Genomic DNA, 56,459 nt, shown 5'->3' with positions numbered 1-56,459 from the left:
GCTGTCTTCGACCTCTGGCGCCGGGAAAGGCGGCACCTGGACTTCAGCTTCGGCCTGGCTGGGGCGGCTGTCGGCGCGCTCCTGCGCCATGGCGATGCGGCTCTTGAGGCTGAGGTCACCATAGCCTGGTGCGCCCAGGGTCGCGTATATCCCCAGTGTTCCGCCACAGATCCCCAGAACGATGATCACCGCCACCGCGCGGGTCGCCATCCGGGGTTGCCGCGCGCCTTCGGTCTGTTCCTGCAGCTGCGCATCGGCGGCCAGAATGCGGCGGGAGACCTCGGTGCGGATACGGCCGGCGTCGGCTTCGTTGATCACGCCACGCGCCAGATCCTTGTCCACGTCGCGCAATTGCTGGCGATAGACGCGCAGGTCATAGGCGGCTGGCGGCTCTCCCGTTGCGCGGCTGCGCAGCAGAACCAATGCCATCAATCCGGCGATGGCCAGGGCCATGAATGCGATGAGGATCCAGAAAACCATGCTTACTCCGATGTTTGATCTCCATCTATATCTCCGCAGGCGCGGAAAAAAGGCCTAACTGCTGCGTCACCCTGTCGTGCCCGGTATGTCAGTCGGCTCATGGGTGAGGCAGACCCCGTGCGGCACGGTCGCAGACGTGGTAGAAAGGTGATGTCGCAACTATGCACAAATGCGACGATAAACGGCACGGCCCGGAACCGCCCCTCGGGCATACCCAAGAACAGACACGCATCATCGGATTCGCTCATGAAACGCTATTCAGCCTTTGCAGTCGCGCGGGAGGCCCTGCGCTACCACACCGGATGGGAACGCGCCTGGCGCGCCCCCGAGCCCAAACGCCACTATGATGTGATCATCGTCGGCGCGGGCGGGCACGGCCTTGCCACGGCCTATTACCTTGGCAAGAATTTCGGCATCACCAATGTGGCGGTGCTGGAAAAGGGCTGGCTGGGCGGCGGCAACACCGGGCGCAACACCACCATCATCCGCTCGAACTACCTGCAAGATCCGTCGGCGGCGATCTATGAAAAGGCGCGTTCCCTATACGAGGACATGAGCCAGGATCTGAACTATAACGTCATGTTTTCTCCGCGCGGCGTCATCATGCTGGCCCAGACCGAGCATGAGGTGCGCGGCTACAAGCGCACGGCCCATGCCAACGCGCTGCAGGGCGTGTCTACCGAGTGGATCGAACCCGCGCGCGTTAAGGAACTGGTGCCGATCATCAACCTTGAAGGGCCGCGTTACCCTGTGCTGGGTGGCCTGTGGCAGGAGCGCGGCGGCACCGCGCGTCACGATGCGGTGGCCTGGGGCTATGCCCGGGCGTGTTCGGCCATGGGCATGGACATCATCCAGCAATGTGAAGTCACCGGCGTGCGCACTGAAGGTGGTCGGGTCATCGGTGTCGACACCAGCAAGGGCGCGATCGATTGCGATAAGCTGGGCATGGTGGTTGCAGGCAACTGTTCGCACCTGTCCCAGATGGCGGGCTTCCGCCTGCCGGTCGAAAGCGTGGCGCTGCAAGCGCTGGTGTCTGAGCCGATCAAACCCTGCATGGATGTGGTCGTCATGGCCAACACCGTGCACGGCTACATGAGCCAGTCCGACAAGGGCGAGATGGTGATTGGTGGCGGTACCGATGGCTACAACAACTACACCCAGCGCGGGTCCTTCCACCATATCGAGGAGACCGTGCGTGCGCTGAACGAGACTTTCCCGATGGTGTCGCGCCTGAAGATGCTGCGCCAGTGGGGCGGTATCGTGGATGTGACCGGCGACCGCTCGCCCATCATCTCGAAAACGCCGGTACAGAACTGTTTCGTCAACGCAGGCTGGGGCACCGGCGGCTTCAAGGCCATTCCGGGATCTGGCTGGGCTATGGCCGAGCTGATGGCAACCGGCCATTCGCCGCTGGCCGAGGAATTTTCCATGATGCGCTTCAAGGAAGGCAAATTCATCGACGAGAGCGTCGCGGCAGGGGTGGCGCACTGATGGTTGCTTCCCTTCGTTCATCCAATGTGACGCCCTGCGTTGCATCGTGCCCGATCCCCGCCCTCGGTTCGGGGGCAGTAGACCAGACCAAACCGGAGCATGGCCCATGCTGATCCTTGAATGCCCCTATTGCGGCGTCAAAGCCGAAGAAACCGAACTGCACGGTGGCGGTGAGGCGCATCTGACGCGCTTTGGTCCCGGCTCCTCGGATGATGAGTTCCATGACTATCTGTTCATGCGGGAAAATCCCAAAGGCGTGCATTTCGAACGCTGGCGGCACGTCAATGGCTGCGGCAAGTGGTTCCACGCGGCCCGCTGCACCATGACGCTTGAGGTTTTTGGCACCTATTCGGCGCAGACCACCGAGCCGCCGCAGGAAATCCGCGACGCGATCACCGCCAAACGCCCCGGCTGGAGCTGGCGCGAGTTTTCGGATGCCAAGTCATGACAGGCGCACTTCGTCGCACAGACCGACCGCAGCCGGGCATGGCCCGTTTCGCGGAACACACACCGAATACCACCGCCTTTTATCGTGAAAGGTTCGCAGCATGAGCACGCGTCTTGCCAATCAGGGCCGGTTGATCGACCGCTCCAAACCCATCGAGTTCACCTTTAACGGCACGCGGATGACGGGCTATGCCGGGGATACGCTGGCCTCGGCGCTGCTGGCCAATGATCAGCTGCTGGTGGGCCGGTCCTTCAAATACCACCGTCCACGCGGGCTGGTTGCCTCGGGCGCGGAAGAGCCCAACGCGCTGGTTGGCCTCGGCTCCGGTGCGCGGTTCGAACCGAACCAGCGCGCCACGACGACCGAGCTGTTTTCCGGCCTCAGCGCCCAGTCGCAGAACCACTGGCCCAGCCTTGAGTTCGACGTGGGCGTGGTGAACAACAAGCTGGCGCGGTTCCTGCCTGCTGGTTTCTACTACAAGACGTTCATCCACCCCAAACCCTTCTGGAAACACGTCTACGAGCCGATCATCCGCAAATCCGCAGGTCTGGGTCAGGCGCCGGACCGCGAACTGAAGGACGCGGACACCTACGAACACTTCTACTTCTTTGCTGATGTTCTGGTTGTTGGCGGCGGTGTCGCAGGCCTTCAGGCGGCGCTAACGGCGGGCCGTTCGGGCGCCAAGGTGCTGGTGATCGAACAGAACGCCCATTGGGGCGGCCGTGCGCCGGTCGATGGCGGGACCATCGATGGCGACGATCCCGAAGCCTGGGTGGAACAGGCGCTGGCGGAACTCACCGCGATGGAGAACGTGACCCTGCGCAACCGCTGCATGGGTTCGGGCGTCTATGATCACGGTTATGCTTTGGGATACGAGCGGTTGACCGATCACACACCGGGGCAGGGTGGTCCGCGCCACCGCCTGTGGCGGATCCGTGCAAAACAGATCGTCACCGCAACTGGCGCCATTGAACGGCCGCTGTCGTTTGCTGGCAACGATGTGCCCGGCGTGATGCTGGCCGCAGCGATGCGCGATTACGTGGTGAACTGGGGCGCGACCCCGGGGCAGCGCGTGGTGGTAGCGACCAACAACGATGATGCATATCGCACCGCGCTGGCGCTGCATGGTGCAGGCGTCGAGGTTGTACGCGTGCTCGACACCCGCGAAGCCGGTGGCGGCGCCCTGATGGATGAGGTTCGCGCGCTTGGTATCCGTGTCGAATGCGGCCGCGGCATTGCCAAGGTCAAGGACGGCAAGCATGTGACCAAGGTCGCGATCTGCGCCCAGAATGGTCAGGGCGGCGCCCAGGAAGAGGTCGAAGCCGATGCGGTCGCCATGTCCGGCGGCTGGTCTCCGGTGGTGCACCTGTGGTCCCATTGTGGCGGCAAGCTTACTTGGGATGATGCGCAGGCGCATTTCCGCCCCGATCCCTCCCGTCCGCCGCTCGGCGCAGATGGTGCAGGTTTCGTGGTGACCGCTGGTGCCGCCAGCGGCCCGCTGACACTGGATGCGGTTCTGGCCGATGGTGCCGAGGCCGGGGCCAAGGCCGCTGCTGCGGCCGGGTTCAAAGCCGATGCCACTGCCGCCAAGGGCGAAGCGCAGGAAGAGGCGCCGATGCAGCCGGTCTGGCTGATGCCCGCCCGCGCGGAAATCAACCTGCGCATGAAGGCCTGGCTCGACTTCCAGAACGACGTCAAGGTTTCCGACGTGCAACTGGCGGCCCGCGAAGGCTATGAAAGCGTCGAGCACACCAAGCGTTACACCACCCTCGGCATGGCGACGGATCAGGGGAAACTCAGCAACATCAATGGTCTGGCGATCCTTGCTGACAGTCTCGGATCGGAAATCCCGCAGGTGGGCACCACCACCTTCCGCCCGCCCTATCACCCCATTTCCATGGGCGCGATCGGCGGCGAGGCGCGCGGCGAGATCTTCCAGCCCCTGCGCAAGACGCCGATGTACGACTGGCACGATGGCAATGGCGCTGACTGGGAGCCGGTTGGCCACTGGCGCCGTCCCTACGCCTATGTGCGCAGCGGCGAAAGCGTGAAGGAGGCGGTCAACCGCGAGATCACCAACACCCGCCAGAACGTCGGGATGCTGGATGCCTCGACCCTGGGCAAGCTGATCGTCAAAGGCCCTGATGCCGGGCGGTTCCTCGACATGATGTACACCAACATGATGTCGACCCTGAAAGTCGGCAAATGTCGCTATGGTCTGATGTGCTCCGAGAACGGCTTCCTGTCGGATGACGGCGTGGTTGCCCGCATCGACGAGGACACCTGGCTATGCCACACCACCACCGGCGGCGCCGACCGCATCCATGCCCATATGGAAGAATGGCTGCAGACCGAATGGTGGGACTGGAAAGTCTACGTCGCCAATGTGACCGAGCAGTACGCTCAGATCGCGGTGGTCGGTCCTAAGGCGCGCAAGGTGTTGGAAAAGCTGAACGGCGAGGCCGGTGGCGGACTGGATGTCTCCAAGGAGGCGCTGCCCTTCATGGAATGGAAGGACGGAGAGATCGGCGGCTTCAAATGCCGGGTTTACCGGATCTCCTTCTCGGGTGAATTGTCCTACGAGATCGCAGTCGCCGCCTCTGATGGTCAGGCTTTCTGGGATGCGCTGATGGCGGCCGGACAGGAGTTTGGCGTGATGCCCTATGGCACGGAATGCCTGCACGTGCTGCGCGCGGAGAAGGGCTTTATCATGATCGGGGATGAAACCGACGGTACGGTCATTCCGCAGGATCTGGGGCTGAACTGGGCGATTTCCAAGAAGAAGGAAGACTTCATTGGCAAGCGCGCGCAGCTGCGCAGCCATATGGCGGATCCGGAACGCTGGAAACTGGTGGGGCTTGAGACGACCGACGGGTCGGTGCTGCCGGACGGCGCCTATGCGGTCGGCAATGGCGTCAATGCCAACGGCCAGAAAAACACCATCGGCCGGGTCACCTCGACCTATTATTCCCCGACCTTGGGCAAGGGGATCGCGATGGGACTGGTGAAACACGGCCCCGACCGCATGGGAGAGGTTCTCGACTTCCCCGGCACCGATGGCACCATCTTCAAGGCGCGGATCGTCGATCCGGTCTTCTACGACAAGGAAGGGGAAAAGCAGAATGTCTAATCCTGTGAGCGTCCTGGGCGGCGCCAGCTACGCCGGAATGGCCACGCTGGAAGAGGCCGGACTGCAGGGGATGATCACCCTGCGCGGCGATCTGTCCTCCAAGACCCTGCGACAGGCGGTGAAGGTGGCCACCGGCGCAGATGTGCCGGAGCCGCGCCGGACCACCACCGCCGAGAACGGTGCCGTGGCCTGGATGTCCCCGGATGAGCTGCTGTTGCTGCTGCCATATGCCGACGCCGAAGCCAAGACCGCGGCGCTGGCAGAAGCTCTGTCGGGCGAGCACGCTCTGGCGGTGAATGTCTCTGATGCGCGGGCTTTTTTCCACCTCTCGGGCGCAGGTGCGCGCGAGGCTCTGGGCAAGGTCTGTCCTGTGGATTTCGATGCGGCAGCCTTCACCCCTGGCGATTTCCGCCGTACCCGCATGGCGCAGGTGGCTGCGGCCTTCTGGCTGGATGAAGAGGAGACCTTCCACATTGTCTGCTTCCGCTCGGTTGCGGGCTATGTCTTCAATCTGTTGAAAGCATCTGCCCACCCGCAATCAAAGGTTGGCGTCTACTGACACCGGCCCTTCTGGGTTGTGCGAAATCGATCCATCCAATAACGTGTCCCGGACCCTCGGGGCACGTTTTTTGTTTTTGATCAGGTGTTTGTTCTGCTGTCTTGAGGTGCTGAATTTTGAAGCAAGGATTGCACATGTTTAAAGGATCCATAATAGCGGCGGCTTTGTCGCTTTGCGCGCTGCCATTGGCCGCCGCAGGCGCGCCCATTGTTTATGAATGTGAATATACCGCCCATACCAGCTATGGCTGGATCCCAGATAAGGCCGCCTACGTGGTGGATGAGGCCGCCGGAACCGCGATGGCCTACGATGCTTATATTCACCACGTCAATAAGGCCCCGTTGCCTGTGACATTCAGCGTGGTGAAGGAGCGGAAATACCTCATGAAATGGACCCTGACGGGCTTGCCTGTTCGGGGGAACAGAACGGCCACGGCGACCTACACTGTGCGGCTTGATGCAGCGCGGTCCAAGGCGACGATCAGCGCGCGCGTGCATGGCGGAGACGGAAGCCACCGCGGCACCGGCGCGTGTAAACGGGTCAAATAATCTGCCCCGCAGGACGCTTCACTTGAACAGAAACGTGGGGAACTGCGTCAGGGCGCGGGTGGTGGTGAGAGCGGCAAACCCGGCATGTGCCCCATTGTCGGGGTGGCATTCGCCGTAAAAGGACAGAAGATCGGCCAGCTCTGCCATCCGCGCCTTGCGGGTCTCTTCAGGCAGGAAAGGCGCGTGGGTGGAAAGGTAGAGGGCCGGGCGCTGCTCTTTCAGCCAGGGGATCATCTGCGGCAGAACGTCGAATTCGGCGCCTTCAATATCGAGCTTAACCAGCGACACGCGCGACAGATCCGCCTTTGCTGCGAAATCCTGCCAGCCGATGGTCATCACGTCGGATCCGTGATCGCCATCGTTCAGAAGGCTGCTCATGCTGTCTCCGGCCTCACCGCCAAAAGATGCCATACGGGCAAGACCAAAACCGCTGCTGATGGCGACTGAGAAGGCCGAGACATTGTCGACGCGGTTCAGTTCCAGGTTCCAGGCCAGATGGCGGAAGGCAACCGGGTCGGGTTCGAAACACATCACCCGCCGTGCCTTGTGCGCGCCATATAGGACGGTAGGGCCGATCCAGGCGCCGATGTCGAGATAGTCGTGATCCTTGTCGAGATGGGCATCCAGCACCTGAAAGGTCTCCGGCTCCCACCTGCCTGCCGCGGCCTTGCGCCAGAACTTGGAATGGTAGGGATCCAGCCGAAAGGGAACGCCGTTCAACTGACCTGCATAGTGGCCCCGCATGCGGTAGAGCGCTTTGCGGGCGCGGATCCAGGCCTCGGCGATCATGGCGGTCTCTCCCATTTGCGCACATAGACGTCGCAGTCAGATGGCGCGGATTTCTTGTCTAGGCCCTTGACCTGCCGAATGCTGCGCCGCATGTATCTGCATAGGAACGCAACAAAATTGACAGGGGTCCGATATGGCTTTTGAACTTCCCGATCTTCCTTATGCACATGATGCGCTGGCTTCCAAGGGCATGTCCGCCGAAACCCTGGAATACCACCACGATCTGCACCACAAGGCCTATGTCGACAACGGCAACAAGCTGATCGCCGGTACTGAATGGGACGGCAAGACGCTGGAAGAGATCATTGTCGGCACCTACGACAAATCCGCCGTCGCCCAGAACGGCATCTTCAACAACATCTCCCAGCTGTGGAACCACAACCAGTTCTGGGAAATGATGGGTCCGGGCGCCTCCGCGATGCCGGGGGAGCTGGAAAAGGCACTGGTCGAAAGCTTCGGCTCGGTTGACAAGTTCAAGGAAGAATTCTCCGCCGCAGGCGCGGGTCAGTTCGGCTCCGGCTGGGCTTGGCTGGTGAAAGACACCGATGGCGCCCTGAAAGTCACCAAGACCGAGAATGGCGTGAACCCGCTGTGCTTTGGCCAGACCGCGCTGCTGGGTTGTGACGTGTGGGAACACTCCTACTACATCGATTTCCGCAACAAGCGCCCGGCCTACCTGACCAACTTCCTGGACAACCTGGTCAACTGGGAAAACGTCGCTTCGCGCATGTAATCCGCGACAGGATACGAGATACGCAACCCGCGCCGGACCGGCGCGGGTTTTTTCGTGGCAGTTTGATACGCGTCAAGGTTCCCTGCCATGTTTTCCGGTTGGCTGGCGGCACAGAGGAAGCGGAACGGAGGAAAGGGAACACGCATGATTAAATTGCCCAAAGGACTATGGATCATCGTTGCAGACGGCCAGAAGGCGCTGTTTCTGGAGAACGTCAGCGATACGGTGGATGCGGATCTGCGCGTGATGCGCGCCGACGAGATCGCCAACCCGCCGAACGGAGCGCAAGGGTCAGAAGCGCCCGGTCGGCTCAGCGGGGCAGCAGGAGCTGCGCTTGGCGCGGTTGAACCTGCGGACTGGCATCAGATGGCCGAAGATGACTTCGCTGCCGGGGTAGCATCGCTGGTCAACAAATGGGTGGCCGCCGGGGCCTGCTCCGGGCTGGTTTTGATTGCACCGCCGCGCAGCCTTGGCGCGCTGCGCCCCGAGTTGAGCGGGGATGCCGCCAAACTGCTGATTGCGGAGCTGCCCAAGGATCTGACCAATCACCCAGTGCCCGAGATTGCCGAGGCCGTGAAATCCGCGCTGGCGAGCGTCTGATCGCCTGCTGTCCGGGGGCGGCGGGCTAGCAGCGGGAGGGAGGCTGAACTGGAGGCCTGAGCCGGAGTATCTCCGGGTCAGGGTTTCAGTCTGGCTAGCGCTTCTTCGGCGCTGTCGACCCAGGTCAGGTAATCCTGCATCTCGGCGCCTGCGAATTCCTGTGCCACCACGTGCTCCAGAAGGTCGCGCAGCTTGTCCCAGTAGCCATCGGTGTTGACCACTATGATCGGTTTGTCGTGCAGGCCCAGCTGGCGCCAGGTCAGCACTTCGAACAACTCATCCAGCGATCCCGGGCCGCCGGGCAGGACCACCACGGCGTCGGCGTTATAGAGCATGACCTTTTTACGCTCATGCATGGTTTCGGTCACCACATAGGTTGTGAGATCCGATTTGCCGACCTCGCGCCGTTCCAGATGCACCGGGATCACGCCAAAGGTTTCACCACCTGCAGCCTGCGCCGCCCGAGCGACGGTGCCCATCAGGCCGACGTCTCCGGCACCGTACACGAGCCGCTGACCTTGTGCGGCGAGCCCTTTTCCAAGGGTCTCGGCGGCTGCGGCATAGCTGGCCATTGCTCCAAAACGTGATCCGCAATACACACAGACGGATTTTATGCTCATGAGATAGCCTTTCGACAGGGTTTGGCAGCGAAACAGGTATGCTGTTTTGACCCCAGATACCCCCATTGGTAGGCTGGCTCAACCAAGCGAGGGAAAACATCTCGCACAAGGAAGGAACAAGATGGCGCAAACATCTGGAAGTGGGGGGCTCAGCCCCCTGGCGATGGGAGGTATTGCTTCTGTCGTCGTGATCGTGGGCGGCGTCGTGCTGATGCAGCTGGGGGTGTTTGACCGGGGCGAGGGGCCTGAAGAGGCCGCTTCGCGCACGGTGGTGCAGCCCGAGGTGACGGTGTCCCCGGCGGCCAAAGAGCCGGTTGGCGTGACCACCACGGTTGAGACTGCCAATTCCGCGGCTGAACCTGAAACTGCGACCGCTTCGGAAAACGCGCCTGAACCTGCGACCGATGCGCCGCAGAAGACAGCCGCAGAGGATGCGGCCCCTGCGGCAGTTGAGGAGACGGCAGAGGCCGAAGTCGAGACCATTGCGCCGACAGAGGCGCCTGAGGCACCGGCAGAGACCAGCGCCGTCGTCGAAACAGCCGAGCCAACAGAGACAGGTAAGAGCGAAACGGCGGTAGCCCAGGCACCTGAGGCAGAGGTTCCCGCGGCGGATGACAGCGACACCGTTGCAGATACGCAAAAGGCGGATGTTGCTGCTGATACCGCGACCGAAGAGGCAGCCGTTTCTGAAGACCCTGCGACCACCGCAGAGGCGCCCGTGGAAGAGGCGGCGCCGCTGTTGGAAGCGCCAATGCTGGATCTGGTGCGGGTCGACCCCGACGGTGCCCTTGTGATTGCAGGTCGTGCACAGGCCGGAGCCGCGGTCGAGGTACTGCTGGATGGTACGGTTCTGGAACGGACCGAGGTTCAGGGCAGCGGCGATTTCGTGATATTTTCCAGCATCCTGCCCAGCGACCAGCCGCGGGTGATTTCGCTTCTGGCGCGGTTCGAGGATCAGAAACAACCCTCTGAGGATCAGTTCATTTTGGCACCGATCTCCGCGGGGCCAGAGCCGCAGGTGGCGGATGCCGAGGATGCCGCGAAGCCCGAGGCCGAGCCTGCGGCAGTATCCGAGGACACCGCAGCCCCGCAGAGCGAAGAGGCCGTGGAGGTTGCGCAGGCTGAAACATCTGAGGCCGTTTCACAGGAACAGTCGACTGTGCAGAGCGGAGCGCCCGCCCCGGTCGCAGCCGAGGGAGAAGTACAGCCCGTCGTAGCCGAAACCACCACGCCGCAGGTCGAGGCGGAAACGGCAGCACCGGAGCAACCGGTGGAGGCTGAGGCCGCACAGGTCGAGGTGGCAACCGCGGAGGGCGAGACCGGCACTGTTGGCCCCGACGATACCACACCGCCCCAAAGCGAGCCGGTGGCCGAGGAAACACTCGCCAGCGCGGAAACCGTTCCTGCGCCGCAGCCGGAGCCAACGGCGGTTGCCGTGCTAAGGGCCGGTGCAGACGGTGTAGAGCTGGTGCAGCCAGCCACGCCGGTTCTGAATGGCAAGGTCGCGCTTGATACCATCAGCTATTCCGACAGCGGCGAGGTGCTGCTGGCTGGGCGTGGCCGCGCGGGTGCCTTGGTGCGGGTATATGTGGACAATGCGCTCAAGACCGAATTCCTCGTGGCCGAGGATGGCCGCTGGGGCGGCGCGCTGGCTGCCGTGGAACCGGGCATCTACACTCTGCGTCTGGATGAAATTTCCGCTAGCGGCGAAGAAGTCCTGAGTCGTCTTGAAACCCCCTTCAAACGCGAGGCGCCCGAGGTGCTGCAACCGCAGACGCAGCAGCCGGGACAGGCGCCGGATCAGCCGGTTCCGCTGGTACGGGCCATCACGGTGCAAAAGGGCGATACCCTTTGGGCGATCTCGCAGGAACGCTATGGCAGCGGGTTCCTTTATGTCCGGGTGTTCCAGGCCAACCAGGATGCGATCCGCGATCCCGACCTGATCTATCCCGGACAGGTGTTCAACCTGCCGGACTGATCTGTTCGGTGTAACAGAAACGCGCCGTGTCCCCAGCCACCGGGGGCGCGGCGTATCCTTTCCCAGCTTCGTGCTAGGGATATGTAGTCGGCGATACGCATCAGACATCGCCAATCCGCCGGAAGGCCCAGCCGCAGGAACGCCATGAGACGATCCCCCACTACCATCGATTCCATCTCGGCAGAGGAACGCCGCTCAAGCCTGCGCACCCTGCGCAAGGTGGTTCCTTACCTCTGGCCCGCAGACCAGAAGAGCGTGAAATACCGGGTCGTGCTGGCCATGGTGGTGTTGATCCTGGCCAAGCTAATCGCCGTTTATACGCCGGTTCTGTACAAGGGCGCGGTGGATGCGTTGGCGGGTGAAGGCGTTCCGCCGCTGGCGCTCGGCGCGGTGGGGCTGACCGTCGCCTATGGTGTGGCGCGGGTGCTGACGAACGGATTCCAACAGCTGCGGGATGCGGTGTTTGCGCCTGTCACCCAGCGGGCGCTACGCGGTCTGGCGCTGGAGACATTTCAGCACATTCACCGACTGTCGATGCGCTATCATATCACGCGCAAGACCGGCGGACTGTCCCGGATCATCGAACGCGGGGTCAAGGGCGTCGAATTCCTGCTTCGGTTCCTCTTGTTCTCGATCGGTCCGCTGGTGCTGGAACTGGTGCTGGTGGCCATCATCCTGACGGTGCTGTTCGACGCGCGCTATCTGCTCGCGGTCGGTGTCACCATTGCGCTTTATGTTTGGTTCACGCTGGCGATCACCGAATGGCGGGTGAAACTGCGCCGCGAGATGAACAAGCAGGACACTGACGCCAACCAAAAGGCGATCGACAGCCTGCTGAATTTCGAAACGGTCAAATATTTTGGGGCTGAAGAGCGCGAGGCGGCCCGCTATGATGGCGCCATGCGTGCCTATGCGCAGGCGGCGCTGAAGACCGCTTATTCTCTGGCCTTCCTGAACTTTGGCCAGAGCGTGATCATCACCGGCGGTTTGATAACGGTAATGGTGATGGCGGCCATCGGCGTGCAGGACGGCAGCCTTAGCGTTGGTGATTTCGTGATGGTCAACGCCTATATGGTCCAGATCACAGTGCCCCTGAACTTCCTCGGCTCGGTCTATCGGGAAATCCGCCAGAGCCTTGTCGATATGGGGGAAATGTTCGACCTGCTGGAACAGCCGCCGGATGTGAAGGACCGTCCGAATGCGGCTGAGCTGAAGGTCAGCAAGGGGCATATCCGGTTGGAGGACCTGCATTTCGGTTATGACCCGGAGCGCGAGATCCTGAAGGGCATCACCATGGAGGCCAAACCAGGTGAGACGGTGGCCATCGTCGGCTCCACCGGGTCCGGTAAATCCACCATCGGGCGGCTGTTGTTCCGGTTTTACGATGTCACCGGCGGCGCCCTAACAATCGACGGGCAGGATGTGCGCAACGTCAGCCAGAAAAGCCTGCATGCCGCCATTGGCGTGGTGCCGCAGGACACGGTGCTGTTCAACGACACCATCCGCTACAACATCGCCTATGGCCGCGATGGCGCCACCCAGCAAGAGATCGAAGACGCCGCTCGGGCGGCGCAGATCCATGATTTCATCGCCGGTCTTCCGCAGGGCTATGACACTCAGGTGGGCGAACGCGGGCTCAAGTTGTCGGGCGGTGAAAAACAGCGCGTCGGCATTGCCCGTACCCTACTGAAGGACCCGCCGATCCTGCTGCTGGACGAGGCAACTTCGGCGCTGGATACCGATACCGAGCGCGAGATCAAGGAAGCGCTGGCGCGGGCCGGGCAGGGGCGCACGGTGATCACCATCGCGCACCGCCTGTCCACCGTCGCCGAGGCGGATCAGATCGTGGTGCTGGAGCAGGGAGAGATCGCGGAAGCAGGCTCTCACGAGGATCTACTTGCGCGCGGTGGCCGTTATGCCCATCTGTGGCAGCGCCAGCAAGCGGATCAGGATGTCGCCTGAGCCTGTCAGCGCGGGTGGCGTTCCAAAGGCGCGCGGTAGGGTGAGCGGGATAAAGAGTGTAAGATGAACGTGATACTGGACTGGGCTCTTTTTCTGTTCATCTGCGCAGTGCCGCTTTTGACCCTGCTGCCGCTGCTGCGGCACGAAGGCTGGTGGGTGCGGGGCTTTGAATTCCCGGCCTTGCAGATCACCACGGTCACCGTTGCTGCCTTGCTGGCCTATGTCTGGGTCTACGGCTGGCAGGGGCAGGGCGATAAAGCGCTGATCGTTCTGTTGTTGCTTTGCTCGGCGCTGCAGTGCGTGCGGATCATCCGCTATACGCGGCTTTTTCCCTATCAGATCCAGTCGGCGCGGCAGATGCGCCCTGACGATCAGTTGAACCTTCTGGTGGCCAACGTCCTGATGACCAACCGCAACGCTCAGCCGCTGCTGGATCTGATCCGTGAGACCAAGCCGGATCTGGTCCTGACAGTGGAGACGGACGCGTGGTGGGAAGAACAACTGGAGCAGATCGAGGCGGGGTATCCTTACCGGGTCAAGCAGCCGCTCGATAACCTTTACGGGATGCATCTTTATTCCCGGCTCGAGTTGATCGACCCGCAGGTCCACTTTTTGGTGGAGGAGGGCGTGCCCTCGATGCATGGCTCCGTGGGTCTTGCCTCGGGACAGCGGGTTGCCTTGCATTGCCTGCACCCGGCGCCACCCAGCCCGACGGAGAACCCGACCTCTGCCGAACGGGATGGAGAGCTGTTGCTGGTGGCCAAGACCATTGACGCCAGCGCGGGACCGGTGGTGGTCATGGGGGATCTCAACGATGTGGCCTGGTCGGCATCGACCCGGCTATTCCAAAAGTTGAGCGGTCTTTTGGATCCGCGCATTGGGCGGGGGATCTTCAGCACCTTTCACGCAGGCTACCCGCTGCTGCGCTGGCCGCTGGATCACGTCTTCTGCTCGGGCGATTTCACGCTGGTTTCGATGAAGCGGCACCGCAATATCGGGTCTGATCACTTTCCCATTCAGGTGGTTCTGCAGCACACGCCGCGGGCGCGTCATCTGCACCCGGAACCGGCGCCCGGCCCAGGCGATGAAGAGCTTGCACAGAAGAAGATTGAAAACGTATCCGCGGATGAAACCGCCCTTTTGTAAGTCGTGCGGGCGCCAGAGGCGCAATGCTGCGCAGAGAAAAGAAAAGCCCCGCATCTGCGGGGCCTTTTTTTCATCTGGTTGTCTGCGCAGACACGGCGTTTACTCCGCTGCGCGCAGGGCGGGGCCTGTGCCCGGTCCTGTGTCGGGCTCGCTGTCGTCTGCCGGGCTCCTGTCTATCTCTTCCCAGAGCAGCTCGGTCGTGGGCAGTTTGCGCGCTTTCTTGGCCAGCCGCATATCCTGCGCGATCCGGCTGGACCGGCCACCGGTGATGCGCGCCATCAGGCGCCCCATCCACGACAGGTAGGTCGACAGCCACACCCGGATCGACAGCAGCGATGGCGTCACCACTAGCGTCAGCACGGTTGCGATGCCAAGGCCAAAGACCACGGCGGTCGCCAGCTGCTTCCACCACAGCGCGGTGGGGCTGTTGATGGAGTAGCCACCGTCGATGAAGTCGAGGCTGATGCCGAACATCATCGGTGCCAGACCGGCCATGGTGGTGACGGTGGTCAGCAGCACGGGACGGATGCGTGCCTCGGCGGTGCGGATGATCGCCTCGATCCGAGGCATGTGCTGGCTGAACTCCTGATAGGTGTCGATCAGAACAATGTTGTTGTTCACCACGATCCCCGCGAGCGCCACGATACCCGTGCCCGTCATGATGATCGAGAACGGCTGCTGCATCACCATCATGCCGATCAGTACCCCGGTGGTGGAGAGCACCACCGCCAGCAGCACCAGCGCCGAATTGTAGAAGCTGTTGAACTGGGCCAGAAGGATCACGAACATCAGCCCTAGCGCCCCGGCAAAGGCCTTGGACAGAAAGGCGCCGCTTTCCTCTTGCTCCTCCTGATCGCCGGTCCATTCCCATGTGATGGATTTGGGGAACGGATCGGTGTCCAGCCATGTGGTGATGGCGGCCAGCCGTTCATTGGCGTTGACCGGCAGGATTCGGGCGTCCTCTGCGACGGCGGTGCCGAGCTCTTCAGCCGTATCGGCCTGATCCAGGGCGAAGATCGTATAGCGGTTGCCATTGGCAGCGGTGATTTGCCCCTCGGCCACCGTCACTGTGTCGGGGACCGCTTTTAGCAGGCCCAGGACCCTGTCCTCGCCAGTCTCGGGATCGGCTGTAACGACTTTGCTGAGACCCGGCTCCACATCCGCCTTCACATCATAATACCGCTGCTGCTGCACGCGGCTGATCTGCGCCAGTTTCGGCACTGGCTGGCGGGTGATGAAGTTGCTGAGCGGAACCAGGCCATCGGTGGTGCGAACCTTGAGGTTGTCCAGCGTCGACAGCACCCGGTCTTCATCGGGCAGGCGCACGCGGATCTCGATTTCCTCATCCGAGCTGTCCACCCGCATGGTGTCGAGCAGGATACCACGTGTCACCAGCTGCACCATGGCGCCCACCGTGGCCACATCGGCGCCATAGCGGCCCGCCTTTTCCACATCCACGTCGATCTGCCAGTCGATGCCGGGCAGGGGCAGGGTGTCCTCAACCAGCGTCAGCCCCGGCATTTCGTCGAAATAGGCGCGCGCGGTTTCGGTGGCGGATGTAAGATCCTCCCAGCCGTCGCCCTTGATCCGCAGATGGATGGGTTTGCCCGACCCGGGGCCTTGCTCGAGTGCCTTCAGTTCGGCCACAAAGCCCGGCAGTTTTTCCAGCTCGGCGTTCAGTTCGTCTATCACTGTATGTCCGTCATAGGCCGAAGCGGTCACCTCGCGGGTCAGCAGATCGAAGAACCATTTTTCCGTTTGCGTCGGGCGATCTTCCCAGGGGATGATTTCGAACTGGACCTGACCAACGGTATCCTGCGGCGATTGCCCGCCGCCGGGGCCACCGGTATCAAGACCACCTTCACCTGCAAAGGAGAAGACGTTGATCACCGCCGGATGCGCTTTGATCACCTCTTCGGCCTGACGCACCATCTCGTCCTTTTCATGCAGCGAGATATTGCCACGTGCCCGCACAAATGCCGTGGCTTGCTCCGGTTCGGATTCCACGAAGAACTCGACGCCATAGTTGTTCTCGCTGAACATCTGGAACACCGTCATGATGCTGAAGGCAACCGCTGCAATCGTGACCAGAGGCATGATTGGATTGCCCGCGATGAACTTGATGAAATAGCCAAACGGCGTATGGCGGTAGCCTGCAGAGACCACCTTTGGTTTGCGCTCGATCCGGGCTGCACCCAGCGCGGTGGAGGCAGCAAAGGCCGACAGCACAAAGACCAGCGCGCCAAAGAGCGGCGGGATGGCACCGGGCATGGCGGCAGCAGCGGCGTCGGGCAGTAGGTAGCCCGGGTTCAGCATCTGCATCAGACCGGCGAACATGCCCCAGATCGGCGGCGGCACCAGCAGCGCCCGTGCCCACCATGGCAGCACAGCGCGCAGGCCTTGCGAGGTGCCTTCGAACACCCGACTAATACGACCGGAGACGCCGCCCATGACCGGCAGGTAGACCAGCGCCACCACCAGCGATGCGGAGAGCACGAAGATCAGCGTCACCGGCAGCATGCCCATGAACTCACCCGGCACACCGGGCCAGAACAGCATTGGCAAGAAGGCACAGAGCGTCGTCGCGGTCGAGGAGACAACCGGCCAGAACATGCGCTGCGCCGCCTCCACATAGGCGTGCATCGGGCCGGTGCCTTCACTGATGCGTTTGTCGGCGTATTCCACCACCACGATGGCGCCATCGACCAGCATGCCCACGGCAAGGATCAGACCGAACATCACGATGTTGGAGACAGAGATCCCCATCAGCGCCAGCAGGGCAAAGCACAGAAGGAAAGAAGTCGGAATGGCAAAGCCCACCAACAGCGCCGCCCGGCTACCCAGCGAGGACAGAACCACGATCATCACCAGCGCAATCGCGGTCAGTACCGAGCCTTCCAGCTGGCTGACCATGGAGCCGACCACGCGGCTCTGATCGTTAGAGGTACCAAGCGAGATCGCCGCGCGCAGTTCTGCGGGCCACTTCTGCTCGGACTTGGCGATGGTTTCTTTCACCAGATCCACTGTGTCGATCAGGTTGAACCCTTTGCGTTTGACCACCTGCAGGGCAACGGTGTCTTCACCATCAAATCGTGCGGTGCCTTCGCGATCTTCGAAGGTATAGTTGATCTGCGCCAGTTCCCCCAGCTTGACCACCCGGTCGCCGTTGGTCTTGATCGGCAGGGCGTAGATGTCGCGCACATCGTCAAAGGACGAGGGGATCTTGATTGAGAATGTGCCTTGCGCGGTCTCAACCTCTCCCGCCGCGATCAACTGGTTGTTGTTTTGCACCACGTTGATCAGTTCAAGCGCGGTCACGTTGTAGGATTCCAGCCGCAGCGGGTCGATCACCACCTCGACCATCTCATCGCGGTTGCCCGCGATGGGGGCCTCCAGCACCGCATCCAGCGATTCCAGATCGTCCTGCAGATCCTTGGCGATGCGCGCCATGGTCCGTTCCGGCACATCGCCGGTCAGGTTGACGATGACGATGGGGAATTCGGAAAAGTTGATTTCCTTGATCACGTATTGCTCAGCCGCCGACGGGAAATCCGCCTGCGCTGTGTTCATCGCATCGCGCACATCGGCGATTGTGGCGCTCTTGTCCCAGCCAAAATCGAACTCCAGCAGGACACCGGCGTAATTCTCCGCCGCGGTGGAGGTCATTTCCTTCAGCCCGTCCAGATCGACAAGCTCCGATTCCATCGGTTTAACCAGCAGACTTTCGCTGTCTTCGGCGGAAATGCCGGGAAACTGCACCGAGACGTGCAGCATCGGAATGTCGATGTCCGGCTCGCCTTCTTTTGGAAGGCTGACATAGGCAAACCCGCCCACCAGGAGCGAGATCACGATGAAGGCCAGAACCATACGGGCCCGGTCTGCGGCCCAGGAGACTATGCCGGTCATTGCATCGCCTCCTGATAGGTGGGCGCAACGGGCACCCCTTCGGTGACGAAGTCCTGACCGACGACGATCACGTCAGCCTTTTCCGGCAGGCCGCTGACCCAGACGCCCTCGGCCGTGTCGCGCAGAAGGGATACCAGAACGAAGCCGGCGGTCTGATCTTCGCGCACGATCCGCACGCCGAGCCGCCCATCGTTGTTGAGGGTCAGCGCCGATTGCGGCAGCAGATGCGCCTTGGTGCCCTCTGCGGAGATCACGATATCGGCGGTCTGCCCGTCGCGGATCTTCAGGTCGGGGTTGTCGACGGTGATTTCGACCTCAAAGGTGCGTGTGGTCGGATCAGCCGAGCGGCTGACGAATGTAACCTCGCCCTGAACCCGCGCGCCATTGGCCAGTTCGGCCCCGGCCAGCGCGCCAAGATGCACCCGGTTGACTTCGGTTTCCGGCACAAAGCCCACCACCTTGATGGTGTCCAACTGGATGACGGTCGCACAAAGGCTGCCCGGCTGCATCAGGCTGCCGATTTCTGCGGTGTCGCTTTCCAGGAGGCCATCAAAAGGCGCTGTAATACGCAGCCGATCGATTTCCTTGCTGGTGGAGGCGACCAGCGCCAGCGCGGATTCGATGCCCGCACGCGAGGTTTCCAGACCACCCTGCGCCGCCGCGATACCGGCAACGGCCGTGCGTTCGGCCGCCCGCGCCGCCGCCAGCCGTGTTTCCGAGGCATAGCCTTCTTGCGACAGTTTTTCAGCCGCCGTCAGGTTGATGGTCGCTTCTTTCAGGCGGGCGTTGGCTTCTTCCAGCTTGGCTTCGGCTTCGGGGGTACGGGCGCGCGCTTCGAGCAGACGGGCCTGCGCCTCCTGGTGCGCGGCCAGCCGGGTGCCGGGATCGAGCTCGCACAACAGATCGCCCGCCTTGACCTGCGTGCCCTTGCGCAGCGGCTCTGACAGCACGGTGGATGTTGTTTCGGCCTTGACCTCGACCTGACGTGCGGCCTGTGTCTGGCCGCGCAGGATTACGGCGCTGTCGAGCGGCCGCGCTTCGCTACGTTTGACGACGACGCCGACGCGTTTTTCTGCAGTGACCGTGACACTGGCCGCGCCTTCGGCAGAGGGTTCGCTTTCAACGGTCTCTGTTGCTTCGGCAGCAGTCTCGCCACGGGCGAAGGCAAACAGATCCTCCCGCTGCAGGACCAGGAAATACAGTCCGGCGGTGACGGCAATCGCGGTCAGAAGGGGTATCAAACGCATTTCGGGCCTTTCTCAAATAACACTGAGCGAGCCACAACCATTGGCTGGGCTCTCCAAGAGGGTTCCGCCAGACACCCGGGAAAAAGTCATAGTAAGCATGTAGGCATTGTCCATACTAAACAAAGCAGTTCACTTCATATTTTTACCCATTGTTTCAGGCTTGCGCCCGGATTGCCGGATATTGCGGCTCTTGGCTTGTACCCGAAGGCGCGTTAAGAGAGGCGTCACGTGAGACAATTTTCCGGCACAGACCGGGCATATCGGGGACATTTTCATGAGCGACACCGACAGCTTTATCGAAGAGGTGACCGAAGAGGTGCGCCGGGACCGCCTGTTCCTGATGCTGAAACGCTATGGCTGGATCGGTGGTCTGGCCGTGGTGGTCATCGTGGGCGGTGCCGCCTATCGCGAATATAACAAGGCGCAGGAACTCGCCGCAGCGCAGGCGCTTGGCGATGGCATGATTGCCGCGCTGGCAGCTGATGAACCCGCAGACCGCGCCGAGGCACTGGCGCAGGTGGCCGCTGGCTCTGAAACCGGCGCTGCCGTGGCCAAGATGATGCGCGCAGGCGCCCTGGCCGAAGCCGAGGATGCCGAGACCGCCGTTGCGGTCCTCAGTGAAGTCGCCACCGATGGCGAACTGCCGCTGGTTTACCGTCACATCGCCAGCTTCAAGGCGCTGGCCCTGCAGGCAGAGACGCTGAGCCTTGAAGAGCGCCGCCTGCAATATGAGGCCCTGGCACAGCCCGGTGCACCTTTGTCGCTGCTGGCGTCCGAGCAACTTGCACTGCTGGACATCGAAGCAGGTGAGACCGAGGCCGCAATCGAGCGTCTGCAGGCGATTACGGCGGATGCGACTGTCAGCCGGGACTTGCAAGACCGCGCAACTCAAGTGATTGTAGCACTTGGTGGAAAACCGGACGCGGCAGACGCGCCGGAAGGTTAAAAGGCGCCGCGCGGAATGTGCGCGGAGAGGGAAACGAATTGCGGGGCAGGGCAATGACGGCAGCTAAATCCATTTCTCGCGCGCGGGCGCTTTTTTGCGGTAGCGCGATGGCTCTGGTTCTGGCCGCCTGCGCCGAACCCGAGGTGATCCTGCAAGGGCAGCGCGAAGACATCCGTCCCGATGCCAATATCGAGGTGGTCAACCAGTCGCGGCCAATTTCCCTGCCCAGCCAGACCGTCAACGCTTCCTGGGCGCAGACGCACGGGCTTCCGGCGCAGCGCACCGCGCATCCGGCGCTGTCGACGGCGCCGCAATTGCTGTGGGCCGTTTCCATCGGCGAGGGCGACAGCCGCCGCCAGCGTATCACGGCCCGCCCCGTTGTGGCTGATGGGCGTATTTACACGCTGGACAGCGCGGCCCGCGTCAGCGCGGTGTCTCCCTCTGGTCAGCTTCTGTGGCAAAGCGATCTGATTCCCGCCCGCGAAAGCGAAGGTCAGGCAACCGGCGGCGGCATGGCCTATGACAAGGGTGTTCTTTACATCTCCTCTGGCTATGGCGTTCTGACCGCGCTGGAGGCCAGCACCGGCAAACAGATCTGGCGTCAAAAACTGGAAGCCACCGGTTCGGGCGAACCGATGGTGCGTGACGGGCTGGTTTATCTGGTGGCCGGGGATGATACCGGCTGGGCCGTCAACACCTCGGACGGCCGCATCGCATGGCAGGTCGAAGGCGTTCCGAGCCCCTCGAACGTGCTGGGCGCCCCGTCGCCAGTGATTGCCGGGGATTACGTCATCTTTGCCTTTGGCTCCGGCGATCTGGTCGCAAGTTTCCGCCGTGGTGGTGTGCGCCGCTGGAACGCCTCGGTGGCGGGGCAGCGCGTCGGCACCACGCTGGCGCGGATCAGCGATGTCACCGGTGCGCCAGTGGTGGTCGGAAACCGTGCCTTCGTGGGGAACCATTCGGGCCGCACCGTGGCGATCGACACCAACAATGGCGATCGCATCTGGACGGCACAGGAAGGGGCCGTCGGTCCGGTCTGGCCTGCGGGAGGCAGCCTGTTCCAGATTAGCGACCGCAACCAGCTCCTGCGTCTGGATGCCTCCAGCGGAGAGGTGATCTGGGCTGTGGATCTGCCGGGCTATCTGAAGGACAAGCCTTCTAAACGCGGCGCAGTGGTGGCCCACTATGGTCCGGTGCTGGCAGGTGGTCAGGTGATCATCACCTCTAACGATGGTCAGATTCGCATGTTCGATCCCCGTGACGGCAGCCTGGCTCGCAGCATCGAGGCCCCCGGCGGCGCGACTACCGCGCCGGTTGTTGCGGGCAAGACCCTTTATGTGGTTTCCTCGAAAGGGGAGCTTCTCGCCTTCCGTTAAAGCGTCGATCGGCTCTGGCCGTAAGACAGCAGATGCGCTATGGGGCGCGTCTGAATCGCAAAAAGTTGGGTCCGATGTCTTTTACCCTCGCTATCGTGGGCCGTCCGAATGTGGGCAAGTCCACCCTGTTCAACCGCCTTGTCGGCAAGAAACTGGCCTTGGTCGATGACCAGCCGGGGGTCACCCGTGACCTGCGCGAAGGTGAGGCCCGCCTTGGCGATCTGCGGTTTACCGTCATCGACACCGCCGGCCTTGAGGATGCCACCGACAACTCGCTCGAAGGGCGCATGCGCCGCCTGACCGAAAGGGCGGTGGATATGGCGGATGTCTGCCTGTTCATGATTGATGCGCGCACGGGGGTGACCCCGGTGGACGAGATGTTTGCCGATATCCTGCGCAAGAAATCCGCGCATGTCATTCTGGCGGCAAACAAATCCGAAGGCTCCGCAGCTGATGCCGGGGTTTTGGAAGCCTATGGCCTGGGCCTCGGTGAGCCGATCCGCCTGTCCGGCGAACATGGCGAGGGTCTGAATGATCTCTATTCCCAGCTGCTGCCGATTTCGGAACGCTTTGAAAAGACCGCGCAGGACAATGCTCCGCTGACGGACGTGTCCGTGGACGAGGACCTGGACGAGGAAGACGTCGAATACACGGTCCCTCAGCCAACGATGGACAAGCCGCTGCAGGTGGCAGTCGTCGGCCGTCCCAACGCGGGCAAATCGACCCTGATCAACAAGATCCTTGGTGAGGATCGCCTGCTGACCGGCCCCGAGGCGGGGATTACCCGCGATGCGATCTCGCTGAAGATCGACTGGGCAGGCACGCCGATGCGGGTCTTTGACACCGCTGGTATGCGCAAAAAAGCCAAGGTTCAGGAAAAGCTGGAAAAACTGTCCGTATCGGACGGGCTGCGCGCGGTGAAATTCGCCGAGGTCGTGGTGGTGCTTCTCGATGCGGACATTCCCTTTGAACAGCAGGACCTGCGGATCGCCGATCTGGCCGAACGGGAAGGGCGTGCGGTTGTCGTCGCGGTCAACAAATGGGACATCGAGGACAACAAGCAGGAAAAGCTGAAAAACCTGAAAGAGGCCTTTGCCCGGTTGCTGCCGCAGCTGCGCGGTGCGCCGCTCGTCACGGTATCGGCCAAGACCGGCAAGGGGCTGGACCGGCTGCACGCTGCCATTATGCGCGCCTATGACGTCTGGAACCGCCGGGTGCCCACCGCAGCGCTGAACCGCTGGCTGACTGGCATGCTGGAGCAGCACCCGCCGCCTGCGCCGCAGGGCAAGCGGATCAAGCTGCGCTATATGACCCAAGCCAAGACGCGCCCGCCGGGGTTCGTGGTGATGTGTTCCCATCCGGACAAAATCCCGGCCAGCTATACCCGTTATCTGGTGAATGGTCTGCGCGAGGATTTCGACATGCCCGGCACGCCGATCCGGCTTTATATGCGCGGGCAGGCGGACAAGAACCCCTACAAGGGCCGCAAGAAAGCCGCGCCGTCAAAGCTGCGCAAACACCTGGAAGGGCGCAGGGACTGATCCCAGGCGCTGCCTTCCAGGGGCTTGCGCGCCCTAGGCCAAAGACCAAAATTTTTGCTGGACCGGTTCGCATCTGCGGGCCGGTCCTTTTCACACGTTGAAATCCGTTGCCAACCCATTAACATTAAATGGCATTGGCAGGGCGTCAGCCGATTTTCTGATCTTCCCAGCCAATGGAGTTTTTAAACGTCAAGCGCCCGGAGATTTTACACCGGCGTCACAGAGCGTATTTAAGGGAAGTCTCATGGACCTGAGAACTTACACGCGTGAATATACAAAGAAAGATAACCGCCTGGCGGCAATGAGTTATTTCGGCACCTTCGCGGTCTACTTTCTATCCCTCTACTTGGCCATCGCCTATGTCGAGCGGTGGTATATCCTGATTCCAGCAGGGGTGATCTTTGCCTTTGCGGCGGTGCGGCTTTATGTGCTGCAGCATGATACCGGGCACCATTCGCTGTTCGAAACCCGTAGGCAGAATGAAATCGCGGGCCACGTCCTGTCGCCCTTCACCTTTGCGCCGTTCGAGGTGATGAAGCAGAACCACAACCTGCACCATGCCAATATCGGCAATCTGGAACACCGGGAAACCGGCGAGATACACACGATGACCCTGCGCGAATGGAAGGAGGCAGGGTTCTGGGAGCGGCTGACCTATCGGCTTTACCGCAATCCGTTGGTGCTGGTGCCGGTGGGCTCGGCCTTTACCTATTTCATTCGCTACCGCTGGCCCAAGAACACCACCAAGTTCGGCATTCTGGGGGTGCTGCTGCATAATATGGTGATCATTGCGCTGATTTCCCTGCTTTATTACGTGGCAGGCCCGACGGGTCTGTGGGTGTGGCTGGCGTTTTCCTTCCTTGGCGGCATGATCGGGGTATTTCTGGTCTATCTGCAGCATAACTTTGAAGACACCTACTGGGATCGTCGCCCGGATCTGAACCCGCAGGAGGCAGCGTTGCAGGGGTCCTCCTGCCTGGATTTCGGCTGGTTCTTCGATTTTGCCGTCGCCAATATCACACTTCACGACATCCATCACTTCAACGCCCGCATCCCCAGCTATCGCCTGCGCAAGTGCCATTATAATCTGCCGCCTGAATTTGCGCTGCGGCGGATCTCATTTGGTGAAGCTTTGCGCGCTTTGTCTCTGAAACTATGGGATGAAGAGCAAAAACGCCTGGTGCCCTTTCCGGCCTGAAACGCGCATTGCATACTAAGGGCACGCCAGGTACGGCAGCCCATTCCGGCAGCCCGTGTAGCTGCCGGGAAAAGAAAAGGAAGATTGAAATGACGGCTCTCAAGGATCTCAAAGGGGTTGGTCCCGCGCTGGAAAAGGCGCTGAAGGATCAGGGGATCACGTCGGTCGAGGCGCTGGCAGCGATCAGCGAAAAAGATCTGAGCAAGGTACCCGGCATCGGGGCCGCGCGCGCCGCGCGCCTGAAGCAGGCCGCCGTTGCACCGCAGGCTGTGGCTGCGCCTGCACAGCCGCGTCCGACCGCGCTAGTGCGCACCGGGCGCCCTGCCGCAAGGCCGGCGAAGGTGACCCGTGAGGTCCCGCCTGAGGATGCAACCCAGCTGAACGCTGCGCTCGCCGCCGCCGAGGCGGCCCGGATCGCGGCCGAGGAAAAAGCTGCCAAGGCCAAGATCAAGGCGCGCAAGGCCGCCAAGAAGGCCGAGGCGCTGGCGCTGGAAATGGCCGAAGCGCGCGTGAAGGCCAAGGAAAAGGCCAAACGCGTGAAGGCCAAGGCGCGTAAGGCGATCGAGCGGGAAAAGGCCAAGGCTGAAGCCATCCTGGCCCGCAAGAAGAGCGGCGGAAAACTGGATGCCAGCGATAAGGCCACCAAGGAGAAACCCGGCAAGGAAAAGCGGGGCAAGGCAAAAGCCGAAAAGGCCAAACCAGCCAAGGACAAAATGGCAAAGGCGAAGAAATCCAAGAAGACAAGGGGTTGAAGCCAACGCCTGCGACGCGCCCGTAGCACGACAAAGAAAAACCGGCCCGCATTCTCGGGGCCGGTTTTCTTGTTTTCAGGTCTGGGGAGCTGGGCTCAGGCCAGTGCGCCCTCTGCCGTCAGGGTCAGCTTGCCGCCCAGATAGGGCGCCAGCGCCTCAGGAAGTATGACCGATCCATCCGCCTGCTGGCCATTTTCCAGAACCGCGATCAGGCAGCGGCCCACGGCCAGCCCCGATCCGTTCAGGGTGTGCACGAACTCGGGCTTGCCACCGCCTTCGGGGCGGAAACGCGCGTTCATGCGGCGGGCCTGGAAATCGCCGGTGGTCGAGACCGAGGAAATCTCGCGATAGGCATTCTGGCCGGGGAGCCAGGCTTCGATGTCGTAGGTGCGGCGCGCGCCAAAGCCCATGTCGCCGGTGCACAGAATCACAGTGCGATAGGGCACGCCCAGCTTCTCCAGCAACCCTTCGGCGCAGCGCAGCATGCGTTTCTGCTCGGCGTCGGACTCGTCCGGGTGGGTGACCGAAACCATTTCGACCTTTTCGAATTGGTGCTGGCGCAGCATGCCCGAGGTGTCGCGGCCTGCGGAGCCCGCTTCGGAGCGGAAGCACAGGGTATGCGAGGTCATGCGGATCGGCAGCGCGCTGGCATCGAGCACATCCTCTGCGACGGAATAGGTCAGCGGCACCTCGGAGGTCGGCACCAGCCACCAGCCATTGGTGGTCTGATAGCTGTCCTCGCCGAATTTCGGCAGCTTGTCGGTGCCATACATTGCCTCGTCGCGCACCAGAACAGGGGAGTTCACCTCGGTCAGGCCATTCTCATCGACGTGGGTGTCGATCATGAACTGTGCCAGCGCCCGGTGAATGCGTGCTACTGCGCCTTTCAGGAAGACAAAGCGCGAGCCAGAAACCTTGGCGGCGGTCTCAAAGTCCATGGCTGTTGCGACGCCAGTGATCTCAAAATGTTCCTTGGCGGTGAAATCGAATTCCGCGGGCGTGCCCCAGCGGTTGACCTCGACGTTGTCGTCCTCGTCAGCCCCATCCGGCACATCCTCGGCCGGGTTGTTGGGCAGGCGGGCCAACATGTCGGTCAGCTTGGCGTCGAGCTCCTTGGCTTCGGTCTGCAGCGCGGCAACCTCGGCCTTCTTGCCTGCAACTTCGCTGCGCAGGCGTTCGAACTCTTCCTCGTCGCCCTTGGCCTTGGCCGCGCCGATGGCCTTGGCGGCCTTGTTCTGGGCGGCCTGTGCTTCTTCGGCGGCCTGGATCTTGGCCCGGCGCGCCTCGTCCAGAGCCAGCACCTCAGAGGACACAGCCGCATCCCCACGCCGCGCCAGAGCGGCGTCAAAAGCGGCAGGATTTTCGCGGATCGCGCGGATGTCGTGCATGGGGTGGCTCCTGTATAAGAGACGACGTTGAATCAGTGCCAAACCTATGCCCGAGCCGCAGCCAAAGAGGAAGAGGGCACAACGGGGTTTGTATAAGGGTGTTGCAAGGCGGAATCTGCACATCGTCGCACCGCCTTTGCCTTGCAACTGTCCAGACCAGCGCATAGGTTCGCCTGCAAAATAAGGCAGCCCCGCATGGGCTCTCCAGACAGAAGGAATATCCCCTTGGACGCAAATACGATTGGCCAGTTTCTCCCGCTCATTCTGATCTTTGCGATCATGTACTTCCTGCTGATCCGCCCGCAGCAGAAGAAGATGAAGGAACACCAGAAAATGGTCGAGAACCTGCGCCGCGGCGATCAGGTGGTGACCCAGGGTGGTCTGATCGGCAAGGTTGCCAAGATCAAGGAAGAGAACGAGGTCGAAGTCGAAGTCGCCGAGGGCGTCAAGGTCCGCGTTGTGCGCTCGACCATCGCTCAGGTGCTGTCCAAGACCGAGCCGGCAGCGTAAGCTTCTGATCTTAAATATCTGAAAAGGCAGGGCAATGCTGCAAATCGATCTCTGGAAGAGGGTGCTGATCTGGCTGGTCTGTGTGGCCGGCCTTTTGCTAGCCCTGCCAAATGCGTTCTACACCCGTGTCGAACAGGCCAATGATGCCGTCGCCGCGATCGAGATGAAGGGGGAGACTCCGGAGCGGCTCGAACAGGCGGGGCAATGGCCCGAATGGATGCCTTCGGGGCTGGTCAACCTGGGCCTTGATCTGCGCGGCGGTGCGCATCTGCTGGCCGAGGTCAAGGTCGCCGATGTCTATGCTGCGCGCATGGATGCGCTCTGGCCCGAGGTGCGCGATGCGCTGCGCCCCGAGCGGGCAACCATCGGCACCTTCCGACTGCAACCGGCACCGGACGGGCAGATTCGCGTCAAGATCTCCCAGCCCGAGGGCATGGCCCGGGCGCTGGAAGTGGTGCGTGGGCTGGCAAGTCCGGTCACCAGCCTCACCGGCGGCGGGGCAACGGATATTGTCGTTTCTGCCGAGGGTGATGTGATCATCATCGAGCTGAGCGAGGCCGAGCGCCTTGCCTCGGATGACCGTACGGTGCGCCAGTCGCTGGAAATCGTGCGCCGCCGGATCGATGAGGTCGGCACCCGTGAGCCCACCATTCAGCGTCAGGGCGCCGACCGGATCCTGATCCAGGTGCCGGGTATCGGCAGTGCCTCTGAGCTGAAAGAGATCATCGGCACCACCGCGCAGCTGACGTTCAACCCGGTTGTGGGACGCGGCAATGACGCCGACGCCCGCGCTGGTGTCGGCAACAAGGTGATCCCGTCGCTGGATGAAGAGGGCGTGTTCTATACCGTCGAAGCCGCGCCGGTGGTGACCGGCGAGGAGCTGGTGGATGCGCAGCCGTCTTTTGACCAGAACGGCCGCCCGGCGGTAACCTTCCGCTTCAATACATCGGGTGCGCGCAAGTTCGGCGACTACACGGCGGAAAACATCGGCTCGCCCTTTGCGATCGTCTTGGATGACGAGGTTGTCTCGGCGCCAGTCATTCAGGCGCATATCCCCGGTGGCTCCGGTATCATCACCGGTAACTTCACCATCGAGGAAAGCACCAACCTTGCCATTCTGCTGCGGGCAGGTGCCCTACCGGCCGGGTTGGAGTTCCTCGAAGAACGCACCATCGGCCCGGAACTGGGGCAGGACAGTATCGACGCGGGCAAGATCGCGACCATTGTTGCCTTTGTCGCGGTGCTCGTCTTCATGACGCTGTCCTATGGTATCTTCGGGATCTTCGCCAATCTGGCGCTGATGCTGAACGTGGCGCTGATCTTTGGCGCACTCAGCCTGATTGGCGGTACGCTGACGCTGCCGGGCATTGCCGGGATTGTGCTGACCGTCGGTATGGCGGTGGATGCCAACGTGCTGGTGTTCGAACGGATCCGCGAAGAGTTGAAAGCGGGCCGGGGTCCGGCGCGCGCCATCGACGAAGGCTACTCCAAGGCGCTGAGCGCTATTCTTGACGCCAATGTCACCACCTTCATCACCGCTGTGATCCTGTTCGCCATGGGATCCGGACCGGTACGCGGATTTGCGATCACGCTGGGCCTTGGCATCATGACCTCTGTGTTCACGGCGATCTTCGTGACCCGGGTGATGATCGTGATGTGGTTTGAACGGCGTCGTCCGAAAACGATTGAGGTATAAGATGCGGCTGAAACTTGTTCCCGAAGGAACCTCTTTCGATTTCTTCAAACGCTGGAAGATCTGGCTGGGCGTCTCGGCGCTGATGATGGTGGTGGGCTTTGCCTCCTTCATGCTTCAGGGATTGAACTTTGGCATCGACTTCCGCGGTGGTACCACGATCCGCACCGAAAGCACCGAAGCCATCGATGTTGGTGTCTACCGCGATGCTATGTCGCCGCTGGAGCTGGGCGATATTTCGATCACCGAAGTGTTCGACCCCACCTTTGACGAAGACCAGCACGTTGCGATGATCCGCATCCAGTCCCAGGCGGATGGCGAGGCGATTTCGGGCGATGTGATCGAGGCGCTGAACACCGCGTTGGATGCGGTGGCGCCAGGTATCAAGTTCGTTTCGGTCGAATCCGTGGGTCCCAAGGTGTCCGGAGAGCTGGTGCAGACAGCCGTCATCGCCGTGGTTCTGGCGATTGGTGCGGTGCTGGTCTACATCTGGCTGCGGTTCGAATGGCAGTTCGCGCTGGGGGCCGTTGCGGCGCTGGTGCACGACGTGGTGCTGACCATCGGCATCTTCTCGGAATTGCAGATCAAGTTCGACCTGGCGATCATCGCGGCGCTGCTGACCATCGTCGGCTATTCGCTGAACGATACCGTGGTTGTCTTCGACCGGGTTCGGGAGAATCTGCGCCGCTACAAGAAGAAGTCGCTGGCCGAGGTGCTAAACCTGTCGATCAACGAAACGCTGAGCCGCACCATGATGACCTCGGTCACCACGCTGATCGCTCTGATCTCGCTTTATGTGCTGGGCGGCGATGTGATCCGCGGCTTTGTCTTTGCGATGATCTGGGGCGTCATTGTCGGCACCTATTCGTCGGTCTTCGTGGCCTCGACCATCCTGCTCTGGCTGGGGGTCAAACGCGACTGGTCGAAACCCTCGACACCGACCGGCAATCAGTTCGCCAATATCGACGCCTGATCCGGGCGCAGCAAATGACTACCAAAGGCCGCAGGCATCGCTTGCGGCCTTTTGCTTTTGCCCCATCCTGCCCCGTGGTAGGAGAGTGGCAAATCAGTTTCCCGGGAGATGCCTCATGCGCCTGAATGAAGTGACCTATTCCGATGCCGTGCCGGTGGATGGCTATGGCGAGGGGTTCTTTCGCATCGGCGGAGAGGTGCATCACGGCGCCGTTCTGACCGGCACCCGCGGCACGGTGGCCTGGGGGGGCTATGAGGATCAGGAGGCGCTTCTGGCGCTGGCGGACGAGGTTGACGTTCTGTTCATCGGCACCGGCGCCGAAGTGGCGCATATCCCGGCAGATCTGCGCCGCGCGCTGGAAGGCGCCGGGATCGGGGTGGAGACGATGAATTCCCCCGCCGCCTGCCGCACCTATAACGTTCTGCTGTCCGAAGGGCGCCGCATCGCCCTGGCCGTATTGCCGGTGTGAACCGGACCGGGCGGAATACGGCTTTTGCGCCGGGCCGCAATGGGATAGTCAGTTATTCATGACATTGAATGTAACCGATCTCAGCATTGCCCGTGGCGGGTTGCCGGTTCTGGAAGGGCTGAGTTTTCAGCTTATGCCCGGCCGTGCCCTGATCCTGCGCGGGCCGAATGGGATCGGCAAGACAACGCTGTTGCGCACCATCGCCGGGCTGCAACCGCCGCTCTCAGGGCAGATCGACGGCGCCGAGGATCAGATCGCCTATGCGGCCCATTCAGACGGGTTGAAACCGGCGCTGACGGTCACGGAGAACCTGACATTCTGGGCGCGGGTCTTTGGCTCTGCCTCCATCACGCCCGCGCTTGAAGCCTTTGACCTCACTGCCTTAAAGGACCGGCCCGCCGGGGCGCTGTCTGCCGGACAGAAACGCCGTTTGGGCCTGTCGCGGATGCTGGTGACAGGGCGCCCGATCTGGGTGATGGACGAGCCGACCGTCAGCCTCGATACCCGCTCGGTCACCATGTTCGCGGATGCGGTGCGGGCGCATCTGGGGCAGGGCGGTTCGGCATTGATCGCCACCCATATCGACCTAGGCCTAGCCGAGGCCGAGGTGCTGGATGTCGGCCCCTTCAAGGCGCGCCTGCTTGCGCTTGATGATTTTGACGAGGGCTTTTTATGATCGCTCTTCTGATGCGGGATCTGCGGTTGGCAGTGCGGGCCGGGGGCGGCTTTGGCCTTGGGCTGGCGTTTTTCTTGATCGTGACGGTCATGGTGCCCTTTTCGGTGGGGCCGAATTCCGAGCTGTTGACCCGGATCGCGCCGGGAGTGCTGTGGCTGGGGGCGCTGCTCTCGTGCCTGTTGTCGCTGGACCGGCTGCTGGCGCTTGATTGGGAGGATGGCTCGCTGGATCTTCTGGCCACCGCACCGCTGCCGCTGGAGGCTGTTGTTACCATCAAGGCGCTGGCGCATTGGATCACCACGGGCCTGCCGCTGGTGCTGGCGGCGCCGGTGCTGGGCGTGCTGCTGAACCTGCCTGTGCCGGGGTTTTTCTGGCTGGTAATTTCGCTGTTTCTGGGAACGCCAGCCCTGTCGGTGATTGGCACCTTTGGCGCGGCGCTGACTGTGGGGCTGAAACGCGGTGGGCTTCTGTTGTCGCTTTTGGTGATGCCACTATATGTGCCGACGCTGATCTTTGGCGCCGAAGTGGCCCGCCGCGGTGCCGAAGGCATGGCCGTGCAGACGCCGCTGTTGATGCTGGCGGGGATTTCCGCAGCTGTGATCGCGCTTCTGCCCTTTGCCAGCGCCGCGGTCTTGCGTATCAATCTGCGCTGACCGGGATGCTGCGAAAGAGCTGCGACGAAAGAGCAGGGAACAGAGACTTGAAACTTTGGGAGCGGGGAACAAGATAGCCACCATGTCGATTTGGGAATACGCCAATCCGAAGAAATTCCTGACCACCACCGAGCGGGTGATGCCCGCGCTGTGGATGATCTCGGGCCTGCTGATGGCCGTGGGGCTGATCTGGGGTTTCTTCTTCACACCGGACGATTATCGTCAGGGCTCCACTGTCAAGATTATCTTCCTGCACGTGCCCTCGGCGCTGATGGCGATCAACGCCTGGTTCATGATGCTTGTCGCCTCGCTGATCTGGCTGGTGCGCCGCCACCACGTCAGCGCCCTTGCGGCCCGTGCCGCCGCGCCGGTAGGCATCGTGATGACGCTGATCGCGCTGGTGACCGGGGCGATCTGGGGGCAGCCGATGTGGGGCACTTGGTGGGCCTGGGATCCACGCCTGACCTCCTTCCTTGTCCTGTTCCTGTTCTACCTTGGCTATATCGCCTTGTGGGAGGCGATTGAGGATCCGGACACGGCAGCGGATCTCACCTCGATCCTTTGCCTTGTCGGCTCGGTCTTTGCGGTGCTCAGCCGCTATGCGGTGAACTTCTGGAACCAGGGTCTGCATCAGGGCGCCTCGCTCAGCCTTGATAAGAAAGAAAACGTCGCGGACGCTTTCTCCAACCCGCTTTATGTCTGCATGCTGGGCTTCGGGGTTTTCTTTCTCGCAATGGTGTTCTACCGCACCGGAACTGAAATTCGCGCCCGCCGTATCCGGGCGCTGATGGCACGGGAAAAACTGGACACATGATGCCTGATCTGGGGAAATATTCGGAGACCGTTTTGTCGTCCTACGCGGCGTCGCTTCTGCTGCTGGTTCTTCTGGTGGCCGTCACCCTGTGGCGTGGCCGCCGCGTGCGCGCCGAGATGGAGCGGCTGGAGCAGAACCGGGTGAAGCGCAATGGCTAAGATCTCTCCTTTGATGGCGGTGCCCGTGGTAGTGTTCGCCGGTTTTGTCGGTCTGGCGCTCGTGGGCATGTTTCGTGAGGACCCCGAAAGCCTGCCATCTGCCCGCGAAGGGCAGACCGCACCGCCGGTGGTGCTGGATGACTTTACTGGCAAGCCGTCGTTCGACGATGCGACTCTGCGCGATGGTACGGTCAAGCTGGTGAACTACTGGGCCAGCTGGTGCGCGCCCTGCCGCGCCGAACACCCGACGCTGGAGGCGCTCTCGGCCGAAGGCGTGCCGATCTACGGCGTTAACTATAAGGACCAGCAGGACAACGCCGAGGCCTTCCTCAACGAGCTGGGCGATCCCTACACGGCGATTGGCCGGGACGAAAAGGGGCGCATGGCGATCGACTGGGGCCTTTATGGCGTACCCGAGACCTATGTGATCGATGGAGAGGGCAAGATCGTGCTGCGCTTTGCCGGGCCGCTGACTAGCTCAGTCGTTGAAAAGACGCTGCGCCCCGCGATGGAAAAGGCGGCTGGTCAGTAGATTTTCGGATCTGTCCCCAAAAGCCGGGTATCGCCGATGCGCGGGGCGGCGAACCCCGTGTTTCTGCTCGGCAGTTTATCTTTGCCACATCCGTAGAAGGTACCCGAGGAGCTGTTCCGTAGCCAAATCGCCGCCGCATGAGGGCGCGTCGGCGATACGCGGCGGCCTGGCGGCCTTGTCCCGCGCCATCGCGCTCTGATTTTAGGCAAACAGGGACAGATCCAGCTCCAGCCCGGTGCCCAGCCAGATGCCATGATCACGGTGATCGGCCAGCTCATCGCCGGTTTCGGGGTGGGCAAAGACAATCAGCCCGTCCCGGTTCAGCGCCAGCCAGGGCAGCAGCTGCGCAAACTGTTCCGGATCGGCGGCTAGCTGACAGGACCACATCGGGTGCGGGCCGACCAGCTTGTCATGGACGCGGCCCATCTTGACGCCAAAGATCTCGGCCGCGCGCTGGCACAGGACCAGCGCCTGTTCCACCGTGTCGGCATCGAAATAGACATGGGCGTGATAGCCGGTGATGCAGCCAGTCTCCTTCAGACCTATCTTCGTCGTGTCAGTCATGCTCTGATCCTCCTCCCTTATTCTTTTGCTATTCTCGGTAAGGCCTCTAACAGAAAAGGCGACCCCGGGGGGCCGCCTTTTGCAATTCCATGTGGCGCGGGCCTTACGACTTCGCGAGGTTGCGCAGCACGTAGTGCAGCACGCCGCCGTGTTCGATGTACTCGATCTCGGGCGCGGTATCGATGCGGCACTTCAGCGTGATGGTCTTGGTGGTGCCATCTGCGTAGGTGATGTCGCAGGGTACTTCCTGCTGCGGCTCGATGGTGTCGAGGCCTCGGATCGATACGGTTTCGTCACCAGTCAGGTTCAGCGACTTGCGGGTGTCGCCAGCGGTGAACTCGAACGGGATAACGCCCATGCCAACCAGATTGGAACGGTGGATACGCTCAAAGCTTTCGGCGATCACGGCCTTGACGCCCAGCAGCGCGGTGCCTTTTGCAGCCCAGTCACGCGAGGAGCCCGCGCCGTACTGTTCACCGCCAAAGACGACCAGCGGGGTGCCCGCTTCCTGATAGGCCATCGAGGCTTCATAGATCGAGGTCTGCTCGCCATCGGGGCCTTTGGTGTAACCACCTTCAACGCCGTCCAGCATCTCGTTCTTGATGCGGATGTTGGCAAAGGTGCCGCGCATCATGATCTCGTGGTTGCCGCGACGCGAACCGTAGGAGTTGAACTCACGCGGGGCCACCTGACGTTCGATCAGGTACTGACCTGCCGGGGTGGTGGTCGCAAAAGAACCCGCCGGGGAGATGTGGTCGGTGGTGACCATGTCGCCCAGGATCAAGAGCGGCTTGGCGCCCTCGATGTTGGAGATGGTGCCGGGCTCGGTCCCCATGCCCTGGAAGTAGGGCGGGTTCTGGATGTAGGTCGACGCTGCGGGCCAGTCGTAGGTTTCCGCATCGGTGGTTTCGACCGCCTGCCATTTTTCGTCGCCTTTGAACACATCGGCGTATTTCGACAGGAAGGCCTCGCGGGTTACGGTTTCCTGCACGAGGTCCGCGACTTCCTGTGTCGAGGGCCAGATGTCTTTCAGGTAGACATCCTTGCCATCGGCAGTTTGGGCGATCGGGTCGTTGGCCAGATCGATGTCCATGGTGCCTGCCAGCGCATAGGCGACAACCAGCGGCGGCGAGGCCAGGTAGTTGGCGCGCACATCGGGGCTGATGCGGCCTTCGAAGTTGCGGTTGCCCGACAGGACCGAGGTTGCCACCAGATCGCCTTCGGCGATGGCGTCGGAGAGTTCCTGCTGGATCGGACCGGAGTTACCGATACAAGTGGTGCAGCCATAGCCAACGAGGTTGAAGCCGACAGCGTCCAGATGCTCCTGCAGGCCTGCGGCCTCAAGGTACTCGGACACCACCTGCGAACCCGGCGCCAGCGAGGTTTTCACCCAGGGCTTGCGGTTCAGGCCCAGCTCATGCGCCTTTTTCGCAACCAGACCCGCGCCGATCATCACGTAGGGGTTGGAGGTGTTGGTGCAGGAGGTGATCGAGGCGATCACGACCTTGCCGGATTCCATGGTGTAATCTTCGCCTTTGACGGCCACTTCCTTGCCCATCGGGCGTTTGAAGGTGTTTTCCATCTCCTGACGGAAGGCGGCTTGGGCGTTGGTCAGCGGCACGTAGTCCTGCGGACGCTTGGGACCGGAGATTGCCGGAACGATGCTGCTCATGTCGAGGGACAGCGTGTCGGTGTAGACCGGTGCGTAATCCGCATCGCGCCAGAAACCGTTTTCCTTGGCGTAGGCTTCGACCAGCGCGATACGGTCTTCGTCGCGGCCGGTGTTGCGTAGGTAACGGATGGTTTCCGCGTCGATCGGGAAGAAGCCGCAGGTCGCGCCATATTCCGGTGCCATGTTGGCGATGGTGGCACGGTCCGCCAGCGGCAGACGGTCCAGACCTTCGCCGTAGAATTCGACGAATTTGCCCACAACGCCTTTTTGGCGCAGCATTTCCACGACTTTCAGAACCAGGTCGGTGCCGGTGGTGCCTTCGACCATGTCGCCGGTCAGTTCAAACCCGATGACTTCGGGGATCAGCATCGAGATCGGCTGACCCAGCATCGCGGCTTCGGCTTCGATGCCGCCAACACCCCAGCCCAGAACGGCCGCGCCGTTGACCATGGTTGTGTGGCTGTCGGTGCCGACCAGTGTGTCGGGGTAGGCGACTTCATTGCCGTCCTGATCGGTGTCGGTCCAGATGGTCTGGGCCAGGTATTCCAGGTTCACCTGGTGGCAGATGCCGGTTCCCGGAGGCACAACGCGGAAGTTGTTGAAGGCGCCCTGACCCCATTTCAGGAACTGGTAGCGCTCCATGTTGCGCTCATACTCGCGGTCCACGTTCATCTGGAACGCGCGCGGGTTGCCGAATTCGTCGATCATGACCGAGTGGTCGATGACCAGATCAACCGGGTTCAGCGGGTTGATCTTCTGGGCGTCGCCACCCAGCGCCTTGATGCCGTCGCGCATGGCGGCAAGGTCCACAACGGCGGGAACGCCGGTGAAATCCTGCATCAGCACGCGGGCCGGGCGATAGGCGATTTCACGCGGGTTCTGGCCGCCGTTGGCACCCCATTCGGCAAAGGCCTTGATGTCTTCGAGCGAGACCGAGAAACCGCCGTCTTCAAAGCGCAGCATGTTTTCCAGAACGACCTTCAGCGCCGCCGGCAGTTTCGAGAAATCGCCGAGGCCGGCTTCGGTGGCGGCGGGGATCGAGTAATAGGAAATCGACTTGCCACCGGCGCTGAGCGTGCGGCGCGTCTTGGCATTGTCCTGTCCGACGGTGATAGGCATGTTGGCCTCCCTCTGGATGTGATAATGGGGAATTCGCTGCAGGCTATCTGCAACAGGTTCGGCCTTCTTTCAATAGGGGAAACGCCTTCTGGTGCATTTTTTGTATGCAATAGTACACAAGAGCGCATGCAAAGGGTAAACCAAGTCTCAAGAATGATTGATTGGTGTTCAGAATTGGGTTGGGGTACACCGGGGGGCCAGCGAGAGTTGGCCTGCGGATCACGACCAAAGGGGTACTCCGAACAATGATGCGTTTTGCCGCTCTTGCCAGTGTGTTGTGCCTTGCGATGCCTGCCGCGATCCGTGCGGAAGAGGTGGATCAGCCGGTGGTGGTAGAGCTCTTTACCTCGCAGGGCTGTGCGTCCTGCCCGCCGGCCGATGCGTTGATGCACAAACTGGTAGAACGTGAGGACGTTCTGGCGCTGGCGTTCCATGTCGACTACTGGGATTACATCGGCTGGAAGGACGTCTTTGCCGATCCGACCTATACTGAGCGGCAAAAGGATTATGCCCGGTCGATGGGGCGAAACATGGTGCATACCCCCCAGATGATCGTCATGGGGCAGGAGGATGTTCATGCCGCCGACCCGCTGAAAGTAGGTGATGCGATCAAACGGCACCAGACCGGCGCGCAGCCGGTAGCGCTGGATCTGACGGCAACGGCGGCCGGTGTCGAAATCTCGGTGCAGGCTCGCGGCGCGCTGCCCAAAGGGGCGCTGCGGGTTGATGTGGTGCGGTTCACGCCGCTGCGCCGGGTGTCGATCAGCCGAGGAGAACTGGCAGGGCGGACCATGGCCTATGCCAATATCGTCGAGGACTGGCAGCAGATCGCAGAATGGGACGGGCAGGAAGACCTGAACCTGACCGTGCCGCTGCCCGGGGATCAGTCGCTGGCCGTGCTGGTGCAAGAGGCTGGCAGCGGTCCCATCATCGCCGCCGCGCAGCTGAAGTAATCAGCGCCAATTCCTGGGGCGTCTGTACCTGCCGTGGTCGGCATTATCCCACAGGATCGGTATTGGGCTTTTTCGGCGGCGTGTATGCTTTCCAGCGCCGGTGGATCCAGAACCATTGCCCCATATGCTTGCGGATGACGCTTTCCAGATCGTCGCAGATCGCGCGGGTCATGGTGATGGGATCTGACGCCGGAATTTCCGGGTTGAGGTGGATTTCGAAATCAACGCCATTGGGTTGCCGGATGCCGTAGACCGGGATCAGTGCCGCGCCGTATTTCAGCGCCAGTTCCGCAGGAACGGTAGAGGTGACGGCAGGCTTGCCGAAGAATGGGATCTCCTCGCCGCCATGCACGTGCAGGTCGGCGACGATGGCGATATTGCCACCCTTTTTCAGATGGCGGACCATTTCGACCATGCCGCGTTTGCCCTGCTCGAACATCGGTTTGCCGTTGCCTTCGATGGCACGGACGTAGTGATCATTGAAATAGGGGTTGGCCATGCGCCGGTAGAGCGACCCCATCGGGAAACCGTGTGCGATCAACCCGGCCCGGGCAGCGTCATAATTTCCGAAATGGCCGGTGACCAGAATCACAGGGCGCCCGTCAGCGCGTGCTTTCTCGAGCGCGGTCAGACCCTCACCGGTGATTGGCGCAGCCTTGGCGCGGGCAAGGAAGGGTGCGCCTGCATAGAGCTCGGCAAAGGTGCGCCCGGCGTTGTCGGGGACTTCGCGGCAGAGCCGGTCCACCTCCTCGGGCGGCAGGTCGGGGCAGACAAGGGCCAGATTGTCGCGGATCCGCCGGTCAAAGCCCGCCAGCGGCGCGGCGGCGCGCACCAGACGACCCATGGCCGCCAGCCGCGCGCGATAGGGGATCAGCCCCATGGCGCCGATCACGCCACGCAAAAAAAGATTGCTGGCAAAATACTTTGCTTTTTGGGCCGGAGAAAGCTCGGAGGCGGCGACGGGCATTGTGGGTATGGGCCTGCTGGGCTGGGATCACATAGAGCATGTCTACTTAATCCCGGCCGCCATTGTGTACAAGCCGTCAGCCGGGTATCCGAAGCGTATCGGTAAAGACAGCGGGAGAGATCAGGACTTACTCGTCCTCTTCGCCGTCCTCGGACCTCAGTTCGATTTCCCCGTTGTTCACCAGATCGCGCATGGCGTTGACGATCAGGCTGAAGGCGATCTCGCCATCGGCGCGTTTGACCTTGCCGCGTTCGGTGACTTCTTCGCGGATGTTGTTGGCCATGCGGTTCGACATGTTTTCCAGCAGGAATTCGCTAGAGGCAACGTCCTCTTCCGCGCTAGCAAAGGCGATGGCGGTGACCACATCGGGCTGGGACAGCACGCGCATAAGCTTGGGTACATCCAGCGGGTGCATGCGCTCAGCGATCAGGCCGTAGGTGAAGATCGCCTTTCGCACGTCGCCGGCGAATTCCTCGTCTTCTTCTTCCAGTGCGGTCAGAACCTCGTCCCGTTTGGCTGCGGCGGCTTCGGTCAGGATGGCGCCGACGCGCTGGCCCGGGGTGGTGTCAAAGGCCAGATCCGGGCGGGCCTCCACCTGCGCGGCCAGGGACAGGCCGATCCGGTCGACGGTGTCCGGGGTCACGTTTTTGGTATGGCTGACGGCATAGGCGATTTTCCGGGCCACGGGACCGGGCAGGGCAGCCAGCATCTGTGCGGCCTTGGCGGTGTCGAGTTTCGACAGCAGCACAGCCGCAACTTCGGTGCTTTCTGCTTCGGCGAGCGAGGCGAGATCTTCGGGTGCAAGCTGTTTCAGACGGTCCCAGGGATTGCCGAATTGGCGCACGCCGGCCTCTTTGCGCAGGCGGCTGGCGGTATGGCGGCTGATCTTGCCATCCATGGCGGTCAGCGCGCCAGCCAGCCCGTTGGGGAAGGTCAGGCCAACGTTGTCGAGCATTTCGGCAAACTCGCTGGCAACGGCATAGAGCGTTTCGCGGTCGACGATGCGCATCTTCCCCATCTGCTGGGTCAGTTCCATTTGCAGCTCATCGGGCAGTTCTTCAATCGGGATGTCAGCGCCTTCGTTCAGCAGCAGGCGCACGACGATCGCCGCCTTTGCCTTGCCGCTCAGATGGGAAGCGGAGCCGCCGAGCGATCCACCCATGGGACTATCCATTCCTCCCCCCATTCCACCAAGCGGAGCCGGAGCCGAAAAATCTCCCAATCCATCACCGCCTGTCGCCATGGGGAGCGCCAACATCTGGTCGTCTTGCATCTATAGGACCCTTGCCAAAAAGATTCTCTTTCTGTTGGGATCAAGATAGGCCATTAGCGGTAAAGAAAGACTAAAGCTCAATAGCTTGAGGTTTGTCCGCTCTGCAGCGCCTTGTAGAGCGAGACCTCAGGCCAGCTGCCAGTGCCGCCACGCGCACGGATTTCCTTCCACTGTGCCAGGGCCAGCCCCAGTTTTCCTTCCTCGACAAAGCCTTGTCCCATATAGGAGCGGGCCAGAAGGTTGTCGGGATCGGTAGCAATGGCGCGCTGGTAATAGGCGTTGGCCTCACCTGGCTGGCCGAGCTTACGGGCGGTGAAGCCCCAGTAGGTCAGGACCCGACCTTCGCTTTGATCCGGCATCGCGGCCAGAACCATTTGCGCGTCTTTCAGTCGGCCCGCATAGGCCAGTTCACGCACCGCGTCATACAGCGTATCGGCATCCAGCGCCGAATCTTTGGCGTCTACGCATTTGCGTTTTTTTTCGTCCCAGACCTGCGCTCCGGTACATTCCTTGGTGGTTTGCGTGGTGGTCGGAGCCGTGAAGGTATTGTCGCCAGCGGCAAAGGCTGCCCCGGAAAGTGACATCGCGGGCAGGGACATCACGGTTGCAAGAACGATGGCACGCATTGGGGATCCTCATTACGGGTTATGGAGGGAATCTAGCCTGATTTACCGGGGCAGGGGAGGGGAATTCCCAGGATAAGGGAGCTTCCGGTACTCTCTGGCGAATATTTGCCCAGTGGCGGGTGCGTAAATGAAAAAACGCCCCGCCATTTGGCAGGGCGTCGTCATCAGGAAGACGGGAAGGCGGTTCAGGCGCCGAACACCCGTTTGAAGATCGTGTCGACATGTTTGGTGTGATAACCCATGTCGAATTTTTCCTTGATGCCATCTTCGCCGAGAGCAGCAACAACCTCGGGGTCTGCAAGCAGCAATTCCTGGAAATCAAGGCGCTCTTCCCAGACCTTCAGCGCGTTGCGCTGCACCATGGAATAGGCGTCTTCGCGGGACACGCCCGCTTGCGTCAGCGCCAGCAGCACCCGCTGCGACATCACCAGGCCCGGGAACTTGTTCATGTTTTCCAGCATGTTCTCGGGGAAGATCAGCATCTTGTCGATGACGCCGGTCAGGCGGTTCAGGGCAAAGTCCAGCGTCACGGTAGCGTCCGGGCCGATGCCGCGTTCGACCGAGGAGTGCGAGATGTCGCGCTCGTGCCACAGCGCCACGTTCTCCATCGCCGGGATCACGGTCATGCGGACCAGGCGCGCGAGACCTGTGAGGTTCTCGGTCAGCACAGGGTTCTTCTTGTGCGGCATCGCCGAGGAGCCTTTCTGGCCCATCGAGAAGAATTCCGCGCCTTCCAGAACTTCGGTCCGCTGCATGTGGCGGATCTCGATGGCGACATTCTCGATCGAGGATGCGATGACGCCCAGCGTGGCAAAGAACATCGCGTGGCGGTCGCGCGGGATGACCTGGGTCGAAATCGGTTCGGGCTTGAGGCCCAGTTTCTCGCAGACGTGCTCTTCCACTGCCGGGTCGATATTGGCAAAGGTGCCGACCGCGCCGGAAATCGCGCCGGTGGCGATCTCTTCGCGGGCCTGCTGCAGGCGCGCCTTGTTTCGGTCCATCTCGGCATAGAAACGGGCAAAGGTCAGCCCCATGGTTGTGGGTTCGGCGTGGATGCCGTGGCTACGGCCGACGCGCACGGTGTTCTTGTGCTCCATCGCGCGCTTTTTCAGCGCGGCCAGCAGGTTGTCCATATCGGCAAGCAGGATGTCGGCAGCGCGCACCAGTTGCACGTTGAGGCAGGTGTCCAGCACGTCTGATGAGGTCATGCCCTGGTGTACGAAACGCGCTTCTTCGCTGCCCACGTGCTCTGCAAGGTGGGTCAGGAAGGCGATGACGTCGTGTTTGGTGACGGCTTCGATTTCGTCGATGCGGGCGACGTCGAATTCCACGTCCTTGGCCTTCCACACGGCGTCGGCGTTTTCGCGCGGGATAACGCCCAGATCGGCCATCGCGTCACAGGCGTGCGCCTCGATCTCGTACCAGATGCGGAATTTGGTCTCGGGGGACCAGATGGCGACCATGTCGGGGCGGGCATAACGGGGGATCATCGGCGGAAACACCTTTCGCAATTGCGGGAACACTTGCGCCGCGTCATAGACCGCCCTGCCCAAAGGAACAAGCCGCCACGGCGGGGGCGGGACGTATTGTCCGCCTCCCGAAGGGGCCTAGCGGGGGTTAGCCCTGGCTGATGCGGTCAAAGACGTCCTTGTTGCGGCAATAGGCCGGGGCCGCGTCCAGATGGTCCTGATCCGCCTGCAACTGGGTGCAGCCTGCCTGATCGTCGCAATGGCTGCAGCGCATGATGGCGCGCATCAGCTTGGGGCCTTCGTGTTCGGGGTCGCGGGCAATGATCTCGCCCATGTCGATGCCCAGCCGGTCGGCCATGCCGTTCACGAGGTCCGAGCTTTGCTCCAGTTTCTTCACCAGTCCCATGTTGCGTCTCCTGTCGTGCCAATAAGGGTGCGAATGCATTGCAGGCGATCATGGCTAAGAACGAAGGGCGGGCCTTGATATCGATCAATCGGCGCAGGAATTGCGCGGACGGGCGGCGAAAAAGCCGCCTGTCCGTATCGTATATGGATTACGCTCAGCAGCGCTGAACTTAGTGAGGCGAAATGTCTACCGTGATCACCCGGGCACCGCTTTCCAATGTGCGATGCACCGGGCATTTGTCGGCGATCTCCAGCAGCCTTGCGCGCTGATCCGGTGTCAGGGTGCCGCAGAGGCTGATTTTCCGGGTGAATTGATCGATCTTGGCCGGACCCGCCGGGGCAGCATCCTGCGCGTGCACCTTGTCGTGGCACACATCGACCGAAACGCTGTCAAGCGGCCATTCCTTGCGCCGGGCATACATCCGGATGGTCATCGAGGTGCAGGCGCCAAGCCCCGCTGCGACGAAACCATAGGGGGACATGCCCCGATTGGTGCCGCCATAGGCCAGCGGTTCATCGGCCAGCGCGTGGTGATGGGGGCCGGACTGAATGTCCTGCAGGAAGCCTTCGGGATCGGCTTCGGCAACCCGCACGATCCCCTCGGGCGCGCCGGGGGGCGGGGCGGGCGGTGTCATCTCCACGTAGCGCCCGGCCCAGGCGGCAATTACCTCGGCGGCGTATTCGGCATCTTGCGCGCGGGAAATCAGATGGTCCGCGTCATCCAGCGTGACAAAGCTCTTGGGGTGTTTGGCGGCGGCAAAGATCTCGGCCGCGTTGTCGATCCCGACGGTTTCATCGCGTGGGGCATGCATCACCAGAAGGGCCGCATCCAGACCTGCAATGCAGGGGCCCAAGGCGCTGGCGCGGATATCGTCAAGAAACTGGCGGCGAATGGTGAAGGGACGCCCGCCAAGGCAGACCTCGGCGGCGCCGACCGCTTCGATCTCGGTCAGCTGGGAGCCAAAGTTGTGGGCCACATGTTCGGGATCATAAGGCGCGCCGAGGGTCACCACACCGCGCACCGAAGGAATGCCCGCGCGGGCGCGCAGAACCGCGGCGCCGCCCAGCGAATGCCCGATCAGCAGCTGCGGCGCCATATCGCGCCCCGCCAGATACTGCGCGGCGGCAATCAGGTCCGAGACATTGGAGGAGAAGCTGGTGTTCTCGAACTCCCCATCCGAATGTCCAAGACCGGTAAAGTCAAAGCGCAGAACCGCAATACCCATCGAGGCCAGACGCCCCGCGATGCGCCGGGCGGCCGGGATGTCCTTGGAGCAGGTAAAGCAATGTGCGAACAGGGCGGTGGCAAGGACAGGCCCCTCGGGCAGGTCGAGGCGCGCCGCTAGCGCGGTCCCGGCGTGTCCGGGAAACGTGATGCGTTCTGTGGGCATGGAAGATTGGCCTTTGGTTTTCTCGATCCTAAGGTGCGGCAGCAGGCGGGGTTCGGCAAGGCGCGGGCCGAAAATAACACGTGAAGGTGAAGGGGCGAGACCATGGAGCACATCATCGGCATCGGAGGGTACAGCCCTGTAACAGTACGCGACCATGACATGTGGTTCCGTCTTGGCCGGTTCTGTGCGTCAGAACCCCGCGCCTTTGGTCGCGATCCGGCCACCGGGCACGTTACCGCTTCGGCCTTTGTTCTCTCTGCGGATATGTCGTCTGTCCTGTTGACCCACCACGCAAAACTGGACCGCTGGCTGCAGCTCGGCGGCCATTGCGACGGGATTGCCGATGCGCCCTTTGTGGCCCAAAAGGAAGCCTATGAGGAAAGTGGCCTTTCCCGGCTTGAGATGTTGTCGCCGCAGGTGTTTGACGTCGATATTCATGAAATTCCGGCATCGCCCAAAGAATGCGCACATCTGCACTATGACGTGCGTTTCCTGTTCCGCGCTGCGGCGGGGAAAATTCAGGTCAGCCACGAATCCCACGCGCTGGAGTGGGTACCTGTGGACCGGCTGGAAGAGCGAACAACAGCGCCTAGTGTGCTGGTAGTGCGTGAGAAACTGCCGGGATTTCTGCGCGGGGCCAGTGCCTGCTGACGGCAGTGCGTCTAAACCTGCCTCGGCGACGGTGGGTCGCGTGATTTATTAGTGGTTTTTGGCTGAACGGGACACAGGGCCTCCTCCTTTTGATCAAATTTATGCTAGCACCGTGACATGACAGCGATTCTACAGACACAGATCCCGTACAACCCGCTTGCCTCGCAACGTCTGCCGGGGATCAAACCTTTGCCGGTGGCCGATTGGCTGCGTTCGGATGATGCCTTTGCCGCGCAGATGGCGGAGCGTGAGCGCCTGCTGGACACGGCCCGGGACAAGGTCCTGATGCTGGATGAGGGCGGCCGTCCCGCTGCCGAAGAATTGCTCGAGCGGGTACTGGCGCATCTTTATCCCGGCGCAAAGGGGCACGTGCAACGCCCCGATGGGGTGACGGTAGAGATCGATTGGCAGGATCCCCTGGGAACCCTTGGCCGGGTCACCCAGCAGGATTTCTGCATTCTGGAGAAACCCGAAGGCGCGGCGGAGCACGTGCTAACCGGCGCGGTTCTGTGTTTCCCGGCAAGCTGGACATTGTCTGAAAAATTCATGCGTCCGTTGATTGCCATTCACGTGCCGGTCGATAGCTATGACGCCAATATTGCGGCCCGGGTGCAGCGGCTGTTTGACGGCGTGCAGGTGGATCGCCCGCTGTGGCGGTTCAATGCGCTGTGGTATCACGATCCGATGCTGCACCAGCCCCGCAGCGCCGATGCGCCGCGCGAACAGCCGCGCAGCGAACAAGCCGGGTTCATGCGCAGCGAAACGCAGAGCATTCTGCGTCTGCCTCGCACCCGCGCGGTTGTCTTTTCGATCCACACCTTCGTGCTGAGCCGCGCCGACGTCCTGCGCCAATGGCAGCAGGACGAGCAGGATATCGAGACCGTATAGGCTGCATCCGGCAAGGCGCCCTCTGGTCCGGGGGCTCCGGAGTTCAGGGGGTTGGCAGCTTCAGGACCTTTGCTGCGGCTTGAACCATTTCCGTACTTTGCAACAGGGCCAGAAAGACACCAAGGCTCAGGGCTTGCCTGCGCGGGGTCAGCTGGGAGCCCCTGAGCAATTCAACCAGCAAAAGCAGCAGGGCAGCGGGCGCCGACAGCATCGCAACCAGTCCGGTGGCAGCCCATGTCACGATGCCTTGCGCCCGCGCACCGCCTTGAGCGGGTTTTAGGCCTGAAAGATCCACGACCTGATCGGCGTGTGCTGGATCGGTGCGCACGTGGCGGGCGCATTGTTGGTCCAAATCATCTGCCATCGCATCCACCGGCGCGAAACAGGAACGTCCGCGCGGCTTCCCGGCCACGGGCGCCTGGTTTGCGCCGCTGCGGGGGGCAAACAGTTTTGCCGAGGTCCGCGATTTGCCGGTCGGTTTGAACGGGGAGGGCGCGGGCAGGGCAGCCCGGGCGGAGCGGCGCCGCGGTAAGGCACTACGTGGGTGGATATTGTCGGACGCCGGGCGGCTGAGCAGGGAGCCCGGCGTCCTTTCGGCCGTGGCCTGCGCCTCTGCCGTATCTGCCATGTCTTCCGCGTGATGCAGGTTGAAGACGCCGAGAAAAGCGTCGCAGGTCATCGCCTTGGGCGCGTCCTGCCAGAACACCACCGTGGGCGATAGCGTTTCGGCCAGACGGCGCAGGAGTACCGCGAGCAGGATCTCGGTGATCTCGCTATCGCTGCCGCTGGGGTAGAGGCGCTCCATGGTGACCTCAAGGAAGATTGCCGGAGCAGAAAGGCCCGCCGGGACATGCATGCCAAGCCGCAGCGGTAGGCGCCGCAGCCGCAGGATAACCCGGTACTGATCGCCTTCCATCTCGACCCGGTTTGCCGCCCGAGTGTTGATCTGCGCCATCGGGTGGCCGTATTCCTCAAGCATGTCGACCGCCTGGATCAGCCCCTTGTTGAGGAGCCGGTTGCTGCGGGTCTTGAAACCGAGCCTGCCTTTGAACTGTTCTACCTGTGTCATTCTCAAGCCTCCTTCGTTCGGGGTGCCGTTAACCCAAGATTACAAAGGGAAAAGGCACAAAGTGAGGCATCCGAACAGGTTCTGAGGGGTGGGGTTAAAAATCCCGCCAGGGCAGGTCGCTAAATTTTTATTCGAATAAAAACAATGTGATGTCAGTCGTGTTTGGCACAAGCCCCCGCCGAATGTGGCTGAAACCGGGCGCTCTGCGGCCATGTTGATGCCATAGTGATTACAATGCACGGCAAATGAATGGACTGTTCGCAGTATGGGGGAATGGACTCAGTCGGCGCCCTTGCCAGCAATCCGCGGCCGCGCGCCAAGCCCGAGATTCAGCCGTCGATCTGCTGCCCCATGATGGCCAGCGATTGCTGATAAACGGTTGCCGCATTCCATTGTTTCAGGACTTTGTAGTTCGGCTGCCCCGGCTGGTAGCCCTTGCCGCGTTTCCAGCCTTTCTTGCGCAGGTAATTCGCGGTCGAAGCCAACGCATCCTGTTGATCATAGAAATCAACGCGCCCGTCGCGGGTCCAGTCCACGCCATAGGTCAGCGCATTTCCGGGCAGGAATTGCGTATGGCCGAGCTCGCCATGTTTGGCGCCGAGTGTCGCGGGGGTGATCGCGCCCTGATCCACCAGCTTCAGCGCGCCGATAGCATGGGGCCGGAAGAAATCAGAGCGGCGGCAATCGTAGGTCAGGGTCACGATGGCAGAGACCACCTGGCTGTCGCCCATGAAATGGCCAAAGGCGGTTTCCATACCATGAATGGCGATCAGGACACCTGCGGGCACGCCGTATTTCTTTTCCAGCGCCGCATAGAATTCCGGATTGCGGGCCTTGCGTTTGCGGCCCTGCGCAACAATCGTGGCTGATCCACGCAGCTGCATGAATTTTTCCAGGCTGTAACGAAAGCTTTTCTGGTTTCGGTCGGCGGCGATGGTGCGGCTGGCGTATTGTGCCTGTGCCAATGCCTTCAGCCCCTTGCGCTTGACGCCCGCGCGCTTGGCCTCGGCGGCAAACTCTGCCTTCCAGCTGGCAAAGCCCGCAGAGGTGTTGCCACAGGAGGCGGCCACAGAGGCGACCGGCAGCAAAGAGGTCAGGGTCAGGCAAAGAACTGGCAAAATACGCATGGCGGAAACCTTCGGAAACTGGAACTGGATGCCTCCAGCCTACCGCTCTCGCGCAGAAAATATACGGACATATGGCGCGTTTCGGCGCTGGTGTTGCTCTCAGGCAAAGGCCTCGGCGGCGGCGATGGCCAATCCGTCAGCCACGGCCGTCAGCGCATGACGGTTTTCCACCGTCGCGCCGGGGCAAAGCTGCTGAATTTCCTGCTGCAGACAGCCCAGCAGCGCCGAGCCCCCAACCAGAACGATGCGGTTAACCTCTTCCGGAGCAGTGCCTGCCAGTTTCAGTGTCTCTGCGGCGGTTTCGGCCAGTTCCTGCATCTGTGCCTCCAGTAGGGCCGAGATGTCATCGCCAGAAAGAGAGGCCTGCAGGCCGCGCTCCAGAACCTTGAGATCGATCTGTGCGTCGGCGTCCTGCGGTTGGTTGGCTGCGATCTTGCCGCGCTCCACCGCAAAGGCGATGTCGTGGCCCAGTTCATCCTCCAGCGTGCTAACGAGGCGCGCCAGCCTGTCCGGCTCGCTCGCCTGTTGCTGGAGGTCACGTGCGGCGCGGCGGTGCTCGGGCGTATAAAGAAACGGGATCATCTGCCAGCTGGACAGATCGTTGTAGATCCGGTTCGGCGCGGGCAGGGTGCCGCTGCCGAAACTGTTGCGGATGCTGCTACCACGCCCCAGAAGCGGCATAACACGGGCTAGGCTGATCTTCTGGTCGAAATCGGTGCCGCCCAGACGAATCCCGTAGGAGGCCAGAATATCAGTGGTGCCGTCAGCGTCCTGCCGGAAGGCGGTAAAGTCCGAAGTGCCCCCACCGATATCGACAATCAGCCCCAGCCCCGAGCGGGCCTCGGTTGCGCGCAGCGCCGCTTCGGGCTCCAGCATGAAGCGCACGTCCTGAAATCCGGCAGCCAGGTAGCAGGCACGGAGGTCGTCTTCGGCCTGGGCATTGCGGGCCTCATCGCGGCTGTGAAACCGCACCGGACGGCCCGACAGGGCATGGGTGAATGTCATGTGGGTCTGCGCCTCGGCGCGGGCTTTGACCTCGGCCAGAAACTGGGTGACTACCGCCGAAAGGGTCATTCGCTGCCCGCCAAGGCGACGTTCCTCGTGCAGCAGGGGCGTTCCAAGGAGGCTTTTGAGGGCGCGCATGAAGCGGCCCTCGTCGCCGGAAATCAGCGCCCGGGTGGCGCTGCGTCCTATGCGCATCTTGCCGCTGTCGGGATCAAAGAAAACGGCAGTGGGAAGGGTCTGTTCGCCCGGTTCCAGTTCAATCAGCCAGGGGCGCCCGCCCGCCGCCACACCTGCCGCCGAATTGGAGGTGCCAAAATCGATGCCTAAAGTCATGGGGGCGGTCATTGGCCTGTCTCCTGCGGGTCCGGGGAGCGACGGCTTTACAGGCAGAACGGGCGGGGTTCAAGAATGACTGCCCCGCGCATTTGCCTTTGTCATCCACAGCGATGGCCGAACGCGGTTGATCGGTTCAGTTCGCAGAGGATCCGCTTGGTAGGGTAACCCGAAAGGTGGAGCCTTGTCCGACCTCAGAGGACACTTCCAGCAGGCCATTGTGGTTGGAACAGATCCGGCGGCTGAGTGTCAGTCCGATGCCGGTGCCATCGTATTCATTCGGGTTGTGCAGCTTCTTGAACAGCTGAAAAATCTGCTGCTGATCTGAGGTTGAGATCCCAGCGCCATTGTCGGTGACGTCGATGCGTTCCTGCCCCTTGTTGGCCCCGGAAACGGACGTAATGGAGACGATGGGTTTGCGCGCGCCTGAGCGGAAGGTGATGCCATTGGTGATCAGGTTCTGAAATAGGCAGCGCAATTGCATTCGGTTGCCAGTCACCACCGGCAGGGGGCCAATGTCGACGGTGGCCCCGGCATGCAGGATCTCGCCTTGCAGATCCTGCACCAGCTCGCCCACCAGCGTGTTGAGATCGATGTCCCGCTTTTGGATGCGGGCGCCAACCACGCGGGAGTATTCCAGAATGTCATTCATCTGCCGCATCATGCGGGCTGCGGTCTTCTGGCTTTGCTCCAGCAGGAAAATTCCGTCCTCGCTCAGCCGGTCGCGTTCGGCATCCAGCTCCTGCAGCAGCAGGTTGAGCGTATTGGCTGGCGATTTCAGATCATGCGAAACCGCATAAGTGAATTCGCGCCTCTCCCGGTTGATATGTGCCATTTCAAGCAGGGTTGCCCGCGTCCGGATCGCATCGGTGGCGCAAAAGGCCAGTTGCCGCAGCAGGGATATGTCCACCTCAGTCCAGGCGCGCGGTTTGTCATCGATTACCGCCAGCACCGCAGCGGGTACACCGCCGGGTCGATAAACCGGCACGCCAAGATAGGAACCAATGCCAAGCCCCGGGGCAATACCCGTGCCCAGATCCGGTGGAGGGTTGGGGGCATCTTCAACAGTCACGGGGGCATCCTTTTGGATCACGTGCTGGCAAAAGGAATGAGACAGAGGCGCGTGCCGATCCTCTGCCGCCGGGCCGCTAAGCCCGGTCTGACTGATGAAGAATTGACGTTCTGCGTCGCTGTCGATGGTGGAGAGCAGAGCCACCGGGGCGCCAATGGTGCGTTGTGCCAACCGGGTCAGGTTGTCGAATTCCGGGTGGGGCGGGCCGTCGATCAGCTCAAGATCCCTGAGGCTGAATTTCTGCATTATGAACGCTCGCTATTCTGAGAAACTCATGTCGCACCCTACGACATTATGGTGGCAGAGCTTAACCTTTTCTGAAGCGCCCACACCGCTCCATATCTGAAGACTGCCACTGGTTGGTCCAGTGAAGACCGGACCTGTGAATGAAAAAGAGCGCCCGATGGGCGCTCTTTCATGGTTTCGACTGCCGCAGCTATTAGCAGCTGTAGTACATGCCGTACTCAACCGGGTGCGGGGTGTGCTCGTAGGTTTCGACCTCTTCCATCTTGAGCGCAATGTAGCCCTCAATCTGGTCTTTGGTGAACACATCGCCCTGCAGCAGGAACTCGTGGTCGGCCGCCAGGCATTCCAGCGCTTCGCGCAGGGAGCCGCAGACGGTCGGAATGTCGGCCAGCTCTTCGGCGGGCAGATCATAAAGGTTCTTGTCCATGGCTTCGCCGGGATCGATCTTGTTCTTGATGCCGTCCAGGCCGGCCATCAGCAGGGCTGCAAACGCCAGGTAGGGGTTTGCGGCCGGATCGGGGAAGCGGGCCTCGACGCGCTTGGCTTTCGGGCTTTCGGTCCACGGAATACGCACGCAGCCGGAACGGTTACGGGCGGAGTAGGCGCGCAGAACCGGAGCTTCGAAGCCGGGGATCAGACGCTTGTAGGAGTTGGTGGACGGGTTGGTGAAGGCGTTCAGCGTTTTCGCGTGCTTCAGGATGCCGCCGATGAACCACAGGGCTTCGTCGGACAGGTCCGCATATTTGTCACCAGCAAAGAGCGGCTTGCCGTCTTTCCAGATGGACATGTTCACGTGCATGCCGGTGCCGTTGTCGCCTGCGATCGGTTTCGGCATGAAGGTTGCCGATTTGCCGTAGGCGTGCGCGACGTTGTGGATCACGTATTTGTATTTCTGCAGCTCGTCCGCCTGTTTGGTCAGGCTGTCGAAGATCAGGCCCAGTTCGTGCTGGCAGGAGGCAACCTCGTGGTGGTGTTTGTCCACCTTCATGCCCAGACGCTTCATGGTCGACAGCATCTCGGAACGCAGGTCCTGTGCTTCGTCGACGGGGTTGACCGGGAAGTAGCCGCCCTTCACGCCGGGACGGTGGCCCATGTTGCCAACTTCATACTCGGCATCGGTGTTCCAGGACGCGTCGGTCGCGTCGACTTCATAGGACACCTTGTTGATCGAGTTGGAGAAGCGCACATCGTCGAACAGGAAGAATTCCGCTTCCGGGCCCATGAACGCCGCATCGCCGATGCCGCTGGACTTCAGGTAGGCTTCGGCCTTCTGTGCGGTGCCGCGCGGGTCACGCTCGTAGGCTTCGCCGGTGTCGGGCTCAACAACCGAGCAGTGGATGCAGATAGTTTTTTCCGCGTAGAACGGGTCGATATAGGCGCTCTCGGTGTCGGGGATCAGCTTCATGTCCGAAGCTTCGATCGATTTCCAGCCCGCGATGGAGGAGCCATCGAACATGAAGCCTTCTTCGAGGAAATCCTCGTCGACCATGTCCACGTCTACGGTGACGTGCTGCAGTTTACCACGTACGTCGGTGAACCGGATGTCGACATAGGCGACTTCCTCGTCCTTGATCAGCTTCAGAACTGCGTCCTTGCTCATTGGTGCTTTCCTCTCCGTAAGAAAATTCGTGTGTTGCTGCGCCAACCCGCTACGCTGCCTTTGGCAATCTCGGCGCGCTGGCGATATCTGGTATTAAAGTGCGTCGGGGCCGGTTTCGCCGGTCCGGATGCGGATGGCCTGCTCGACCGGGCTGACGAAGATCTTGCCGTCGCCGATCTTGTCTGTCTTTGCCGCGTTCACGATGGATTCGATCGCGCCGTCCACCTGATCGTCGTCAAGAACCACCTCGATTTTCACCTTGGGCAGAAAATCGACGACGTATTCGGCGCCGCGATAAAGTTCCGTGTGCCCCTTCTGGCGACCAAAGCCCTTAACCTCGATCACGGACAGGCCCTGTACACCGACGTCCTGCAGCGCCTCTTTCACCTCGTCCAGTTTGAACGGTTTGATGATGGCTTCGATCTTTTTCATCTCGTGGGCTCCTCACAACCTTGTCGAAGCTGGTTAGATCATTTCTAAATGCTGGCGACAATGGATGCCGCCAAAGATGCCGGAAAATCAGCCTGCAAAATGGGCGCGGGTGTTTAAAAAATAATCACTGCGCACAAAAAATAATCAGAATTGAATCGCGGGAGCCTGGAGAATGACCGAACTGCTGACAGCTGCCCAGATGCGCGCCATCGAACAGGCCGCAATCGAGTCAGGCGAGGTCACGGGCCTTGAGCTGATGGAGCGGGCCGGGCAGGGCGTCGTGGAGGCGATTTTCGAGGAATGGCCTGAAATTGAACACGATGGATACCGTGCACTGGTCCTGTGTGGCCCTGGCAATAATGGTGGCGACGGTTTTGTGGTTGCACGGCTGTTGAAGGAACGCGGCTGGGAGGTGGAGGTGTTCCTCTACGGCGAGCCGAACAGGCTACCTCCCGATGCAAAGGCGAGTTATGAGCGATGGTCGGAGATGGGAGATGTGACGGTACGGGCCATCGATCCTCCGCCGCTGCTGGATGACAGCCTAAGAACGCCTGATCGGTTTGATCTTCTCGTTGATGCGCTGTTTGGAACTGGCCTAACGCGACCGTTAAAGGGTCTGTTCACTATCTTTTCAACAGCACGATCTCTATTGGCGGAAAACGGTGTGCGGGTCGTTGGGGTCGACCTTCCCAGTGGTGTCTGCTCAGATAGTGGGCAGACGCTTGGTGCTGCTATTGGAGCGGACCTAACGGTCACATTCCATCAGCAAAAACTGGGTCATTTCCTTGGAGGCGGATCAGAGCTTTGTGGGAAACTCGTGGTCAAGGACATTGGCCTCAAGGGCATCCCCCGTCCGCGGGTGGGGGTGAAGCCCCCGCCCATAGGGGCGGTCGGGGGCTGCCCGGCGGTCCCGCCGGGAGATATTGTACAACTGGCCAGTCCATCCTTGGTTGGCAAAGGCTCCGGCCACAAATTCTCCCACGGCCACGCACTGATCCTGACGGGGGGGGCGGGTAAGACGGGGGCCGCGCGGCTGTCGGCGCGGGGCGCGCTGCGGATCGGGGCGGGGCTGGTGACGCTTGGCGTGCCGCCAAGTGCCCAGCAGGAGGTCGCCTGCCAGATCACCGCTTTGATGCTGCAACGGGTGGTAGATGCTGAGGCTCTGGCTCAGGTGCTGGAGGATAGCCGCCTCAATGCGCTCTGCCTTGGCCCCGGAATGGGCCTTGATCGCGCGCGGGATCTTGTGCCTGCGGCCCTGGTGGCCAAACGGGCCACGGTGCTGGATGCCGATGCGCTCTCAGCCTTTGGCGAGGCGCCGGAAGAGCTCTTTTCCATGTTGCATGAAAACTGCGTGCTGACGCCCCATGGCGGCGAATTTGCGCGGCTGTTCCCGGATGTTGCCGCGAAACTGAATGCGCCCGCCACCAAAGGCCCGGCCTATTCCAAGGTGGACGCCACGCGCGAGGCCGCCGCGCGGGCAGGATGCGTGGTGCTGTTCAAGGGCGCCGATACGGTTATCGCCGCGCCGAATGGGCGCTGCTCGGTGAATTCCGCCCATTATGATCGCGCAGCGCCCTGGCTGGCGACCGCCGGGTCGGGGGATGTGCTCGCGGGCTTCATCACCGGCCTTTTGGCGCGAGGCTTTGCCCCGATGCAGGCCGCCGAGAGTGCCGCCTGGCTGCATGTGGACTGCGCGTTGGAATTCGGCCCCGGACTGATCGCCGAGGACCTGCCAGAGCAGATCCCAGCCGTATTTCGCAAGCTAGGGTTTTAAGCCGCAGGGCGCAGATTGTCGCCTGCCGCGCGGGAGGTGGCGATCTCCATGCCGCCCGCGTAGATCACATGGGGGCGGTCAAAGGTCAGGGAGCAGAGTTCCAACATCTGCATGCCTTCGTCGCGGATGAACTCCTCATCGATCAGTTCGAACGCAGGCACAACGGCCTGGGGCTGTCCGAACATCGCCTTGGCGCGCCAGTCTCGGATCAGAACCTGCTGGTTCAGCGGCAGCAGCAAATCTCCGCCCGGCTGAGTGTGCCCAAGCGATCCGGCTGTGAAGCGGACCGCATGCATCATGGCGCGGGATTTGCGAATCTTGTTCAGCGGAGTGAGGCCCTGCGTCCGTGTAATCAACTGATCCCCGGCTGTCAGAGTCTCAACGGCCAAAGCGCCGTCTTGGGTCTGGATCGGAGTGCCGGTAATCAGCGTAACGGAACTTTGGGCCGCGTGGCTGCCGGTCTGCTCGCGGCGGCTTTGCAGGATGCGCGCAACGATATGCTGCGCAGGCGGATTCGCGTGCGGTTTCATGGGGTCTCTCGCTCTGCCTCAGTAGCATTTTATTTGTTTTTTTCAGACACTAGCCATTTGGCGCGCCCGCGTCTGCGCAATTTTTCGCTTATGGGGGAAGCTGTGGCTGAGATGTGTCTTTGGTGCCGCAATCGAATAGTGTGGCTCCGGTGCGATTTCCTCTCGCATCCTGCGGCGGGCTTTGCTATTCAGCGGCTCACGCAGCGCCGGAAGGTGCTGCGCCAGTGCGGGTGTGGCGGAATTGGTAGACGCACCAGATTTAGGTTCTGGCGCCGCAAGGCGTGGGGGTTCAAGTCCCTTCACCCGCACCACTTTGATTTCAAATAAAAAGTCCAAGTCGCTTTTGTCAGGCTACCGCTGGGGGAATTGAGGGTTGCCCTTTTTGTGCGGCGGTAGCGGCGGCTGGTTGACGTCCTGTTGTTTCGTCTAGATCCCGACTAACGAACCTGACCCACGTAGGCCCGCGCGGCCGAAGCAGTTCTTGAAAACGTTGCAGGTTCCAAGTTTAAGGAGATTCGGGCAGAAAGGTTGGAAACTCTCGCTGAACTCCGTGCATGAAAATGTCGATTTCAAGCGCCAGGCCGACCTCGAAATCGTGGAGGTCGGGGCCGCTCCAGTGGTCATCCTCGAGGCGGTCAAGGAAGCTGCAACGGATCTGCTCGTCCTGTGGCTTCAGGGGGAGGGTCCCGGCGGCACGCAGCAGGTCGATACGCTTATGAACCTCGCACATACCATGAAAAGCCTCCATCATCACACGCATCAGGCGCGGCTCGGTTCGCCAAGTCTGCCCCCCGAATACGTCTTGGATCACGCGGTTACCGGCCCCCAGACAATCATAGGCAACGCACCCCTTCAGGCCTTCCTGCGTCAGCTTTTCGTGGATGCTGCAGCGATGCCCCGAGAGATTCCTGCAAGGTTCGCCAGGGTTCTTGTCGAAAGCAAAGTCTTCGCCCTTGTCGAAAGCCAGTACAACACAGCAAAGGGCTGCGCATTTCGAGCAATCGGTTTGGAGACGGTCTGTGTGCGGCATTGTTGTTATCGACTTCCGATGGTCGCTCAGTTGGAGGTTCCCGGCTGCCATACCTTTTGAAATTCCTCAAGTCTGGATATGTCGGCGTTTCAGTTGTGCACCGCGACGCGACACTCCGGCGGTGCATCGACCTTTCACCCTAACCGCGGCATACGGCGGTTGTTTGCGGCGGTGTTACTCGTTGGAGTTATGGCGCCGCAGAGCAGAGAAACGCTGGGCGGCGCCTGAGCCGAGAGCGGGCTGTTCGCCTTGGGGTGGCTTCTTTAGGTGGAACCGGGCACACATTCAGCGGCGAGCGTCAAAACAAGGCTGATGACCGCCTCACGCGCTTGATCCTGTGATTTCTTTCCGTGCAGCTTGCGGGCGAGCGCAGAGCCGCGGGTGGCGGCGTCCTGCGCAAGGATCAGCAGCGCAATCTCCCGCAGCTGGTGCATAGCCAGATCAGCTAGGTCTAACTCCAACAGCCTTTCGAACTCTGCTGGCGGTCTGCACTCCGCCAGCATGCTCTTCAGGGCAGGTCCATTCTTTGACGTCTCGGCGCGGGCAAGGCAAATGTCGGTCATGCCCGCCATTTCGGAGAGAAAGACGTCAACCGGCATGCGGGCGGTCTTTTGGGAGTAGCCAGATTGCCGCTCAAGAATGAGCTCCCGCTGCGCCGGGACAAAGGAGACCTGCAACCCATCGATTGCTACATCTGATGCAGCCGGGGGGGCGAGGCGATTGCGCAGGTTGAGCGCTTCGGCGAATAGCACCATTTGCAGAAGGTCGGTCTGTGTCAGATCACAGGAAATTCGCTGAATGCCGCTGCGACCGATGTGTTTGTAGTTGAGCGCAAACCGGGCGCCGCCGCCGAGCTATGCGGGATTTTGGGTGACGCGGCCTGATCAGGCGGCGCGGTTTTCGGCGGCGCTCTGGGCGACACCGTCGGTGAATGTGACGCCTTCGAT

At 61.7% G+C, this 56,459-nt stretch carries 51 protein-coding genes and 1 tRNA gene (1 of these 52 running past the window's edge); 30 read left to right on the top strand and 22 right to left on the bottom strand.

What is annotated here, in order from left to right; all coding sequences use genetic code 11:
- Nucleotides 1-480: the 5' end (the start) of a c-type cytochrome biogenesis protein CcmI gene (gene ccmI, locus C6W91_RS08410; RefSeq protein ID WP_370570748.1), read on the bottom strand. 771 nt of this gene lie to the left of the window's left edge; 480 of the gene's 1,251 nt are visible here — the first part of the coding sequence; its start codon is at nt 478-480; the stop codon falls past the left edge of the window.
- A 246-nt stretch (nt 481-726) separates the two neighbouring features.
- Here ccmI and C6W91_RS08405 point away from each other — a divergent pair, with 246 nt between their 5' ends.
- The 5 genes from C6W91_RS08405 to C6W91_RS08385 all read left to right on the top strand — a co-directional run bounded on the left by C6W91_RS08405 (nt 727) and on the right by C6W91_RS08385 (nt 6,656).
- On the top strand, nt 727-1,971 hold the full coding sequence (locus C6W91_RS08405; RefSeq protein ID WP_065270487.1) for a sarcosine oxidase subunit beta family protein: 1,245 nt from the start codon (nt 727-729) through the stop codon (nt 1,969-1,971).
- 106 nt (nt 1,972-2,077) lie between these two features.
- On the top strand, nt 2,078-2,419 hold the full coding sequence (locus tag C6W91_RS08400; RefSeq protein WP_274829103.1) for a sarcosine oxidase subunit delta: 342 nt from the start codon (nt 2,078-2,080) through the stop codon (nt 2,417-2,419).
- A gap of 100 nt (nt 2,420-2,519) precedes the next feature.
- Nucleotides 2,520-5,549, top strand: a complete 3,030-nt coding sequence (locus C6W91_RS08395; RefSeq protein WP_370570747.1) for a sarcosine oxidase subunit alpha family protein — start codon at nt 2,520-2,522, stop codon at nt 5,547-5,549.
- Nucleotides 5,542-6,108, top strand: coding sequence for a sarcosine oxidase subunit gamma (locus C6W91_RS08390; protein ID WP_370570746.1), 567 nt, complete (start codon nt 5,542-5,544; stop codon nt 6,106-6,108). The genes C6W91_RS08395 and C6W91_RS08390 overlap by 8 nt, the downstream gene beginning before the upstream one ends.
- Nucleotides 6,109-6,242: 134 nt before the next feature.
- Nucleotides 6,243-6,656, top strand: a complete 414-nt coding sequence (locus C6W91_RS08385; RefSeq protein WP_370570745.1) for a hypothetical protein — start codon at nt 6,243-6,245, stop codon at nt 6,654-6,656.
- Nucleotides 6,657-6,674: 18 nt separating this feature from the next.
- Here C6W91_RS08385 and C6W91_RS08380 read toward each other — a convergent pair whose 3' ends face one another.
- Nucleotides 6,675-7,460 carry an FkbM family methyltransferase gene (locus C6W91_RS08380; protein ID WP_370570744.1) on the bottom strand — a complete coding sequence of 262 codons (786 nt, stop codon included), beginning with the start codon at nt 7,458-7,460 and terminating at the stop codon, nt 6,675-6,677.
- Between the two features lie 118 nt (nt 7,461-7,578).
- Here C6W91_RS08380 and C6W91_RS08375 point away from each other — a divergent pair, with 118 nt between their 5' ends.
- Entirely contained in the window at nt 7,579-8,178 is a 600-nt protein-coding gene (locus C6W91_RS08375) for a superoxide dismutase (protein ID WP_065270482.1), read from the top strand.
- A gap of 144 nt (nt 8,179-8,322) precedes the next feature.
- A complete protein-coding gene (locus C6W91_RS08370; protein ID WP_370570743.1) occupies nt 8,323-8,778 on the top strand; it encodes a host attachment family protein in 456 nt (151 codons plus the stop codon).
- A gap of 77 nt (nt 8,779-8,855) precedes the next feature.
- On the opposite strand, the gene C6W91_RS08365 is transcribed toward C6W91_RS08370, so the two are convergent.
- Nucleotides 8,856-9,398, bottom strand: coding sequence for a TIGR00730 family Rossman fold protein (locus C6W91_RS08365; protein WP_369002034.1), 543 nt, complete (start codon nt 9,396-9,398; stop codon nt 8,856-8,858).
- Between the two features lie 121 nt (nt 9,399-9,519).
- Between C6W91_RS08365 and C6W91_RS08360 the strand changes: the two genes are divergently transcribed.
- From C6W91_RS08360 to C6W91_RS08350, 3 genes are all read left to right on the top strand, one after another.
- Nucleotides 9,520-11,376 carry a LysM peptidoglycan-binding domain-containing protein gene (locus C6W91_RS08360; RefSeq protein ID WP_370570742.1) on the top strand — a complete coding sequence of 619 codons (1,857 nt, stop codon included), beginning with the start codon at nt 9,520-9,522 and terminating at the stop codon, nt 11,374-11,376.
- Nucleotides 11,377-11,520: 144 nt separating this feature from the next.
- Entirely contained in the window at nt 11,521-13,338 is a 1,818-nt protein-coding gene (locus C6W91_RS08355) for an ABC transporter ATP-binding protein/permease (RefSeq protein WP_370570741.1), read from the top strand.
- Between the two features lie 63 nt (nt 13,339-13,401).
- The gene (locus C6W91_RS08350; RefSeq protein ID WP_370570740.1) at nt 13,402-14,484 is read left to right on the top strand and encodes an endonuclease/exonuclease/phosphatase family protein; all 1,083 of its coding nucleotides are present in this window, start codon (nt 13,402-13,404) and stop codon (nt 14,482-14,484) included.
- A gap of 99 nt (nt 14,485-14,583) precedes the next feature.
- Here C6W91_RS08350 and C6W91_RS08345 read toward each other — a convergent pair whose 3' ends face one another.
- Complete coding sequence (locus tag C6W91_RS08345) at nt 14,584-18,390, bottom strand: efflux RND transporter permease subunit (protein ID WP_370570739.1); 3,807 nt, start codon at nt 18,388-18,390, stop codon at nt 14,584-14,586.
- Nucleotides 18,387-19,637 (bottom strand): efflux RND transporter periplasmic adaptor subunit, encoded by a 1,251-nt coding sequence (locus C6W91_RS08340; protein WP_065270478.1) that lies wholly within the window; start codon nt 19,635-19,637, stop codon nt 18,387-18,389. The genes C6W91_RS08345 and C6W91_RS08340 overlap by 4 nt, the downstream gene beginning before the upstream one ends.
- Nucleotides 19,638-19,911: 274 nt before the next feature.
- On the opposite strand from C6W91_RS08340, the gene C6W91_RS08335 reads away from it, so the two are divergent.
- The 5 genes from C6W91_RS08335 (at nt 19,912) to C6W91_RS08315 (ending at nt 25,450) form a co-directional block, all read left to right on the top strand.
- A complete protein-coding gene (locus tag C6W91_RS08335; protein WP_370570738.1) occupies nt 19,912-20,583 on the top strand; it encodes a hypothetical protein in 672 nt (223 codons plus the stop codon).
- Nucleotides 20,584-20,690: 107 nt separating this feature from the next.
- A complete protein-coding gene (locus tag C6W91_RS08330) occupies nt 20,691-21,959 on the top strand; it encodes a PQQ-binding-like beta-propeller repeat protein (RefSeq protein ID WP_370570737.1) in 1,269 nt (422 codons plus the stop codon).
- 74 nt (nt 21,960-22,033) lie between these two features.
- Entirely contained in the window at nt 22,034-23,500 is a 1,467-nt protein-coding gene (der, locus tag C6W91_RS08325) for a ribosome biogenesis GTPase Der (protein ID WP_274839112.1), read from the top strand.
- Between the two features lie 244 nt (nt 23,501-23,744).
- Entirely contained in the window at nt 23,745-24,698 is a 954-nt protein-coding gene (locus C6W91_RS08320; protein WP_274833472.1) for a fatty acid desaturase, read from the top strand.
- Nucleotides 24,699-24,787: 89 nt separating this feature from the next.
- A complete protein-coding gene (locus tag C6W91_RS08315; RefSeq protein WP_370570736.1) occupies nt 24,788-25,450 on the top strand; it encodes a helix-hairpin-helix domain-containing protein in 663 nt (220 codons plus the stop codon).
- Nucleotides 25,451-25,545: 95 nt separating this feature from the next.
- Here the strand turns inward: C6W91_RS08315 and serS are convergent, their stop codons facing one another.
- Nucleotides 25,546-26,838, bottom strand: coding sequence for a serine--tRNA ligase (gene serS, locus C6W91_RS08310; RefSeq protein ID WP_370570735.1), 1,293 nt, complete (start codon nt 26,836-26,838; stop codon nt 25,546-25,548).
- A 195-nt stretch (nt 26,839-27,033) separates the two neighbouring features.
- On the opposite strand from serS, the gene yajC reads away from it, so the two are divergent.
- From yajC to C6W91_RS08265, 9 genes are all read left to right on the top strand, one after another.
- On the top strand, nt 27,034-27,348 hold the full coding sequence (gene yajC, locus C6W91_RS08305; protein WP_116560284.1) for a preprotein translocase subunit YajC: 315 nt from the start codon (nt 27,034-27,036) through the stop codon (nt 27,346-27,348).
- Nucleotides 27,349-27,382: 34 nt separating this feature from the next.
- The gene (secD, locus tag C6W91_RS08300) at nt 27,383-29,044 is read left to right on the top strand and encodes a protein translocase subunit SecD (RefSeq protein ID WP_370570734.1); all 1,662 of its coding nucleotides are present in this window, start codon (nt 27,383-27,385) and stop codon (nt 29,042-29,044) included.
- A gap of 1 nt (nt 29,045) precedes the next feature.
- On the top strand, nt 29,046-30,014 hold the full coding sequence (gene secF / locus C6W91_RS08295; RefSeq protein ID WP_065270470.1) for a protein translocase subunit SecF: 969 nt from the start codon (nt 29,046-29,048) through the stop codon (nt 30,012-30,014).
- A 115-nt stretch (nt 30,015-30,129) separates the two neighbouring features.
- Nucleotides 30,130-30,483 carry an Mth938-like domain-containing protein gene (locus C6W91_RS08290; RefSeq protein WP_370570733.1) on the top strand — a complete coding sequence of 118 codons (354 nt, stop codon included), beginning with the start codon at nt 30,130-30,132 and terminating at the stop codon, nt 30,481-30,483.
- A gap of 58 nt (nt 30,484-30,541) precedes the next feature.
- The gene (ccmA, locus tag C6W91_RS08285) at nt 30,542-31,159 is read left to right on the top strand and encodes a heme ABC exporter ATP-binding protein CcmA (RefSeq protein ID WP_370570732.1); all 618 of its coding nucleotides are present in this window, start codon (nt 30,542-30,544) and stop codon (nt 31,157-31,159) included.
- Entirely contained in the window at nt 31,156-31,812 is a 657-nt protein-coding gene (gene ccmB, locus C6W91_RS08280) for a heme exporter protein CcmB (RefSeq protein WP_274834399.1), read from the top strand. Before ccmA ends, ccmB begins: the two co-directional genes overlap by 4 nt.
- A gap of 82 nt (nt 31,813-31,894) precedes the next feature.
- The gene (locus tag C6W91_RS08275; protein WP_065270466.1) at nt 31,895-32,626 is read left to right on the top strand and encodes a heme ABC transporter permease; all 732 of its coding nucleotides are present in this window, start codon (nt 31,895-31,897) and stop codon (nt 32,624-32,626) included.
- Nucleotides 32,623-32,784 (top strand): heme exporter protein CcmD, encoded by a 162-nt coding sequence (gene ccmD, locus C6W91_RS08270; RefSeq protein ID WP_370570731.1) that lies wholly within the window; start codon nt 32,623-32,625, stop codon nt 32,782-32,784. Before C6W91_RS08275 ends, ccmD begins: the two co-directional genes overlap by 4 nt.
- Entirely contained in the window at nt 32,777-33,316 is a 540-nt protein-coding gene (locus C6W91_RS08265; protein ID WP_370570730.1) for a DsbE family thiol:disulfide interchange protein, read from the top strand. Before ccmD ends, C6W91_RS08265 begins: the two co-directional genes overlap by 8 nt.
- A gap of 201 nt (nt 33,317-33,517) precedes the next feature.
- Here C6W91_RS08265 and C6W91_RS08260 read toward each other — a convergent pair whose 3' ends face one another.
- Nucleotides 33,518-33,880: a DOPA 4,5-dioxygenase family protein gene (locus C6W91_RS08260; RefSeq protein WP_274833487.1), complete on the bottom strand. Its 363-nt coding sequence runs from the start codon at nt 33,878-33,880 to the stop codon at nt 33,518-33,520.
- A gap of 103 nt (nt 33,881-33,983) precedes the next feature.
- Nucleotides 33,984-36,671: an aconitate hydratase AcnA gene (acnA, locus tag C6W91_RS08255; protein WP_274834394.1), complete on the bottom strand. Its 2,688-nt coding sequence runs from the start codon at nt 36,669-36,671 to the stop codon at nt 33,984-33,986.
- 245 nt (nt 36,672-36,916) lie between these two features.
- Between acnA and C6W91_RS08250 the strand changes: the two genes are divergently transcribed.
- Nucleotides 36,917-37,624, top strand: a complete 708-nt coding sequence (locus tag C6W91_RS08250; protein WP_370570729.1) for a DUF1223 domain-containing protein — start codon at nt 36,917-36,919, stop codon at nt 37,622-37,624.
- A gap of 43 nt (nt 37,625-37,667) precedes the next feature.
- Here the strand turns inward: C6W91_RS08250 and C6W91_RS08245 are convergent, their stop codons facing one another.
- From C6W91_RS08245 to C6W91_RS08220, 6 genes are all read right to left on the bottom strand, one after another.
- Nucleotides 37,668-38,591: a lysophospholipid acyltransferase family protein gene (locus tag C6W91_RS08245; protein WP_370570728.1), complete on the bottom strand. Its 924-nt coding sequence runs from the start codon at nt 38,589-38,591 to the stop codon at nt 37,668-37,670.
- A gap of 127 nt (nt 38,592-38,718) precedes the next feature.
- Nucleotides 38,719-39,864, bottom strand: a complete 1,146-nt coding sequence (locus tag C6W91_RS08240; protein WP_274833494.1) for a flagellar motor switch protein FliG — start codon at nt 39,862-39,864, stop codon at nt 38,719-38,721.
- Between the two features lie 77 nt (nt 39,865-39,941).
- On the bottom strand, nt 39,942-40,490 hold the full coding sequence (locus C6W91_RS08235; protein ID WP_370570727.1) for a hypothetical protein: 549 nt from the start codon (nt 40,488-40,490) through the stop codon (nt 39,942-39,944).
- 185 nt (nt 40,491-40,675) lie between these two features.
- Nucleotides 40,676-41,980 carry an adenylosuccinate lyase gene (gene purB, locus C6W91_RS08230; RefSeq protein WP_065270458.1) on the bottom strand — a complete coding sequence of 435 codons (1,305 nt, stop codon included), beginning with the start codon at nt 41,978-41,980 and terminating at the stop codon, nt 40,676-40,678.
- A 127-nt stretch (nt 41,981-42,107) separates the two neighbouring features.
- On the bottom strand, nt 42,108-42,365 hold the full coding sequence (locus C6W91_RS08225) for a DUF6455 family protein (RefSeq protein WP_347510069.1): 258 nt from the start codon (nt 42,363-42,365) through the stop codon (nt 42,108-42,110).
- Nucleotides 42,366-42,534: 169 nt separating this feature from the next.
- On the bottom strand, nt 42,535-43,755 hold the full coding sequence (locus C6W91_RS08220) for a bifunctional alpha/beta hydrolase/OsmC family protein (protein WP_065270456.1): 1,221 nt from the start codon (nt 43,753-43,755) through the stop codon (nt 42,535-42,537).
- Nucleotides 43,756-43,857: 102 nt separating this feature from the next.
- Between C6W91_RS08220 and C6W91_RS08215 the strand changes: the two genes are divergently transcribed.
- On the top strand, nt 43,858-44,406 hold the full coding sequence (locus C6W91_RS08215; RefSeq protein ID WP_370570726.1) for an NUDIX hydrolase: 549 nt from the start codon (nt 43,858-43,860) through the stop codon (nt 44,404-44,406).
- Between the two features lie 117 nt (nt 44,407-44,523).
- A complete protein-coding gene (locus C6W91_RS08210; protein ID WP_370570725.1) occupies nt 44,524-45,294 on the top strand; it encodes a DUF3445 domain-containing protein in 771 nt (256 codons plus the stop codon).
- A 43-nt stretch (nt 45,295-45,337) separates the two neighbouring features.
- Here C6W91_RS08210 and C6W91_RS08205 read toward each other — a convergent pair whose 3' ends face one another.
- The 6 genes from C6W91_RS08205 to C6W91_RS08180 all read right to left on the bottom strand — a co-directional run bounded on the left by C6W91_RS08205 (nt 45,338) and on the right by C6W91_RS08180 (nt 52,178).
- Nucleotides 45,338-46,363 (bottom strand): hypothetical protein, encoded by a 1,026-nt coding sequence (locus C6W91_RS08205; protein WP_370570724.1) that lies wholly within the window; start codon nt 46,361-46,363, stop codon nt 45,338-45,340.
- A gap of 329 nt (nt 46,364-46,692) precedes the next feature.
- Nucleotides 46,693-47,490: a lytic transglycosylase domain-containing protein gene (locus C6W91_RS08200; RefSeq protein ID WP_370570723.1), complete on the bottom strand. Its 798-nt coding sequence runs from the start codon at nt 47,488-47,490 to the stop codon at nt 46,693-46,695.
- Between the two features lie 99 nt (nt 47,491-47,589).
- Nucleotides 47,590-48,840 carry an Hsp70 family protein gene (locus C6W91_RS08195; protein ID WP_274834380.1) on the bottom strand — a complete coding sequence of 417 codons (1,251 nt, stop codon included), beginning with the start codon at nt 48,838-48,840 and terminating at the stop codon, nt 47,590-47,592.
- 124 nt (nt 48,841-48,964) lie between these two features.
- Nucleotides 48,965-50,146, bottom strand: a complete 1,182-nt coding sequence (locus tag C6W91_RS08190) for an ATP-binding protein (RefSeq protein ID WP_370570722.1) — start codon at nt 50,144-50,146, stop codon at nt 48,965-48,967.
- Between the two features lie 193 nt (nt 50,147-50,339).
- Nucleotides 50,340-51,746 (bottom strand): type I glutamate--ammonia ligase, encoded by a 1,407-nt coding sequence (gene glnA, locus C6W91_RS08185; RefSeq protein WP_065270449.1) that lies wholly within the window; start codon nt 51,744-51,746, stop codon nt 50,340-50,342.
- A 93-nt stretch (nt 51,747-51,839) separates the two neighbouring features.
- A complete protein-coding gene (locus C6W91_RS08180; protein ID WP_065270448.1) occupies nt 51,840-52,178 on the bottom strand; it encodes a P-II family nitrogen regulator in 339 nt (112 codons plus the stop codon).
- Nucleotides 52,179-52,350: 172 nt separating this feature from the next.
- Here C6W91_RS08180 and C6W91_RS08175 point away from each other — a divergent pair, with 172 nt between their 5' ends.
- Nucleotides 52,351-53,952, top strand: a complete 1,602-nt coding sequence (locus C6W91_RS08175) for an NAD(P)H-hydrate dehydratase (RefSeq protein ID WP_370570721.1) — start codon at nt 52,351-52,353, stop codon at nt 53,950-53,952.
- Here C6W91_RS08175 and C6W91_RS08170 read toward each other — a convergent pair.
- Complete coding sequence (locus C6W91_RS08170) at nt 53,949-54,482, bottom strand: Hint domain-containing protein (RefSeq protein WP_370570720.1); 534 nt, start codon at nt 54,480-54,482, stop codon at nt 53,949-53,951. The two genes, C6W91_RS08175 and C6W91_RS08170, sit on opposite strands and share 4 nt — an antisense overlap.
- A gap of 226 nt (nt 54,483-54,708) precedes the next feature.
- On the opposite strand from C6W91_RS08170, the gene C6W91_RS08165 reads away from it, so the two are divergent.
- A tRNA-Leu gene (locus tag C6W91_RS08165) sits at nt 54,709-54,793 on the top strand.
- Between the two features lie 170 nt (nt 54,794-54,963).
- Nucleotides 54,964-55,572 (top strand): hypothetical protein, encoded by a 609-nt coding sequence (locus C6W91_RS08160; RefSeq protein ID WP_370570719.1) that lies wholly within the window; start codon nt 54,964-54,966, stop codon nt 55,570-55,572.
- Nucleotides 55,573-55,775: 203 nt separating this feature from the next.
- Here the strand turns inward: C6W91_RS08160 and C6W91_RS08155 are convergent, their stop codons facing one another.
- Nucleotides 55,776-56,267 carry a hypothetical protein gene (locus C6W91_RS08155; RefSeq protein WP_370570718.1) on the bottom strand — a complete coding sequence of 164 codons (492 nt, stop codon included), beginning with the start codon at nt 56,265-56,267 and terminating at the stop codon, nt 55,776-55,778.
- Between the last annotated feature and the right edge of the window lie 192 nt (nt 56,268-56,459).

The sequence above is a fragment of the Phaeobacter sp. SYSU ZJ3003 genome (assembly GCF_041300735.1).
In the GTDB taxonomy this organism is placed as follows: domain Bacteria; phylum Pseudomonadota; class Alphaproteobacteria; order Rhodobacterales; family Rhodobacteraceae; genus Phycobacter; species Phycobacter gallaeciensis_A.
The sequence above is the reverse complement of the archived record's forward strand: the minus strand, read 5'-3'. Positions and strand labels throughout refer to the sequence as shown.

Bases quoted from the DNA above. Each gene is read 5' to 3' on its own strand.
- C6W91_RS08225 (WP_347510069.1), bottom strand. From the start codon at position 42,365: ATGGGACTGGTGAAGAAACTGGAGCAAAGCTCGGACCTCGTGAACGGC.
- C6W91_RS08175 (WP_370570721.1), top strand. From the start codon at position 52,351: ATGACCGAACTGCTGACAGCTGCCCAGATGCGCGCCATCGAACAGGCC.
- secF (WP_065270470.1), top strand. From the start codon at position 29,046: ATGCGGCTGAAACTTGTTCCCGAAGGAACCTCTTTCGATTTCTTCAAA.
- C6W91_RS08330 (WP_370570737.1), top strand. From the start codon at position 20,691: ATGGCTCTGGTTCTGGCCGCCTGCGCCGAACCCGAGGTGATCCTGCAA.
- C6W91_RS08195 (WP_274834380.1), bottom strand. From the start codon at position 48,840: ATGACCGCCCCCATGACTTTAGGCATCGATTTTGGCACCTCCAATTCG.
- C6W91_RS08315 (WP_370570736.1), top strand. From the start codon at position 24,788: ATGACGGCTCTCAAGGATCTCAAAGGGGTTGGTCCCGCGCTGGAAAAG.
- purB (WP_065270458.1), bottom strand. From the start codon at position 41,980: ATGATCCCCCGTTATGCCCGCCCCGACATGGTCGCCATCTGGTCCCCC.
- C6W91_RS08210 (WP_370570725.1), top strand. From the start codon at position 44,524: ATGACAGCGATTCTACAGACACAGATCCCGTACAACCCGCTTGCCTCG.
- C6W91_RS08405 (WP_065270487.1), top strand. From the start codon at position 727: ATGAAACGCTATTCAGCCTTTGCAGTCGCGCGGGAGGCCCTGCGCTAC.
- C6W91_RS08380 (WP_370570744.1), bottom strand. From the start codon at position 7,460: ATGGGAGAGACCGCCATGATCGCCGAGGCCTGGATCCGCGCCCGCAAA.
- C6W91_RS08400 (WP_274829103.1), top strand. From the start codon at position 2,078: ATGCTGATCCTTGAATGCCCCTATTGCGGCGTCAAAGCCGAAGAAACC.
- C6W91_RS08340 (WP_065270478.1), bottom strand. From the start codon at position 19,637: ATGCGTTTGATACCCCTTCTGACCGCGATTGCCGTCACCGCCGGACTG.
- C6W91_RS08275 (WP_065270466.1), top strand. From the start codon at position 31,895: ATGTCGATTTGGGAATACGCCAATCCGAAGAAATTCCTGACCACCACC.
- C6W91_RS08335 (WP_370570738.1), top strand. From the start codon at position 19,912: ATGAGCGACACCGACAGCTTTATCGAAGAGGTGACCGAAGAGGTGCGC.
- C6W91_RS08260 (WP_274833487.1), bottom strand. From the start codon at position 33,880: ATGACTGACACGACGAAGATAGGTCTGAAGGAGACTGGCTGCATCACC.
- C6W91_RS08200 (WP_370570723.1), bottom strand. From the start codon at position 47,490: ATGCGTATTTTGCCAGTTCTTTGCCTGACCCTGACCTCTTTGCTGCCG.
- C6W91_RS08245 (WP_370570728.1), bottom strand. From the start codon at position 38,591: ATGCCCGTCGCCGCCTCCGAGCTTTCTCCGGCCCAAAAAGCAAAGTAT.
- yajC (WP_116560284.1), top strand. From the start codon at position 27,034: ATGGGCTCTCCAGACAGAAGGAATATCCCCTTGGACGCAAATACGATT.
- C6W91_RS08385 (WP_370570745.1), top strand. From the start codon at position 6,243: ATGTTTAAAGGATCCATAATAGCGGCGGCTTTGTCGCTTTGCGCGCTG.
- C6W91_RS08350 (WP_370570740.1), top strand. From the start codon at position 13,402: ATGAACGTGATACTGGACTGGGCTCTTTTTCTGTTCATCTGCGCAGTG.
- ccmB (WP_274834399.1), top strand. From the start codon at position 31,156: ATGATCGCTCTTCTGATGCGGGATCTGCGGTTGGCAGTGCGGGCCGGG.
- C6W91_RS08220 (WP_065270456.1), bottom strand. From the start codon at position 43,755: ATGCCCACAGAACGCATCACGTTTCCCGGACACGCCGGGACCGCGCTA.
- C6W91_RS08390 (WP_370570746.1), top strand. From the start codon at position 5,542: ATGTCTAATCCTGTGAGCGTCCTGGGCGGCGCCAGCTACGCCGGAATG.
- C6W91_RS08345 (WP_370570739.1), bottom strand. From the start codon at position 18,390: ATGACCGGCATAGTCTCCTGGGCCGCAGACCGGGCCCGTATGGTTCTG.
- C6W91_RS08155 (WP_370570718.1), bottom strand. From the start codon at position 56,267: ATGGTGCTATTCGCCGAAGCGCTCAACCTGCGCAATCGCCTCGCCCCC.
- C6W91_RS08250 (WP_370570729.1), top strand. From the start codon at position 36,917: ATGATGCGTTTTGCCGCTCTTGCCAGTGTGTTGTGCCTTGCGATGCCT.
- C6W91_RS08370 (WP_370570743.1), top strand. From the start codon at position 8,323: ATGATTAAATTGCCCAAAGGACTATGGATCATCGTTGCAGACGGCCAG.
- C6W91_RS08215 (WP_370570726.1), top strand. From the start codon at position 43,858: ATGGAGCACATCATCGGCATCGGAGGGTACAGCCCTGTAACAGTACGC.
- serS (WP_370570735.1), bottom strand. From the start codon at position 26,838: ATGCACGACATCCGCGCGATCCGCGAAAATCCTGCCGCTTTTGACGCC.
- C6W91_RS08365 (WP_369002034.1), bottom strand. From the start codon at position 9,398: ATGAGCATAAAATCCGTCTGTGTGTATTGCGGATCACGTTTTGGAGCA.
- C6W91_RS08170 (WP_370570720.1), bottom strand. From the start codon at position 54,482: ATGAAACCGCACGCGAATCCGCCTGCGCAGCATATCGTTGCGCGCATC.
- C6W91_RS08240 (WP_274833494.1), bottom strand. From the start codon at position 39,864: ATGCAAGACGACCAGATGTTGGCGCTCCCCATGGCGACAGGCGGTGAT.
- der (WP_274839112.1), top strand. From the start codon at position 22,034: ATGTCTTTTACCCTCGCTATCGTGGGCCGTCCGAATGTGGGCAAGTCC.
- C6W91_RS08205 (WP_370570724.1), bottom strand. From the start codon at position 46,363: ATGACACAGGTAGAACAGTTCAAAGGCAGGCTCGGTTTCAAGACCCGC.
- ccmA (WP_370570732.1), top strand. From the start codon at position 30,542: ATGACATTGAATGTAACCGATCTCAGCATTGCCCGTGGCGGGTTGCCG.
- C6W91_RS08375 (WP_065270482.1), top strand. From the start codon at position 7,579: ATGGCTTTTGAACTTCCCGATCTTCCTTATGCACATGATGCGCTGGCT.
- C6W91_RS08395 (WP_370570747.1), top strand. From the start codon at position 2,520: ATGAGCACGCGTCTTGCCAATCAGGGCCGGTTGATCGACCGCTCCAAA.
- acnA (WP_274834394.1), bottom strand. From the start codon at position 36,671: ATGCCTATCACCGTCGGACAGGACAATGCCAAGACGCGCCGCACGCTC.
- C6W91_RS08355 (WP_370570741.1), top strand. From the start codon at position 11,521: ATGAGACGATCCCCCACTACCATCGATTCCATCTCGGCAGAGGAACGC.
- C6W91_RS08235 (WP_370570727.1), bottom strand. From the start codon at position 40,490: ATGCGTGCCATCGTTCTTGCAACCGTGATGTCCCTGCCCGCGATGTCA.
- C6W91_RS08265 (WP_370570730.1), top strand. From the start codon at position 32,777: ATGGCTAAGATCTCTCCTTTGATGGCGGTGCCCGTGGTAGTGTTCGCC.
- glnA (WP_065270449.1), bottom strand. From the start codon at position 51,746: ATGAGCAAGGACGCAGTTCTGAAGCTGATCAAGGACGAGGAAGTCGCC.
- secD (WP_370570734.1), top strand. From the start codon at position 27,383: ATGCTGCAAATCGATCTCTGGAAGAGGGTGCTGATCTGGCTGGTCTGT.
- C6W91_RS08320 (WP_274833472.1), top strand. From the start codon at position 23,745: ATGGACCTGAGAACTTACACGCGTGAATATACAAAGAAAGATAACCGC.
- C6W91_RS08290 (WP_370570733.1), top strand. From the start codon at position 30,130: ATGCGCCTGAATGAAGTGACCTATTCCGATGCCGTGCCGGTGGATGGC.
- C6W91_RS08180 (WP_065270448.1), bottom strand. From the start codon at position 52,178: ATGAAAAAGATCGAAGCCATCATCAAACCGTTCAAACTGGACGAGGTG.
- C6W91_RS08190 (WP_370570722.1), bottom strand. From the start codon at position 50,146: ATGCAGAAATTCAGCCTCAGGGATCTTGAGCTGATCGACGGCCCGCCC.
- C6W91_RS08360 (WP_370570742.1), top strand. From the start codon at position 9,520: ATGGCGCAAACATCTGGAAGTGGGGGGCTCAGCCCCCTGGCGATGGGA.
- ccmD (WP_370570731.1), top strand. From the start codon at position 32,623: ATGATGCCTGATCTGGGGAAATATTCGGAGACCGTTTTGTCGTCCTAC.